This is a genomic window from Mesorhizobium sp. LEGMi-168a (assembly GCF_058312955.1).
This window is the reverse complement of record NZ_JBZEGV010000001.1, coordinates 1-56,651: the sequence shown is the minus strand read 5'-3', so window position 1 is coordinate 56,651 and position 56,651 is coordinate 1. Positions and strand designations below refer to the sequence as shown.

The following is a 56,651-nucleotide window of genomic DNA, read 5'->3' as shown; positions in this document are numbered from 1 at the left end:
GGACATCCTGCGCACCAAGCGCCATATGACGGAGCTCTATGCCAGGCATTGCGGCCGGAGCTACGAAGAGGTCGAGCGCACGCTCGACCGCGACTATTTCATGACCGCCGAGGAAGCCAAGGCCTGGGGTCTCGTCGATCACGTCTACGACACCCGCAAGAAGGCGGCCTGAGGGACGCGCGGCGATTTGATTGCCGCGTGTCTGGCCTCGCTCCCGACGCGCCTCTATAGTCGGCGGATGATCTGTTCCTTCAAGAAACCGGCTATTGCCGTTGCCGCGCTCGCCAGCATCCTGATGGCCGGCGCAGCCTTCGCGAACGACAGCTCGGCGCAGAAGCTGCCTGGCGTCAGCAGCGACTATCGCATCGCCAAACCTGCCCCGCAGCCTGAGCCGGACGATGCGCAGCCTGCCGGCGGCAATGGCACGTTCAAGATCGGCGACACCGATGTCAGGATTTCCGGCAGCATAACCATCGACATGGCAACGGGCGGCATCAGGCCACCCAATCACTGATCGGGCGAGTTGACTGGCTGCGGGATACGAGCGGTTGCGAGATACGAGCCTGCGCTCTGCCCTCAAAATTTAAGCCCCGCCACTGCTTCCGCAGGTGGACGGGGCTTTCATGGATCTGAAACCCAACTTTAGCCGGGAGTGGACTGCCGGCGTTCTGTTTCGGATGCAACGCGGCTTTCAGCCGACGATCCGACTATGGTCTCTGATTGTACGGAATCGGCAGGTCACGGTTTGTCGGGTTGGCGCTTGCGCCCCACCCTGGCACTTATGCCCGCCGCGGCTCCATCTACTCGTGGAGCCTCAAGGGACTGTCCGGTGGCGTCATGCTCCGCTCCTTCTGTCCGTTGCGACCATTGTCTTACGAAGCTCTAGTCGCGAACGCCTGCGGCGTCTCGCAGGCCACCTTGGGGTGGCGAGGCCATCGACAGACGGCCGGCCTCGCTGACGCCCCGACACTGCTCCCGTGAGTCGGCGGCGTCAACCGTTGAATAGCCGGTTACCGAAAAATGTGATTGCTTGGAGGTTACGTCCAGGTAAGTCAAATGCCGCCTGCCGATTGGCGGTTTTGCGGCCGCTGTTTCCACAGCGCTTCTCGCGATTGTTTCCACAACGCTTTGTCAGGAGCGTGTTCGGCCTTTGTTCTTTCCGCTTGCCCGCCCACGCGAAAGACGGTTAAACGCTTTTGTCGAGAATTGTGGCGTCTCTCGACGCAGCGGCGAAATTACCTACATAAGGGATGGCCGGGACAACCCCGCCCAATCCAGCAAATTCCAGACCTGAGGCGGCGACCGGCGATGGCCGACCAAAAATACCTTTCCATTCGCGGGGCGCGCGAACACAATCTGAAGAACGTCGATCTCGACCTGCCGCGCGACAGCCTGATCGTCATGACTGGACTGTCGGGATCCGGCAAGTCGTCGCTCGCCTTCGACACCATCTATGCCGAGGGCCAGCGTCGTTATGTCGAAAGCCTGTCGGCCTATGCCCGCCAGTTCCTGGAGATGATGCAGAAGCCGGACGTCGACCAGATCGACGGTCTGTCGCCTGCCATCTCGATCGAGCAGAAGACCACTTCGCGCAACCCGCGTTCGACGGTCGGCACCGTCACCGAGATCTACGACTATATGCGCCTGCTGTTCGCGCGCGTCGGCATCCCTTATTCGCCGGCCACCGGCCTGCCGATCGAGAGCCAGACCGTCAGCCAGATGGTCGACCGCGTGCTGGCGCTGGAGGAAGGCACGCGCCTCTATCTGCTGGCGCCGATCGTGCGCGGCCGCAAGGGCGAGTACCGCAAGGAACTGCTGGAGCTGCAGAAGAAGGGTTTCCAGCGCGTCAAGGTCGACGGCGTCTTCTATGAGATCGCCGACGTGCCGGCGCTGGACAAGAAATACAAGCACGACATCGACGTCGTCGTCGACCGCATCGTCGTGCGCGGCGATCTGGCCACGCGGCTTGCAGACTCGATGGAAACCGCGCTGAAGCTCGCCGACGGCCTCGCCGTGGCCGAATTCGCCGACAGGCCGCTCGACGCCCGCCAGACCGGCGAGGACTCGGTCAACAAGTCGAAGAACGAGACGCATGAGCGCATCATGTTCTCGGAAAAATTCGCCTGCCCGGTGTCCGGCTTCACCATTCCGGAAATCGAGCCAAGGCTGTTCTCCTTCAACAATCCGTTCGGCGCCTGCCCGACTTGCGATGGGCTTGGCAGCCAGCGCGCCATCGACGTCAATCTCGTCGTGCCGGACGAGAATGTCTCGCTGCGCGATGGCGCCATCAGCCCGTGGGCGAAGTCGACCTCGCCCTATTACGCGCAGACGCTGGAGGCGCTCGGCAAGGCCTATGGCTTCAAGCTTGGCGACAAGTTCAAGGATTTGAGCGCCGAGGCGAAACAGGCCGTGCTGCACGGCACGGGCGAGCGCGAGATCACCTTCCAGTACGACGACGGCCTGCGCTCCTATAAGACCACCAAGACGTTCGAGGGCGTCATCCCCAATCTCGACCGGCGCTGGAAGGAAACGGAATCGGCCTGGATGCGCGAGGAGATCGAGCGCTTCATGTCGGCCACCCCCTGCCCCGCCTGCAACGGCTATCGGCTGAAGCCGGAAGCACTGGCGGTGAAGATCGCCGGCAAACATATCGGCGAGGTCACCGAACAGTCGATCCGCAAGGCTGACCAGTGGTTCACCGACCTGCCGGCGCAGCTCAACGAAAAGCAGAACGAGATCGCCGTCAGAGTGCTCAAGGAAATCCGCGAGCGGCTGCGTTTCCTGAACGATGTCGGCCTCGACTATCTGACGCTGTCGCGCAATTCCGGCACGCTGTCGGGCGGCGAGAGCCAGCGCATTCGTCTCGCCTCGCAGATCGGCTCGGGCCTGACCGGCGTGCTCTATGTTCTGGACGAACCGTCCATCGGCCTGCACCAGCGCGACAATGCGCGCCTGCTCGATACGCTGAAGCACCTGCGCGACATCGGCAACACGGTGATCGTCGTCGAGCATGACGAGGACGCCATCCTGCATGCCGACTATGTCGTCGACATCGGCCCGGCCGCCGGTATCCATGGCGGAGAAATCATCGCGCAGGGCACGCCGCAGCAGATCATGGCGACGCCCGCCTCGATCACCGGCAAATATCTGTCGGGCGAGCTGGAAGTGGCGACGCCGGAAGTGCGCCGCGAGGCGAAGAAGAACCGGCGCATCAAGGTCGTCGGCGCGCGCGGCAACAACTTGAAGAACGTGACGGCGGAGATCCCGCTCGGCACCTTCACCTGCGTCACCGGCGTGTCCGGCGGCGGCAAGTCGACCTTCCTGATCGAGACGCTGTTCAAGGCGGCCTCGCGCCGCATCATGGGCTCGCGCGAGCATCCGGCCGAACACGACCGCATCGAGGGCCTGGAATTCCTCGACAAGGTCATCGACATCGACCAGTCGCCGATCGGCCGCACGCCGCGTTCCAACCCGGCGACCTATACCGGCGCCTTCACGCCGATCCGCGACTGGTTCGCCGGCCTGCCGGAAGCCAAGGCGCGCGGCTATCAGCCGGGCCGCTTCTCCTTCAACGTCAAGGGCGGCCGCTGCGAGGCCTGCCAGGGCGACGGCGTCATCAAGATCGAGATGCACTTTCTGCCCGACGTCTACGTCACCTGCGACGTCTGCCACGGGAAGCGTTACAACCGCGAGACGCTGGACGTGCTGTTCAAGGGCAAGTCGATCGCCGACGTGCTCGACATGACGGTCGAGGAAGGCGTCGACTTCTTCTCGGCGGTGCCCGGCGTGCGCGACAAGCTGGAGACGCTGAAGCAGGTCGGCCTCGGCTACATCCATATCGGCCAGCAGGCGACGACGCTGTCGGGCGGCGAGGCGCAGCGCATCAAGCTTGCCAAGGAACTGTCGCGCAAGGCGACCGGCAAGACGCTCTACATCCTCGACGAGCCGACCACCGGCCTGCACTTCCACGACGTCGCCAAGCTCTTGGAAGTGCTGCACGAGCTGGTCGACCAGGGCAACACCGTGGTGGTGATCGAGCACAATCTCGAGGTGATAAAAACCGCCGACTGGGTGCTCGATCTCGGCCCCGAAGGCGGCGACGGCGGTGGCGAGCTGGTGGCATCCGGCTCGCCGGAAGCGATCGTGCGCGAGAAGCGCAGCTACACCGGCCAGTTCCTGAAGGAGCTTCTGGAGCGGCGCCCCGGAGGCAAGCGCGAAGCGGCGGAGTGATGGCGAACACCGGGCTCGTCTCCGTCGAAAGCCGCTTCGGCGTGGCCGAAACCATCGACCGGCTGGTCGAGACCGTCACCCGTGCGGGATTGCGTGTCTTCGCCCGGATCGACCATGCCGCCGGCGCGCATGAAATCGGCGCGCTGTTGCGTCCGACCGAATTGCTGATCTTCGGTCATCCCAAGGGTGGTACGCCGCTGATGCAGGATGAGCAGCTTGCCGGCATCGACCTGCCGGTGAAGGCGTTGGCCTGGGAGGACGCACAAGGCAAGGTCTGGTTGTCCTACAACGATGCGCATTGGCTGGCCGAGCGGCATGGGCTTGGCGACGCCAGCCAGGATGCCGTTGCGGCCATTTCGGCGGGCATGGAAAAGGTCGTCGCGGCCACGGCTGGAGTCAATCAATCATGAGACTGGCCTGCCCCGAAGATCTTGCCGCCGTCGCTTCGCTGACCACGGCCGCCTATGCTCCCTACACGGCCCTGTTCGGCGCGCCGCCGATACCGGTGACGGAAGACTACGCGCCGCGCATCGAGCGCGACGAAATCTGGCTGCTGGAAGAAGGCACCGAACTCGCGGGGCTGATCGTGCTCGAGCGGCATTCCGATCACGCCATGATTTTCAGCGTCGCCGTCGCGCCGGCCTTCCAGGGCAGGAAGCTCGGCATCAAGCTGCTCAATTTCGCCGACGAGCAGGCCCGGCAGTGGCATCTGTCGGAGGTTCGGCTCTACACCAATTCGCGGATGGAGCGGAACATCGCGCTCTATGCGGCCTATGGCTATCGCGAGACCGGCCGCCGGCCCAATCCGTACCGGCCGGGATGGACTGTCGTCGACATGGCCAAGCCGGTCGACAAAGCCGCCTGATCGTATTTTGCAACTGGGAGGAAGACGATGACCAGCCAAGGAAAGATCCGCTCCGGCATGGGCGGCTGGACCTTCGAGCCGTGGGACACCTCCTTCTACCCGGACAAGCTGTCGAAGGCGAAGCAGCTCCACTACGCCAGCCGCCAGGTGCCAAGCATCGAGGTCAACGGCACTTACTATTCCAGCTTCAAGGAGCCGACCTTTGTCAAATGGGCAAGCGAGGCACCCGACGGCTTCGTCTATTCGCTCAAAGGCAATCGCTTCGTCACCAACCGCCGCGTTCTCGGCGAGGCCGGGGAATCGATGATGCGCTTCCTCGGCTCCGGCGTCGCCGCGCTCGGCGACAAGCTCGGACCGATCCTTTGGCAGTTCGCGCCGACAAAAAAGTTCGATGGGGACGATTTCGAAGCGTTCCTCAAACTGCTGCCCGAGAAGCAGGACGGCGTGCCGCTGCGCCATGCGCTGGAAGTCAGGCATGACAGCTTCATCGTGCCGGAATTCCCGGCATTGGCGCGCAGATACAACGCCGCGATCGTCTATGCCGACCACGCCAAATATCCGGCGATCGCCGACGTCACCGGCGATTTCGTCTATGCGCGGCTGCAGACCGGCAGCGACGACAATCCCGACTGCTACACGCCGAAGGGGCTCGACGAATGGGCGGCGCGGGTGAAAACCTGGGCGGAAGGAAAGCAGCCGGCCGATCTGCCGCGCGCCGACCCCAAGACCGACGCGCCGGTCAAGCCGCGCGATGTCTTCGTCTACTTCATCACCGAGGGCAAGGTGCGCGCGCCGTTCGGCGCTATGGCGTTGATGAAGCGGGTGGGTTGAGACCTACTGCGGCTATCCGTCGTCATACGTCGGGATCCGGCACTAAGGCCGGCGCACCAGTGTCCAGCAGCCCTGCCGGAACCTACGGGATATCATGACCGTTTTGCCTTTGCGGGCACCGGGCGGGAATTCCGGCCCGCTATCTCGCCGAAGGCCCATCTTCCGAGGGAAAGCGAGGAACGATGGCAGTCATTCTCATTGGGGCGGTGCTCACCGTTGCCGGCGTCGTGTACATGGCAGGGGCCGCGCTGAGGCGCGGACAACTGAGTGACCCAGCACCTACAGCGCCGGACCGCCCGGCGCCGAGCTTGGCTACACCGGGCCCGACACTCGAGCCGCGGCGGCGCGGACTCGGTTTCCTCGGCCTGTCGCAGAATTGGCCGGGTCTGCTGATGATGGCGGTCGGCATCATCCTGCTGTTGTCGATGGCGGTTCTCTGAGTCAAAGCATGTGTCCCGAGGTTTCGGGACAAAGGCATGCGTATAATCAAAAACCTAAAGCGCACGGAGCGAATCCGAAAGATCGCGACGCGCTTTGGGAAATTATGGCATCTTCGCTGCTATCGTAACGTAATCGATACTTCCTTGCCGCACTAATGCACCTACGCCAGGTTGCAGAAACCCGGCGCCGGCAAGGACGGGTGCATGCTGCTCGACTACAACTCATTGCTGCTGGCCGTCGGCTTCTCCGCCGCCTGCCTTAGCCTGACCCTGTTCGGAACCTGGCTGACCGCCCGTTCCGACAAGTTCTTGCTGACATGGGCAATCAGCGTGCTGGCGGTGGTAGTCGAGGTCTTTGTCTATGACGCCTATATCGAAGCGCCCGGAACGGCTCTCGGCGTCCTGACGCTAGCGCTGTTGCTGCTCGGCTTCTCGGTGATGCTGGGCGCCGCCTACCAGTTCCGGACCGGCCACTCCCCGCTGCCGCGCATTGCGCTTGGCGTCGGCATCTCCTTCGCGCTGGCGCTGCCGCCCATGGCGCTCGGCTATGACGGGCTGGGCTTCATGCTGGAGAATTCGCTTGCGGCGCTGCTCCTGTTCGGCACGGCGCATGACTATTGGAAAGGCCGCGCGGAGGCGCCGGCGCAGCTAATTGGCGTGGCGCTGCTCTACTCGCTGACCGCCGCGTCCTTCGTGCTGTGCGCGGCCGTTTTGGCATGGGATGGCAAGCTGGTGCTTGGCCACGCGCCGAACAACTGGGCGGAGGATCTGAGCCTGGTCATCGTCATCGCCTCGATGACCGGCATCGGCGCGCTGTCGCTGGCGCTCAACCAGGGGCGGCTCGCGCGCCATCACAAGCGCGAGGCAGAGACCGATGCGCTGACCGGTCTGCTCAACCGCCGCGCCTTGTTCGACCTGCACGGCAAGATACCTGTCGGCGCCTTCATGGCGGTGGTGGTGTTCGACCTCGACGGCTTCAAGGCGATCAACGACCAGTACGGCCACGCCGCCGGCGACGAGGTGCTGAAGGTGTTCGCCGAAGAACTGTCCGGCAATCTGCGCCCGAACGATGTCGCTGCCCGCATGGGCGGCGAGGAATTCGCGCTGGTGCTGAAGCGCGCTTTGCCCGAGATGGTCGAGAGCACGGCCGAACGGATAAGGATGGCGTTCGCGACGCGGACGATCGAAACCGAGACGGGTCCGTTGACATGCACGGTGAGCGCCGGTTTTGCGTTCGGCAGCAACGAAGGCACGAGCTTCGACAAGGTGCTCAGCGCCGCCGACAAGGCGCTTTACGCAGCCAAGCGCGGCGGCCGCAACCGCGTGCTGGACATCCGCCGCTGTGCTTGAAGCTTGGAGCATGTCTCCCGAAAGTGGGAACCGGTTTCGGGGCAAAGACATGCGCAAAATCAAAACCTAAAGCGCATGAGCGAATCTGAAAGATCGCGATGCGCTTTAGAAGCGCAAGTCGTCAGTGGCGTCCGATCACTTCGTTGTAAGCATCGAGGTCGACGTAAAACACCTTGGTTATTTCTCCGAGCAGATCGTCCTCGTCATAGCCTTGCGACATCAGGATGTTGATCGCCGTCATGATATCCACGCGTTCAGTGAGGCGTCGCTTCTGATAATCCTCGACAAAACGTTCCATCGCCTTCCCCTGGCAAGTTCTTTGTTGGACGCATTGACCGACAATCACTGTGGGGAAAGCTAGGCGGGCTTGCTTGCATGGAACTTGCCGGGCGCGCCCGCGCCCCCCTTCATTTTGCGACTGGCACGGAATGCGGCCGACTCACCAAGGCCAAGAAAAGACTAGCATGCAGCTTTGGAGGCGCCAGAGTTACGCGGGGCTGGGCGGGAGAAATATTGGCCTTGCTATCGATCGTGATGTCGGCCGAAGTCGAGCAATCGATTCTAGACTGTCAGGAACTTCCGCACATCCGCCCGGTCGAGGTCCTCGGCCGGACCGGTGTGCACGATCTGGCCGCGGTCCATGATATTGACCTCGTCGGCGAGCTCGCGGCAGAAGTCGAGATATTGCTCGACCAGAAGCACGGCGATCCCCGCCTGGTCGCGCAGATAGCGGATGGCGCGGCCGATATCCTTGATGATCGACGGCTGGATGCCTTCGGTCGGCTCGTCGAGCACGAGCAGCTTCGGCCGCATCACCAGCGCCCGCCCGATGGCGAGCTGCTGCTGCTGACCGCCGGACAGGTCGCCGCCTTGTCGCGACAGCATCTGCTTCAGCACCGGAAAGAGCTCGAAGACATGGGCCGGAATGTTGCGCTCGGACCGCCTCAGCGGCGCGAAGCCCGATTCCAGGTTCTCGCGTACCGTGAGCAGGGGAAAGATCTCCCTGCCCTGCGGCACGAATGCGATGCCCGACCGGGCGCGGTCATACGCCGCGCTCCGGTCGAGCGCCTTCCCCTCGAAGGCAACGCTTCCGCTCGTCAGCCGGTGGTGGCCGACGATCGATCTCATCAAACTGGTCTTGCCGACGCCGTTGCGGCCGAGCACGCAGGTGATCTTGCCGGCGCCGGCGTTCAGCGAAACGCCGCGCAAAGCCTGGGCGGCGCCGTAATGGAGCGTGGCATTGGAGACTTCGAGCATGCTCAGCCCCTTCTCCAGCGCTTCAGAAAAGCGAAATCGAAACGATAAAACGGAACCCGCCAGACCATGCTCATCGCCCCAGATAGACTTCGACGACGCGCTCGTCGGCAGAGACGAAATCGAGCGTGCCTTCCGACAGCACCGAGCCCTCATGCAGGCAGGTGACCTTGACGCCAAGCTCGCGCACGAAATGCATGTCGTGCTCGACGACGATCACCGAATGGTCGCGGGCGATGTCCTTGAGCAGCCGCGCCGTCTCCTCGGTCTCGGCGTCGGTCATGCCGGCGACTGGCTCGTCGACGAGCAGCAGCTTCGGGTCCTGCGCCAAGAGCATGCCGATCTCCAGCCACTGCTTCTGGCCGTGGCTTAGATTTGCGGCGAGCTCGTCGCGCTTGTCGCCGAGGCGGATGATACCGAGGATGTCGTCGATGCGCCGCGCTTCGTCCGCCGAGCGGCGATGGAATAGAGCCGGGAAGATCGAGCGCGGCCCCTTCAGCGCCAGCATGAGATTGTCCTCGACGCTGTGGCTTTCGAAGACGGTCGGCTTCTGGAACTTGCGGCCGATGCCCATCATGGCGATCTCGGCCTCGTCATGCCGAGTGAGGTCGACCTGGCCGTCGAAGAACACCTCGCCCTCGTCCGGCCGCGTCTTGCCGGTGACGATGTCCATCATCGTCGTCTTGCCGGCGCCGTTGGGACCGATGATCGCGCGCATCTCGCCCTTGTCGAGCACAAGCGACAGATTGTTGATGGCGCGAAAACCGTCGAAGGAAACCGAGACGCCGTCGAGATAGAGGATGGTGTTTGATTTGCTCATGATCGCTCACTCCGCCGGCTGCGGCTCGGCGCCGGAAGCGGACCAGGCGCCCGGGGTCCTCGCCGCCGAGCGCACGATCTTCGGCTGAGGCTCGTGCGCATCGACGCCGGCTTCCGCGGCGAGCGAGGCAGCGCGCAATGCCTTGGCCTTGCCGCGCCACGAATCCCACATGCCGACCACGCCTTTGGGCAAAAACAGGGTGACGGCGACGAACAGCCCGCCCAGCGCGAACAGCCAGAATTCCGGCAGCACGCCGGTGAACCAGGATTTGCCGGCATTGACGAGCAGCGCGCCGATGATCGGACCGACGATGGTGCCGCGCCCGCCGACGGCGGTCCAGATCACCACCTCGATCGAGTTGGCCGGCTCGAACTCACCGGGATTGATGATGCCGACCTGCGGCACGTAGAGCGCGCCGGCGATGCCGGCCATGACAGCCGAAACGGTGAAGGCGAACAGCTTGACGTTCTCGGCCCGCCAGCCGAGGAAGCGGGTGCGGCTTTCGGCGTCGCGCACAGCCATCAGGAGCTTGCCGTATTTGGAGCGCACGATCGCCGCGGTGACGAAGACGGCCAGCGCCAGCGTGACGGCGCTCGCGGCAAACAGCGCCGAGCGCGTCGCATCGGCCTGCACGTTGAAGCCGAGAATGTCCTTGAAGTCGGTCAGGCCGTTGTTGCCGCCAAAACCCATGTCGTTGCGGAAGAAGGCCAAGAGCAGCGCATAGGTCATCGCCTGCGTGATGATCGACAGATAAACGCCGGTGACGCGGCTGCGGAAGGCGAACCAGCCGAAGACGAAGGCAAGCAGGCCCGGCACGGCGAACACCATGAGCGCCGCGACCCAGAAATGGTCGAAGCCGTGCCAGAACCACGGCAGTTCCTTGTAGTTCAGGAACACCATGAAATCGGGCAGGATCGGATTGCCGTAGACGCCGCGCGAGCCGATCTGGCGCATCAGATACATGCCCATCGCATAGCCGCCGAGCGCGAAGAAGGCGCCGTGGCCGAGCGAGAGAATACCGCAATAGCCCCAGACGAGATCGAGCGCCAAGGCGAGCAGCGCATAGCAGAGATATTTGCCGAGCAGCGCCACCATATAGGGCGGCACATAGAACGCGCTCGTCGGCGAAACCGCAAGGTTGAGCAGCGGCACGACGACCGCCGCAGCCAGCAGGACCAGGACGGTGATCGCGATGCGGCGGTCAGCGCCGAAGAGGCGGGAGGCGATCATGCTTCCACCGCCCTGCCCTTGAGCGCGAACAGGCCGCGCGGGCGTTTCTGGATGAACAGGATGATCAGCACCAGCACGACGATCTTGCCGAGCACGGCACCGGCATAGGGCTCGAGGAACTTGTTGACGATGCCGAGCGAGAAGGCGCCGACCAGCGTGCCCCAGAGATTGCCGACGCCGCCGAAGACGACGACCATGAAACTGTCGATGATGTAGCCGCGGCCGAGATTGGGCGAGACGTTGTCGATCTGGCTGAGCGCCACACCCGCAATCCCGGCAATGCCGGAGCCGAGCGCGAAGGTCAGCGCGTCGACCCATGGCGTCCTGATGCCCATCGACGCGGCCATGCGGCGGTTTGCGGTGACGGCGCGCATCTGCAGCCCCCAGGGCGTGCGCTTCATAACATAGAGGAGCACCGCGAACACCAGTAGCGCGAACACCAGGATCCAGAGCCGGTTCCAGGTGACGGCGAGTTGGCCGATGTCGAACGAGCCCGACATCCAGGACGGATTGCCGACCTCCTGGTTGGTCGGCCCGAAAATGGTGCGCACCGCCTGCTGCAGGATCAGCGAGACGCCCCAGGTGGCCAAAAGCGTTTCCAGTGGGCGGCCATAGAGAAAGCGGATGATGCCGCGCTCGATGGCCAGGCCGACAAGTGCTGAGACGAGGAAGGCGAGCGGCAGCGCGATGACCAGCGACCAGTCGAAGAGGTTCGGAAACGAGGTGCGGATCACCTGCTGGACGACGAAGGTGGTGTAGGCGCCGAGCATCACCATCTCGCCATGCGCCATGTTGATGACGCCCATGACGCCGAAGGTGATGGCGAGGCCGATCGCCGCGAGGAGCAGCACCGACCCCAGCGAGATGCCGTACCAGATGTTCTGGCCTGCATCCCACAGCGCCAGCGTCGAATTGATGTGGCCGATGGCAGCGCTCGCGGCCTCCTTGACGGCGCCCGGAGCATTGGCATCGACCGACGTCAGCAATGAAAGCGCGTCGCGATCGCCCCGCGCAGCGATGACCGAGATGGCCGCGAGCTTGTCGGCTTCGGGCTTCTCGGAGACGAGGATTGAGGCCGCGCGGGCCTGCTCGAACAGGGCCTTGACGCTGGGATCGGTCTCGGCGGCGATCGCGGCATCAAGCGGCTCGATGTTCGCTGCGTCGGGGGTCTTGAACATGGTCGCCGCAGCGGCGAGGCGCACGCCCGGGTCCTTGGCGCGCAGTGTCAGCGTGCCCAGCGCATCGCGGATGACGCGGCGCAGGCCGTTGTTGACCTTGATCTTGGTGAGGTCAGCCTTGGCGGCATCGGCGGATTTCTCGCCGCTCAGCGGATCGAGCAGTTCGATGCCGCCACCGGCTTCCTTGCCGACGAAAACCTGGGAATCGGCCTTGCGGATATAGAGATTGCCGTCGGCGAGCGCCGAGAGCGGGCGTTCGACCGCCGGATCGCCGCTCGCGGCAAGCTCGCGCACCACGGCCTCGGTCGCTGAGAAATTGGCGACTGCCGCAAATTTGGCGATCACGGCGCGAAGATCGGCTTCGGCCGCGCTGGACGGCAATAGGCTTGCCATCGTCAGCAGCATCATCAGCCCAATCGCGCGCAAAAGGATCATCGTCTTCGAGCGGCTCTCAAAGGTTGGAGGATTTTGCCCGGGCGAGGTGAGGCCCGCCCGGGCAGTGGTCTAGGATCGCGGGGCCACACCGCAATCCGACAGACCTGGGGGTCACGGACCAAGGTCCGGACCGTGATCAGTTGGTGCCCTTGCCGCCGCACTTGCCCGTGGCGACGTTGAAGTTGCCGCAGCTCAGCGGGGCGCGCCAATCGGAGATCAGCTCCTTGGAGTCAGGCAGGTAGTCGGACCATTCGTCGCCCATGACGAGGCCGGGCGTCTGCGAGACGGTCTCGAACTGGCCATCGGCCTGGATCTCGCCGATCAGCACCGGCTTGGTGATGTGATGGTTCGGCATCATCGTCGAATAGCCGCCGGTCAGGTTCGGCACCGACACGCCGACCATGGCGTCGATGACCTTGTCCGGATCGGTGGTGCCAGCCTTCTCGACCGCCTTCACCCACATGTTGAAGCCGATATAGTGGGCTTCCATCGGGTCGTTGGTGGTGCGCTTGTCGTTCTTGATGAACTTGTGCCAGTCGTCGATGAACTTCTTGTTCTCGGGCGTATCGACGCTTTCAAAGTAGTTCCAGGCGGCGAGATGGCCTACCAGCGGCCCGGTATCGAGGCCGGCCAGTTCTTCCTCGCCGACCGAGAAGGCCATGACCGGGATGTCCTCGGCCTTGATGCCCTGGTTGCCGAGCTCCTTGTAGAACGGCACGTTGGCGTCGCCGTTGACGGTCGACACGACGGCCGTCTTCTTGCCGGCCGAGCCGAACTTCTTGATCGCCGAGACCTCGGTCTGCCAGTCGGAGAAGCCGAACGGCGTGTAGTTGACCATGATGTCCTCGGCCGGCACGCCCTTCGACTTGAGGTAGGCTTCGAGGATCTTGTTGGTCGTGCGCGGATAGACATAGTCGGTGCCTTCGAGCACCCAGCGCTTCACCGAGCCGCCATCGGCGCTCATCAGATAGTCGACGGCCGGAATCGCCTGCTGGTTCGGCGCCGCGCCGGTGTAGAAGACGTTGCGCTCGCTCTCCTCGCCCTCATACTGGACGGGGTAGAACAGGATGTTGTCGAGCTCCGAGAACACCGGCAGCACCGACTTGCGCGACACCGAGGTCCAGCAGCCGAACACCGCCGCCACCTTGTCCTTCGAAATCAGCTCGCGTGCCTTTTCGGCGAAGAGCGGCCAGTTCGACGCCGGATCGACGACGACCGCCTCAAGCTTCTTGCCGAGCAGGCCGCCCTTGGCGTTCTGCTCATCGATCAGCATCAGCATGACGTCCTTCAGCGTCGTCTCCGAAATCGCCATGGTCCCCGACAGCGAATGGAGGATGCCGACCTTGATCGTGTCGTCGGCCGCCCTGGCCGGGGACGACATCGCCAGGCCGGTGGCGATCACGCCGGCCGAAAACATTTTTGTTATTGCCGAGAAATTACCCCTCATGTTCCACGCTCCCAAGCTGGTTGTTTTGCATCGCAACATAGCGCTGCAAGCGACGTGCCAAACGTGGAAGCGTGAGGGGGTGAAGAGCGATAGATAAGTATTTACAATCGGTTATCGGATAGCCGTCGAACTTGTTGAGTCTTCGGGGTGAATACGGATTGAGAAAACTTTGCGCATCTCTGCCTATATTTTGCCCAAATGGTAAAAATGCCTAAACTTTGATCTCGGCTCTGCATACGGCAATCGGATCGCGGTTGCGAGACGATGGCAAAATGGGGCAAGGTCGCCGCGCAAACGAGCGACGTCATGGCCTTACGCATCATCCTGAGCTTCCTGCTTCTCTTGTCCGCCGCCGGCGGCGCCCGCGCCGACTTCACCGACGGCAAGCTGCCCGACGGGACCTATCACTGCGAGGTGTATCTGCTCGGCCTGTTCCTCAACCTCGGCGACATAACCATCAAGGGCAATGTTTATAGCGGCCCGGTGACCTTCGGCACCTCGGGAACCTACAATTATCAGATGGATGCCAATGGCGAGATCAGCTGGCTCGGCCCGCTCGGCGGCTACACCAGCGGCGGCAACTCGATCTCGCTGACGCAAGCGACGCTGGATGATCCGGCCGGCCCCTCCTTCGACATCATCCTGAAGCAGCAGGACGGCGCCTTCACGGCTTCGACCTGCACCAAAAGATAGCGGTGGCAGCGCCATCAGCGCCTGCCATCCCCATTCCGCCCTCTCATGTCATCCGGATGTTGCCGAAGCGGCTTAGGCAGCGGCTGTCGTCAACATCCACCCGAGAGGCAGAAACGATGGCCAACTCCCCGTCCTCACCCTCCCCCGTCATTCGCGACGTCATTGCCGCGCGCGTCTCGCGCCGCGAGCTCCTCAAGGGCGGCATCGCCTCCGGCGCGCTGATTGCCGGCGGCAGCTTCGTCGGCTCCTTGTTTGCCGGCGAAACACATGCGGCAGCCGCTCAATCCACCCTCGGCTTTCCCGAACTGAAGCGGGTCTACGACAAGACCCACGCCGCCGCCGAAGGTTATGAGACGACCATCGTCGCGCGCTGGGGCGATGCGCTCGCTGCCGGCCTGCCCGAATTCGACGGCAACAAGGTCGCGGCGGAAGAGCAGGAGAAGCGCTTCGGTTACAATTGCGACTACATCGCCTTCATGCCGCTGCCCAAGGGTTCGGAGAATTCCGACCACGGTCTGCTCTGCGTCAACAACGAATACATCTCGCCGAATGTCATGTTCCCCGGCATGACCGAGGACGACGCCGGCAAGACGATGACCAAGGAACAGGTCGATCTCGGCCTCGCGGCGATGGGCCATTCGATCGTCGAGGTGATGCTCAAGGACGGCAACTGGTCGATCATCGAGGACAGCCCGCTCAACCGCCGTATCACCGCCAACACCGAGATGGTTGTCTCCGGTCCCGTCGCCGCCCATGCGCTGCTGCAAACCTCGGCCGACGCCACCGGCAGCAAGGTGCTGGGCACCAGCTACAATTGCAGCGGCGGCGTCACGCCCTGGGGCACGGTGCTGACCTGTGAGGAAGGCGTTTCCGACCTCTTCGGCGGCGACCCCAAGAAGGCGCCGACGGCCGACATCCTCGACCGCTACGGCTTCGACGGTTCCGACATCTACGGCCGCGGCCGCTTCCATGACCGCTTCAACATCGACAAGGAGCCGAACGAGCCGAACCGGTTCGACTGGGTGGTCGAGATCGATCCCTACGATCCGCAGTCGAAGCCGGTGAAGCGCACCGCGCTCGGTCGCATGTCACATGAGGCCTCTACCGTCGTGCGCAACAAGGACGGCCGCATCGTCGTCTACATGGGCGACGATGATTATTTTGAGTACATGTACCGCTTCGTCTCGGCAAAACCTTACGATCCGGCGAACCCCGCCTCCGGCAAGGATCTTCTCGACGACGGCGTCCTGTCGGTGGCGCGTTTCGACGGCGACGGCACGATGAGCTGGCTGCCGCTGATCCACGGCCAGGGCAAGCTCACTGCCGAGAACGGTTTTGCCGACCAGGCCGAGGTGCTTCTGAAGACGCGCCTTGCCGCCGATGCGCTCGGCGCGACGCCGATGGACCGGCCGGAGGACATCGAGACCAATCCGGTTACCGGCCGCGTCTACGCCGTCATGACCAAGAACAAGAAGCGTGACGAATCCAAGATCAACCCGGCCAACACGCGGCCGGAAAACCTGTGGGGCCACATCGTCGAACTGATCCCGCCCGGTGGCCGCGGCCCCGACGCCGACCATACCGCCGACAAATATGCCTGGGACCTGTTCGTGCTCTGCGGCAACCCCAAGGACGCCAAGGTCGGCGCCACCTTCCATCCGGACACGTCGGATAATGGCTGGTTTGTCTGCCCCGACAATATCACCTTCGATCCGGCGGGCCGGCTGTGGGTGGCGACCGACGGCGCCAACGATTTCGACCTGCCGGACGGCGTCTATGGCGTCGACACAGAGGGTGCTGCGCGTGGGTTGCCAAAGCTGCTCTTCACCTGCCCGCACGGCGCCGAGGCGACCGGACCCTGCTTCACGCCCGACGGCACCACGCTGTTCCTCTCCGTCCAGCACCCGTCCGAGGATGCCGAGACGCTGGACAAGGCACAATCCCTATGGCCCGACTTCAAGGACGGCCAGCCGCCGCGACCGTCGGTGGTCGCCATCCGCCGCAAGGATGGCCAACCGGTCGGCGCATAAGCGGAAGGATACAAAAAAGGCGCGGAACCCTTTCGGGCCCCGCGCCAGCAGGCAGTCGGGAGGACTAGATGCTTTTCGCCGACATCTGCGCGGCGATGTAGTCGGCCTGGCGGATGGCCAGCGACACGATGGTCAGCGTCGGGTTTTCCGCGCCGCCGGTGGTGAACTGGCTGCCGTCTGACACGAACAGGTTCTTGATGTCGTGCGCCTGGCCATGCTTGTTGACGACGCCGTCGGCCGGCTTCTCGCTCATCCGGTTAGTGCCGAGATTGTGGGTCGACGGATAGGGCGGCGTCGGGAAAGTCCTGGTTGCCCCGACCGCCGCGTATAGCGCCTGGCCTTGGCTGTAGGCGTGGTCGCGCATCGCCGTATCGTTGGGATGGTCGTCGAAATGGACGTCGGCGATCGGCATGCCGTGCTCGTCCTTTTCGCCCTTGTGCAGCGTGATGCGGTTCTCCTCGCGCGGCATGTCCTCGCCGACGATCCACAGGCCAGCCATGTGGTCATAGTGGTCGAGCGCCGTGGTGAAGGAGCGGCCCCAGCCGCCGGGGTTGAGGAAGGCGGCCATGAACGGCAGGCCGAGCGACAGCGTCTCCATCTCGTAGCCGCCGACGAAGCCGCGCGACGGATCGTGACGCGCCTCATCTCGGATGATGCCGGCCATGGTGGTGCCGCGATACATATGCACCGGCTTGTCGAAGATGGCGTAGACCGAGCCGGTCGTATGGCGCATATAGTTCTTACCCACCTGCCCCGATGAATTGGCGAGCCCCTGCGGGAACTTGCTCGATTCGGAATTGAGCAGCAGGCGCGGGCTCTCGATCGAATTGCCAGCGACCGCGACGATGCGGGCCTTCTGCTCCTGCAGCTTGCCGTCCTTGTCGGCATAGACGACGCCCGTCACCTTGCCGGAGGCGTCATGGTTGATCTTGATCGCCATCGAATTCGGCCGCACCTCGAGATGGCCGGTGGCCTCGCCTTTCGGGATCTCGGTGTAGAGCGTCGACCACTTGGCGCCCCATTTGCAGCCCTGGAAGCAGAAGCCGGTCTGCTGGCAGGAATTGCGGTCGTCGCGCTCGACCGAATTGATGGCCATGTTGCCGGTGTGGCATTCCTTGTAGCCGAGCTTGTCGGCGCCGGCCTTGAGCACCTTGAAGTTGTTGTTGCCGGGCAGCCGCGGCCAGTCATTGGTGCCGGTCACACCCATCTTGGCTTCGGCCTTTGCGTAGTATGGTTCCATTTCGGCGAGCGTGACCGGCCAGTCGATGAGGTTCGCGCCTTTCACCTTGCCGTAGCTCGAAAGCGCCTTGAATTCGTGCTCCTGGAAGCGCAGCGACGCGCCCGCCCAATGCGTGGTCGAGCCGCCGACCGACTTGACGATCCAGGCCGGCAGGTTCGGAAAATCCTTCGCCACCCGCCAGTCGCCCGAGGTGGTGCGCTTGTCCTTCCAGGCGAGCTGGGCAAACGAGTCCCACTCGTCGTTGATGAAATCCTCGTATTCGTGACGGGCGCCCGCCTCGAGGATGACGACGTCGATGCCTTTCTGCGCCAGCTCGTTGCCCAGCGTGCCGCCGCCGGCGCCGGAGCCGATGATGACGACCACGCCGTCGTTCTTCAGATCAAATGATGCTGCTGCCATGGTTTCCTCCCATGAAATCGGTCAAAAGCGGTTCAAGAACAGAGCGGCTCAGAGCCACTCGATGTCGTTGAAGCCGCGCGCGATGTAGCCGCCCTTGGAGTAGGATTCGCCCTCGTAACCGAAGATTGGCCACACCTCCTTCTGGTTGTAGAGGCTGACGACGAGGCCGCCGCGCACCGCCTGGAAGAACGGCGTCGTCTCGATGTCCTTGAGCAGCGCGACACGCTGCTCTTCCCAGCCAAGGCCGCGATAGCCGCCCTTGCCGGCCTTCTTGTCGAGATCGGCGATGCCCTTTTCGATCAGCTCCTTGTGGGCCGGATCCTTGGCGGCCGTCTCGTCATGCCCCTTGACGGCGATGGCGTAATATTTGTCCGGCACCTGATCGTGCGGGTAGATGTCGCGCGCCACCTGGATCAGCGTCGCCATCGTCTCCGGTTTCAGCGCCGAGGTTTCCAGCCCCCACGCGTGCTCGGGGCTGATGACGGCGCTGCCGGAAATGATAAGAAGCGCGCCTGCGCCGCCGCGTTTGAGAAGCTCGCGCCGCGAAAGGCCAGGCTTCCTTTCAAGAGGCTGCTTCCCTTCATAGATCGTGACCATAATTTCCTCCCTGCTTGCTGTTCGCATCCTCCTCGGATGCCGTTGCTGGCGCCGCGCCGGTCCGCGCGGCATTTGTCCCCTATTGGAAGCGCCCTCCTCGCTGCAGGACCTCGATCTTGTAGCCGTCGGGGTCCTCGATGAAGAAGAAGCGGGCGATGAGCGCTCCGTCGCGGTTGAACTCCACGATCTTCTTCGGATTGAGCCCAAGAGCGCCGAGCCGGTCGTGCTCGCTGTCGAGATCGGCGACGGACACGGCGAGGTGGCCGTAGCCGTCGCCGAGCGCATAAGGCTCCGTCCGATCCTTGTTGACCGTCAGTTCGACCTCGAACGGCGAGTCGGCATTGCTGAGATAGATCAGCGTAAAACTCTCGAAATCGAGCCGCTGCGCGACGTCGAGGCCGAAGGCCTTGTTGTAGAAATCGACGGACCGGGCCTCGTAGAGAACCCGGATCATGGTGTGGATCGCCTTCGCCAAATCGGTCTCCGCAGCTTTGGTGCTCTGAAGCCGATTATGCGCGCCGGCGAAAAAAGGTGGTGGCAGCCGATTACCACGCATGCTGCTGGAAAATGCGTAGTGTCGCGCCAGTTTTGCATCTCGCCCCGAAACGCGTCGCGACGCATTCTGAGGACGAAAGTCTGATTGCCGTCACCGGCTGTCAGGCCGAAGATGAAAGCGCAGGCAGTGTTCAAGAGGCGCCAACGCTCAATCGGCGCCCAAGACCAACAAGAATGGGAGGTAACGATGTGCAGAGTCTTTGCCGGACAAGATCCGGAAGGCTACCGGCAGATCAATCGGTCGATCCGCATAGACGGACATTCGACGAGCATCCAGCTCGAGGCGACGTTCTGGGCGCTGCTCGACGAGATCGCCGAAAGCCAGGGTCTGACGACGCCCAAATTCATCTCGACCCTCTATGACGAGGCGATCGAGATCAACGGCCAGATCCCGAACTTCGCCTCGATGCTGCGCACGACCTGCGCGCTCTATCTGCGCGGTCACCGGCCAGCGGCGCAGGAGCTGGCCGCACTCAAGCGCGAAGCCGCCTAGCTTGCCGCCGCGACCTCAAGCGCCAGCCGCGTCATGTCGGTGAACAGCGCCTGGCGTTCGGAATAGTCGGTCTGCTCGTCCGTGGCGACGTGGTCGACCACGGTCAGCAGCGACAGGGCGCGCGCGCCGAACTGGGCGGAGATGCGGTAGAGCGCGCTGGTTTCCATGTCGACCGCCAGCGCGCCGAGCGTCCTTGGCTCGTCGAACCGGGCACGGCCATCGGGATGGTGGAACACGTCGCTGCAGATGGTCAGTCCAGCGCTGCAGGCGATGCCGAGATCGGCAGCGCGCTGCAGCGCCAGCGCATGCAGCGCCTCATCCGGTCCTGCCGGCTGGTAAAGTCCGAACACTTGCCCGCTGATTGCTCCCTCGGCGCGCACGGCGCTGGAAATGACCACACCGCGCAGTGGAACATCTTCCGATAGGGCGCCGCATGTGCCGGTGCGGATCAGCGTCTTCACCCCATGATAGTCCAGCAGCTCATGGGCGTAGATCAGGAAGGACGAGACGCCGATGCCGGTTGCCTGGATGCTGACGGGCTTGCCGCGAAACCTGCCGGTGAAGCCGAGGGCGCCCCGGCGGCGATTGACGCAGCGCGGCGCCTCGAGAAAAGTTTCCGCCATCCATTGAGCACGCTCGGGGTCGCCGGGCAGCAGCACCGTTTCGGAATAGTCGCCCCTGCCCGCCTCGATGTGCGGCGTCACGCTACCTCCCTGTCATGCAAACTTACCCCGCCCCATCATGGCAGGCTCGCGGCAATGTGCAAGCGATAGCTGTTTTAGGATTCCAGCACATCCTTGACGATGGTCGCCAGTTGCTTGAGCGAGAACGGCTTGGGCAGGAAACCGAAATGCGCGTCGGCGGGCAGGTTTTTGGCGAAGGCGTCCTCGGCATAGCCGGAAACGAACACGAACTTGATGTCCGGCTGCCGTTTGCGCAACTCGCCGAGCAGCGTCGGCCCATCCATTTCCGGCATCACCACGTCGGAGACGACGATGTCGACCTTGCCGCCGAGGGCCTCGAAGACCTCCAGCGCCTCGACGCCGGACGACGCTTCATGGACCGTGTAGCCGCGCGAATTCAATGCCCTGACGCCGCCCATGCGAACGGCATCCTCGTCCTCGACCAGAAGCACGGTCGCCGAACCTGAGAGATCCTTGACGGTATCGGCCGACTTGGCCGGCACCGCGGCAACCGCCGCGGTGTCGGCAGGCTCGCTCGCCTTCTTCACCTCCGCGACGTGTCGCGGCAGGAAGATGCGGAACACCGTCCCCTTGCCGACCTCGGAATCGCAGAAGATGAAGCCGCCGGTCTGCTTGATGATGCCGTAGACCATCGAGAGGCCAAGGCCTGTGCCCTTGCCGACCTCCTTGGTGGTGAAGAAGGGTTCGAAGATCTTCTTCAGCACGTCCGGCGCGATGCCGCTGCCGGTGTCTTCGACTTCGACAAGCGCATAGTCGGCCGGGGCAAGCTCGCGATAGGCGAAGGATCTGCACTCGTCGGTCGTGACGTTGCGGGTGCGCACGGTGAGGTCGCCGCCGGCGGGCATCGCGTCGCGCGCGTTGACGGCGAGATTGACCACTACCTGCTCGAACTGGCCGATGTCGACCTTGACCGGCCACAGGTCGCGGCCGTGATCGATCTTCAGACGGATGTCGTTGCCGACCAGACGGGCGAGCAGCATCCGCAGATCGGCGAGAACATCGGTCAGGTTGAGCACTTCCGGCCGCAGCGTCTGCTTGCGCGAGAAGGCGAGCAATTGTCGAACCAGGGACGCCGCGCGGTTGGCGTTCTGCTTGATGTTCATGATGTCGGGGAAGGACGGGTCCGACGGACGGTGGTTGGTGAGCAGGAGGTCCGACGCCATGATGATGGCGGTGAGCACGTTGTTGAAATCGTGCGCGATGCCGCCGGCAAGCTGGCCGACCGCCTGCATCTTCTGGCTCTGCGCCATCTGGCCTTCGAGCGCTTTCTGCTCGGTGGTCTCGACCGCGTAGACGATGGCGGACTCCTCCACCCCTTCGCCGCCGGCGCCATCGGCAACGGCGTTGACGTAGAAGCGGATGTGGCGCTCGTCATTGCCGGGCAGCAGCGAGTCGATCGGCTCGATATTGGCCTGCCGCTGCCGCGCCTTTTCGAAGGCGGCGGCGAAGGCCGGCCGGTCGCGCTCATGTATTACGGTCTCGAAGCGCACGCGCCTGTCTACCGCGTCGCGGTCGACGACGGACGAAAACAGCGACAGGAACGGCGCGTTGGTGCGCAGGATGCGCCCGCTGGCATCGACGCCGGCGATCGCCATCGGCGTCGAGTTGAAGAAGCGGGTGAAACGGACCTCCGAGGCGCGGAGGTCGGCGGAAGCGTCCTCGCCCTGGGTGCGGTTGAGCACGATGGTGCGGGTCGGCCCGTTCACGCCTTCGCGGCTCGCCGAAACGCGATGCATGAAGCGGACCGGCAGCGCCTGGCCGCTCATTGTCGTGAGATCGAGGTCGATGACGGCATTGCGCGTGGTGCCGGGATCCGCCTTGACCGAGCGGACGAGCGCCATGCCGTCGCCGGCGACGATTTCCGGCAGCGTCACCGCGCCCGGGGTGAAGCTGGCAAGGTCGATGCCCAGCCATTCGGCAAGGGTGGCGTTGATATAGGTGACGCGGCCTTCCTGATCGGCCGAGAAGAAGCCGGCCGGGGCGTGGTCGAGATGGTCTATCGCCTTTTGCAGGTCGAGGAAGAACCGCTCCTGCTCCGCCCGCTCCTGCGAGATGTCGGCGATCTGCCAGGCAAGCATCGGCAGCCGCTGGCCCGGCACGTTGAAGGCGCGGGCCCGAGTGCGGTACCAGCGCGCGCCAGGCTCGGCCCCGGGCTTGATCGACTGCGCCAGCCTGAATTCACCGTCGCCGGCCTGGCCGTCGCGCAGACCGGACGCCAGCCGGTAGATGGTCATCGAGGCCTCGGGAACATCCGAAAGCAGCCCTTCAACCGTCTTGAGATCGGCTGCCGAAGCAGCGCCCGTCATGTCGGCATAGGCCCGGTTGGCGTAGATGACGCGCCCCTTGGTGTCGGTGACCAGGAGACCTTGCGACATGGAATCGACGAAGGCCTTCGACAACTCGTCGCCAGTGGAGCGCGGAGCGATCTGCACGAAGCCGATCGCCGTCGCAAACAGGAAGCCGACGCCGATCATGGCGAGCACACCCAGCATGCCGAGCAGGAAGGGATCGCCGAGGCGCTCGCGGAACAGCCCGAAGACGATCGCGGCGCCGGTCAAGACGACGATGAAGATGATGAGCCTGGTGACGGCGCCCGGACGCGTGTTTTGGTCGACGATCGGTACCGGATAGAAATCGCCGCGCGTTTCCTTGGCCATGTGCCCCCTGCTCGTGATTCCGATGCCCCGACACCCGCGAACGGCCGGTTGAATCACATTCTCCTGTAGCGGAAAAGGTCCAGACGGCAAATGTCCGATAAAATCAACGATTCATGTTTCAAACTGTTCACGATGCGTGATGCGAACTTGCGGTCGCTAGTCCCAACGGTCTAGTGTCGCCTCACCTCACAAATGGCGATTGGGTGCACCGATGCTGCAGTGGCTGGATAGCGTGGCGGGTCCGGGTTATGTCGCTGCAATCCTGTGGACGTTTGCAGCCCTTATCCTGCTGGTCGTCGTCCTGCTCGTCATCAAGGTGGTCCGCAACCTTACCTTCGGCACCTTCGTTGCCGGCGGCAGGAACCGCAAGACGCGGCTCGCCGTCATGGACGCCACTGCTGTCGACAGCCACCGCCGGCTGGTGCTGGTGCGGCGCGACGATATCGAACACCTGATCCTGATCGGCGGCCCGACCGATGTCGTGGTCGAACGCGACATAAGGCTGGCCGCGCCCCGCCGCCCGGCGCTGACCGGCGACAGCGGCCAGCAGCAGGCCGCCGCGCCGCGCCCGCGCCCGCCACAGCCAGCGCCGGCACCGGCGAAGCACCCGCCGCCGCCGGCGCCAACTGCCGAGCCCGCGCGTCCGCGCACGGCAACTTCCGCGCCCAAGCCAACGGCGCCGAGCCAGCCGACGGCGAAAGTCATGCCGCTCCCTGCCTATGGAGCGAACGGCAGCGTCCGGCATGCCCCGCCGCCGCCCTCCAACGACTCGATCGACGATACGCTGATGCACGAACTCGAGGCATCGCTGGACGAGTCGCCCCCCAAGCCGGCAAGCAGCAAGCCGGCAGCAAAACCTTCGCTCGATGACGAGATGACCAAACTTCTCGGCGAGCTTGCCAGCCACAAACGCTGACCCGGCAATACACGGCCTGATAGCCAGTGGCTTACCGGCCTGGAAGCGTTCGCGGCAGGTCGAACCACGGCAACACGCTGTTTTCGAACCTTGTCATGGCGCAGATCCGATCCCCGGACAGGGTCAGCACGATGAGGCCGATCCCATGGCTGATGCCGTCGGATCCGCGCAAATAGGCGCCGAAGGCCGGCTGTCCGTTGGCCCTGGTCGCCACAAGGTCGAACCTGCGCCCCGCGCCGAAAATCCCGGCGCAGAAACGGGCCACAAGAGCTCGCCCCTGATATTCGAGCGGCATTGGCGGCATCGAAATGAACACATCGTCGGTCAGCAGCGTCACCAGCGTGTCGACATCGGCGGCTTCATAGGCTCCGACGAACTTCGCCACGATCGCCCTCTCCTGCGCCGAATGGGCGACAGGCGGCGGCTCACGACCGGCGGATGGCGGAGGCCGCCGCCGCAGGCCGGCGCGCGCTCGCTTGAGGGCGCTGTTGGCCGATTCTACAGTCGAATCCAGCATTTCGGCGACTTCCTTCGCACCGAAACCAAGAACATCGCGCAGGATAAGCACGGCGAGCTGGCGAGGCGGCAGCACTTGCATGGCGGTGACGAAGGCCAGTGAAATGGACTCCGTCCGCTCGTAGAGCGCATCCGGGCCGAGTGGCGCCTCGAACGCGCCGTTGAGCAGGCTGTCGGGAAACGGCTCCAGCCAGACGACCTCGCCGAGCCCGGTCGGCTCGGGCGGTTCGACGCCGGGAATGTCCCACGCCTTTGCGGGCCGCCGGCTGGCGGTGCGCCGGGCGTTGAGGCAGCGGTTCGTGGCGATCCGGTAGAGCCAGGTGCGCAGCGAGGCGCGCCCTTCGAAGCCGTGGAACCCCTGCCAGGCCGAGAGCAGTGTGTCCTGAAGGGCGTCTTCGGCATCCTGGAAGGACCCGAGCATGCGGTAGCAATGCAGCTGTAGCTCGCGCCGATGCGGCGCAATCAGGTCCCGGAACGCTTCACCATCGCCTGCCCGTGCCTTCTCGATCAGATCGGCCATGCTCGTCATCGCGCTCTCCCGGCTTCCCGTCGCTTCTTCCCGTTAGACACCGGCTCCGGCCTGAAATGGGCGGCGCCCCGTTTTGCGGTGCGCCCAGTTTTGCGGTGCGCAGGTGTCTTTATCTGCGTGTGGCTCCAACGCGCCGATGCGTTCGAGCGGCCAGGAAGCAAAAATCGAAAGGAACAGGACATGTTGCTAAAGGGCAAGATTGCGGTGGTCTATGGCGCCGGCGGCGCCATCGGCGGAGCCGTCGCGCGCGCATTTGCAAGCGAGGGCGCCGAGGTCTTTCTGACCGGGCACAGGCGGGCGCCCGTCGAGGCCGCCGTGAAAGATATTGTTTGGGCCGGTGGCGTCGCCGAGGCCGCGGTGGTCGACGCGCTCGACGAGCCGTCGGTGGCGACCCATCTGCGATCGGTGGTCGACAAGGCCGGCCGCATCGACATCTCGTTCAACGCCGTCGGCGTGGCGAATGCGGCGATATTGGGCGTGCCGCTGGCCAAGATGGACGTCGAGCAGTTCGCGCTGGCAGTCGGGGCCTATACGACCTCCTACTTCCTGACCGCGCGCACGGCGGCGACCCATATGATCCCGCAGAAATCCGGGGTGATCATGACCGTCACCGCGCTGCCGGCGCGCATCGGCACCCCGCTCAACGGTGGCTACGGCCCGGCGCAGGCGGCCAAGGAAGCCCTCACGCGGGATTTGTCCTACGAGCTCGCGCCGCAAGGCATTCGCGTGGTCGGCCTGCGGCCGCACGGCATTCCCGAGACCGCCACGATGCGCGATATCTTCGAGCTCAAGGCGGAGGCTTCGGGCATGAGCTGGGACCAGTTTCAGGCTTATCTCGCCGGCACGACACATCCCAAGCGTGCGATGGCTCTCGACGAGGTGGCGAACATGGCGGCCTTCATGGCCTCGGACCGGGCGAGCGGGATGACGGGAACCACCGTCAACCTGACCATGGGTACCCTAAGCGAATAAGCGGCCTACGAAGGCCGCTTCCACTGCCTGCCGAAAACAAAAAATGGCCGGCGATCCCGGCCATTTTTGCAAATTTCATACCGGCCCGCGTCAGTCGTCGCGATAGACCTTCTCGCGGCGCTCGTGGCGCTCCTGCGCCTCGATCGACAGCGTCGCGATGGGGCGGGCATCGAGCCGCTTCAGCGCGATCGGCTCGCCGGTTTCCTCGCAATAGCCGTAGGTGCCTTCGTCGATGCGCTGCAGCGCGGAATCGATTTTCGAGATCAGCTTACGCTGGCGATCGCGGGCGCGCAGTTCGATGGCTCGGTCGGTTTCGGAAGAGGCGCGGTCGGCCAGGTCGGGGTGGTTGGCGTTTTCCTGCTGGAGGATTTCGAGGGTTTCACGCGCTTCGCGGAGGATGTCGTTCTTCCATGTGATAAGCTTCATGCGGAAGTAAGATTTCTGCCGTTCGTTCATGAACGGCTCGTCTTCGGAGGGTACGTAATCGGCGGTAGCGATATCGTTCATTCGACTCACCCAACAACCCCAAATTTGGCGCCTATATATTCGCGGACCGAAGGCTGCACAAGCGCAATCGGCGACAGTTTCACGCAATTGTTAGTGCGGGGGAGGCCAGCACAGACAGCGCCTTTCGCAGTAAGGGCACAGCCGAATTCCTGTACGATTCGCTATGTTTGAGCGATGCCGGCCATTGTGCATGGGACGCTTCTCGTGGCTAATCCCATAACGCCTTGGGCGGATTTTCGTTGCTTGGCAGCAGTGAGGGATCGGGTTGAGCAGACTTTATCTGTTGAGGCATGCCAAGGCCGGATGGGCGCTGCCCGGCGTTCGCGACTTCGATCGTCCGCTCGACGAATCGGGCATGGCCGACGCCGAGGCGATGGGCGATGCCATGCGGGCCCGCAACTATGTGCCCGATGTCACGCTTTGCTCCAATGCCAAGCGGGCGCGGCAGACGCTCGAGGGTCTTGCGGGCCGCACCGACACCGGCCGGGTGCTGTTCTTCGACACGCTCTACAGCGAGGATGCCGCCGGCTACCTCGACATCATCCGCAAGAATGGCGGGGCCGGCTCGTTGCTGGTGATCGGCCATAACCCGATGACGGAGGATCTCGCCATGGCGGTGTCGGGCGACGGCGACGAGACCGCGCGCGGCATGCTGAACCACGGTTTTCCGACCTCCGGCCTCGCCGTGGTGCGCTTTCCCGGCGATCTCGATGAAGCAGGCCAGGGCAATGGCTATCTCGAAGCCTTTCTGACCCCCGCCGATCTCTGACACCATTTCAAACGCCCTGCTCAAGGCCTATATCGGACCCTGACGGGCGACCCAGAGGCAGATTTGGCATCATCGCTGACCACTTTCACCGACGAGGCGAGAATTGCGCTCGACACGTTGTCGGGCCGCGCCGCGGAGCTCTTCTCTCCATCGCTGCGCCTCGGTGTCACCGGTCTTTCCCGCGCCGGCAAGACGGTGTTCATTTCCGCCCTCGTGCACAACCTGATCCATGGCGGCCGGCTGCCGCTGTTCCAGGCGCAAAAGTCGGGTCGCATCGCCCGCGCCTTCCTCGAGGAGCAGCCGGACGACGCCGTTCCCCGTTTCCAGTATGAGGACCATATAGCCGCCCTGGTCGACGATCGCGTCTGGCCGGATTCGACGCGCGCCATTTCTGAACTGCGGCTCACCATCGAATACGAATCGGCCTCCGGCTGGAACCGGCTGTTCTCGGCGGGAAAGCTGTCGGTCGACATCGTCGACTATCCCGGCGAATGGCTGCTCGACCTGCCGCTGCTCGGCAAATCCTTCGCCGATTTCTCCCGCGAGGCGGTCGAGCTGGCGGCACTGCCCGTGCGGTCCGGCCTATCGCAGGCCTGGCGGGAATTGGCCTCCTCGATCGATCCGGACGCCGACGCCGACGAGATGACGGCGCGCCGTCTCGCCGAAAGCTTCGCCGCCTACCTCAAGGCCTGCAAGCTCGACGAGCGCGCGCTTTCGACACTGCCGCCCGGCCGTTTCCTGATGCCCGGCGATCTGGAGGGCTCGCCGGCGCTGACCTTTGCGCCGCTGATGAAATTGTCCGAAAGGCGGCGCCCTGGATCGCTGCAGGCGATGATGGAGCGGCGCTACGAGGCCTATAAGACGCATGTCGTGAAACCGTTCTTTCGCGAGCACATCACCCGCCTCGACCGCCAGATCGTGCTGATCGACGCCATGCAGGCGCTCAACGCCGGCCCGGCCGCCATGGCCGACCTCGAACGCGCCGTCATCGAAATCCTCTCCTGCTTCCGGCCCGGACGAGGCAATTTCGTCACCGACCTGTTTTCGCGGCGCATCGACCGCATCCTGTTGGCGGCGACCAAGGCCGACCAGTTGCACCACGAAAGCCATGACCGGCTGCAGGCGATCGTGCGCCGCCTGGCGGACCGTGCCGTCGCGCGGGCGAACTTCAGCGGCGCCGATGTCGACGTCGTCGCCATGGCGGCCGTGCGCTCGACCCGCGAAGGCACGGTCAAGCAGGGCCGCGAGACATTGCCGGTGATCATCGGCACGCCCTTGAAGGGCGAGACGATCAACGGCGAGGCATTCGACGGCATAACCGAAACCGCCATATTCCCCGGAGACTTGCCGGAAAAGGTCAACGCCGTGTTCGAACTTCCCGGGTCGCAGGCCGAAAGCCCCTGGCCGCAGGCTGAAAACAATGAGCCGGCGATCCGTTTCGTGCGCTTCCGTCCGCCGAAGCTCGAGCGCACGGCCGAAGGCGTCACGCTCTCGCTGCCGCATATCCGGCTCGACCGCGCGCTGCAGTTCCTGATCGGAGATCACCTGGCATGACCCCGCCCCGCAAACCGGCGGCCTTCCGCATCGAGCCGGAGCCAGCGCCAAGGCAGGAGCTACCGCCGAAGCATCGCGCCGACGAACGGCCCGCGCGCAAGCCGCAAGCCGCCAGGTCCGATGTCGCGGTCGTCATTCCTTCCGAGATCGACGTCTTCGACGAGCCGGATATCGGAGAGGCCGCGCCGCCGCCGGCGACCGCTCCAAGGAAACGCTCGCTGCTCGCCCGCCTGTTTTTCGGCGCCTTCGGTGTGCTGGTCTCGCTCGCGGTCGGCCTGTGGACGGACCAGCTCATCCGCGACCTGTTCGCGCGCGCCGAGTGGCTGGGATGGCTGGCGGCCGGCGTGGCGGCAGTCGCGCTTTTGTCGCTGCTGGTCATCCTTATCCGCGAATTCCTCGCAATCGCTCGCCTCGCCGAGGTCGAGAAGCTGCAGCGACGCGCCTTGGACGCGGTGGCGCGCGACGACCCCAAGGCCGCCCGCGCCCTGGTCGACGAGCTTTCCGCTTTTGTCGCGGCAAAACCCGAGACCGCGGCCGGCCGCCGCTCGCTTGCCGAATTGCGCGGCGAAATCATCGACGGCGGCAATCTGGTGCGGCTTGCCGAAACCGAGATCCTGTCGCCGCTCGACGCCCGCGCCAAGACGATGATCCTGGAAGCCGCAAAACGCGTCTCGCTGGTGACGGCGGTCAGCCCGCGCGCGCTTGTCGACGTCGCCTATGTCGTGTTCGAGGCGGGCAGGCTAATCCGGCGCCTGTCGGAACTTTATGGCGGCCGTCCCGGCACGCTGGGTTTCTTTCGGCTGGCGCGCGGCGTGCTCGCTCATCTGGCGGTGACCGGCTCGATCGCCGTCGGCGACAGTTTCGTGCAGCAGATCGTCGGTCACGGGCTGGCCGCGAAACTCTCGGCAAAGCTTGGCGAAGGCGTGGTCAACGGCATGATGACGGCGCGCATCGGCATCGCGGCCATGGAAACGACGCGGCCGCTGCCGTTCATTGCAGCCAAGCGCCCTGGCCTTGGCGATTTCCTCTCAGCGCTGACCTCGTTCGCGACGCGAAAGGACGGCCAGGCCGAGCAGTAAGGTAAATGCCGAAACAGCCGGCGGTGACGAAGCATTAACCAATCTTGTTCATGGTCGTTCCTGTCCCAAGAACAGACTCTGTCGTGCCGGGTGTCGTCCATGAAAAGCGTGATCTTGTCCTGCGTCCTGCCCGTGACGGTTGCGCTCGCCGCACCGCTCGGCCTCGTCGAAAAGGCTTTTGGCGCAGAGCCGGACAAGCAGTTCTTCCGTTCGGTCGAAGGCAAATGGGTCGGCCCTGGCGAAATCATCGCCGGCAAATACAAGGGCACGAAATTCACCTGCAATTTCAACGGCTCCACGCCTGACGGCAAGATCGGCATGAGCCTCGATGGCGACTGCCGGGTCGGCGTCTTCACCCAGAAGATGTCCGCGACCGTCGAACGCAACGGCCGCGATGGCTACAAGGGCAACTTCATGGGCGGCTCGGCCGGCAATGGGCTCGACATCATCGGCGGCAATGTCGTCGACCCGCAGAAGGTGGTCTTCACCATCAACCGCAATCAGTTGAACGGCGTCATGCAGGCCCGTATCCCCGACGACAATTCGATGACCGTGACGGTCGCCGTGCGCGTCAACAAGCAACTGGTGCCCGTGATCGGCATGAGCCTGAAGCGGGTCGACACGGTCGAAGTCGGCTCCATCGCCAAGAACTGACCCGGCGTGGTTCCAGCGACCCTGCCATCCGTTAAAAAGACAACTTAGCTCACGGTCGGGAAGTGGCAGGCCACTTTGCGGCCTGGACGATATTCCTTCAGGTCCGGCCGTTCCGAACGGCAGCGTTCAACCGCGATAGGGCATCGCGGGTGGAAACGGCATCCGGACGGAGGCTTGAGTGGGCTCGGCACGTCGCCGGTGAGGATGATGCGCTTGCGCGCGCCCGTGGGCGTCGTCTCGACGACGGGGACCGCCGAGATCAGCGCCTGGCTGTAGGGATGGGCCGGCGTCGCAAAGACTTCTTCCGCCGGTCCTTCCTCGACGATCGAGCCGAGATACATGACGGCGATGCGGGTCGAGACCTGGCGCACCACCGACAGATCGTGGGCGATGAACATATAGGTGAGCTTCAGCTTCTCCTGCAGATCGGCGAGCAGGTTGACGATCTGGGCTTGTACCGACACGTCGAGCGCGGAGACGGGCTCGTCCAGCACCACAAGGTCGGGGTTCAACGCGATCGCCCTCGCGATGCCTACGCGCTGCCGCTGGCCGCCGGAGAATTCATGCGGATAGCGCATTACATGGTCCGGCAGCAGTCCGACCAGCTCGAACAGCTCGGCCACCCGCGCGCCGATCTCCTTGGGCGAAAGCTTGCCGTGGATACGCAGCGGCTCGGCAACGAGATCGCCGACGCGCCGGCGCGGATTGAGCGAGGCCGAAGGGTCCTGGAAGACCATTTGCAGGCGGCGACGCAGCGGCCTCAGCTCAGACAGGGATTTCGAGGTGATGTCGTCGCCCTCGAACAGAAGCTTGCCGTCGGTGATGTCGTAGAGCCTGACCAGGCAACGTGCCAGCGTGGACTTGCCGCATCCGGATTCGCCTACCAGCCCGACCGTCTCGCCGCGCCGCACGGTCAGCGAGACATTGTCGACCGCATGGACGGTTCGTCGGCCTTCGGCGGAAAAGCGGGTGCCGATCGAGAACCGCTTTGCCAGCGCACGCGTCTCGAGGATCGGGCGGTCGGCGTCAATCATTGCTTCGCTCATGCCTGTGCCACCCGAAAGCATGCGGCCGCGTGGCCGCCGTTGCCGAGACCCGGCCTGTCGACCTCGCAAGGCTCGTAGCGGACCGGACAGCGCGGACCGAAGGCGCAGCCTTGCGGCAGCCGTAGCAAAGACGGCGGCGAACCGGGGATCGCTGGCAGGCGGCGCGGTTTCTGGCCGGTCAGCGGCGGGATCGAACCGAGCAGCGCCCGCGTATAGGGGTGTCGCGGATCGGAGAACAGCTCCGCGCGGCTGCCACGTTCCACCACGCGGCCGGCATACATGACCATGACGCGGTCGGCGAGTTCGGAGACCACGCCCATGTCATGCGTGATGAAAACCACGGCCGACTTATGCTTGGCGCGCAATTTGCGCACGAGGTCGAGAATGCCGGCCTGCACGGTGACGTCGAGCGCGGTGGTCGGCTCGTCGGCCACCAGCAGCGCCGGATCGCAGGACAAGGCCATTGCGATCACCGCCCGCTGCCGCATGCCGCCCGAAAGCTGATGCGGATAGCGCGACATCGCCTCATGCGGATTGGGGAAATTCACTTCCGCCAGCAGCTCTTCGACGCGCTCCATCGCCTTGGCCTTGCTGACGCCGCGATGCGCCCGGATCTGTTCGGCGATCTGCCAGCCGATCGTATAGACCGGCGTCAGCGCCGTCATCGGATCCTGGAAGATCATCGCGATCTCGTTGCCGCGCAGGCGCCTCAGCTCGCGCGGCGGCAGGCCGACGAGCTCGCGGCCCTTGTAGTGGATCGAGCCTTCGATCGTGGCGTTCGGATCGGTGATGAGGCCCATCACGGCAAGCAGCGACACCGTCTTGCCCGAGCCGGATTCGCCGACGACGCCAAGGATTTCGCTTTCCTCGAGATCGAAGGAAACGCCGTCGATGGCGCGCACCGGCCCGTCATGGGTGCGGAAGGACACTTTGAGATCGCGCACCGACAGTATCATGATGCCCTCAGGCGCGGATCGAGAAGGATGTAGACGAAATCGACGACCGCATTGGCAATCACCACGAACATCGACGCGTACATGACTGTCGCCATGATCATCGGCAGGTCGAGGTTCTGCAGCGCGTCATAAGTGAGCTTGCCGATGCCGTGCAGGCCGAACACGACTTCAGTGAGCAAGGCCGAGCCGCCGACCAGCGCGCCGAAGTCGAGGCCGAACAGCGTTACGAAGGCGATGAGCGAGGTGCGCAGCGCATGGCGGAACAGGATGCGGGTCTCCGACAGGCCCTTGGCGCGGGCGGTGCGGATATAATCTTCCTGCATGGATTCGATGATGGCCGCGCGCAGCACGCGCCCGTAGATGCCGATATAGAGGATGGCCAGCGTGATCCATGGGATGACCAGCGTCAGGAACCAGCCTTTCGGATCGTCGGAAAAATTCTTGTAACCGAGCGGCGGCACCCAGGAGAACGCCCAGCTGTCGTGATACCGACTCTGGGTGATCAGGTTCATCACTTCGCCCAGCCAGTAGACCGGCATGGAAATGCCGAGCAGGCCCAGCGCCATCAGCAGCTTGTCCAGCCAGCTGTCGCGGGTGGCCGCGGCGACGATGCCGATGACGATCGACATAACCACCCACAGGATTGCCGCGCCGAAGACCAGCGAAAGCGTCACGGGGATCGAATCCATGACGGCCGGCACGACCTTCCAGCCGCGATTGACGAAGGAGGTCAGGTCGCCGGTGACGAAGATCTTCTCCATCATGCGCGTGTATTGCACATAGAGCGGCTGGTCGAAGCCGAAGCTGTGCCGCACCGCCGCCAGCACTTCCGGCGAAGCGTTGCGGCCGGCGATGCGCGCGGCAGGATCGGCGCCCGGCGTGGCAAAGAAGATCAGGAAGACGATGACCGAGATGCCGAACATCACGAACAGCATCTGACCGAAACGGCGAAGGATGGCGTAAAGCATCAGTCGCGCCCCAGTCGGACCTTGGAGCGCGGGTCGAGCGCATCGCGCAGACCGTCGCCGAAGACATTGAGCGCCATGACAGAAGCGGCGATCGCCAGCCCGGGCACCAGCGCCACAAGCGGCCGGGTGTAGAGCAGCGCCTGCCCGTCCTGGATGATGGTGCCCCAGCTGGCTGCCGGCGGCTGCACGCCGATCGACAGGAACGAAAGCGCCGATTCCGTCAGCATGTTGAGCGCCATCATCAGCGGCACGAAGACGATCAGCGTCGTGGTGATATTGGGCAGGATGTCACGCCACAGGATGCGCCAGCCCGGCACGCCAAGATTGATGGCGGCGAGCACGAACTCGCTGTGCCGCAGGGCGAGGACCTGCCCGCGGATCGGGCGCGCTACATAGGGTATATAGACGATGCCTATGATGATGATCGGCAGCCATAGGCTGCCCGATTGGATCTCGATCGGCCCGATCGCGATGCCTTGCGCGATGGTGACGATGGAAAGCGAGATCGCCAGCAGGTAGATCGGGAATGCCCAGAGCACGTCCAGGAAGCGCGAAAGCACCGTGTCGGTGATGCCGCCGAAATAGCCGGCGATCAATCCCGCCAGCGTGCCGAAGATCAGCGTGAAGATGGTGGCGGCGCCGGAGATCAAAAGCGAGTTGAGCCCGCCATAGAGCAGCCTTGCCATGACGTCGCGGCCTTGGCTGTCGGCACCGAGGAAGTAATTGCCGAGCCGCCAGGTCGGACCGATCGGCGTGTAGCCAAGCCCCAGCCCCTCGGTCGATTGCTCCATCACCGGAGCGTCGGCGCCGTCGATCTGGATGACGGCGTCGAGCGTCGAGGCGAACGGATCCGTGCCTGCCCATTTCGCGTAGAGCGGCGCGCTGAAACAGGCGAGAACGATGAGGAGGAACACGGCCAGGGACGCCATGGCGGCCCTGTCCGTTGCCAGCTTCGCAAACGCGACGGCCCAGGGCCCTCGCGTCTTGCGCGGCATGGCGGCGACTTGGCTGGACACGATGTGCCTTCCGCGGTTCGTTACTGCACCCAGGACTGGGTGATAATCCAGTTGAACTGCGGGTTGAACTTGAAATTGCCGATGCGCTTGCTGACGAAATCAAGCCGCTTCGGCGTGAAGAGACCGACCGCCGGCGCCTTGTCGGTCACCTGCTTGTCGATTGCCGCCCAAAGCTTGTCGGCTGCCTTCTGGTCGGTCACGCCGAGGTCCAGCGCCTTCTGCATCTGCGCGTCGATGTCCTTGTCGCAGAAGCCCGAAATGTTGATCGAGGCGTCCGAGCCTTCGCGATAGGAGGCACAGCTGAACAGGATGTTCAGGAAGTCCGACGCAGCCGGATAGTCCTTGTACCACTGGGTGACGGACATCTGCACTTTGTTGTTGGTGTTCTGGATATAGGTGAACTGCAGGTTGGACGAGATCGGCTTGACGTCGGCGACGTAGCCGATGTTGGTCAGCACGCTCTGCAGATAGACGCCAATGGAACGCGAGATGGCGGTATCCTCGACGATGATGGTCACCTTCTGGCCCTTGGTGCCCGATTCCTCGACGAGTTGCTTGGCCTTGTCGACATCCGGAGCCGACCATTTGGCGCTCGGGTTCTTGGTGAAGGAGCAATAGTCCTCATGTCCGGGGAAGTCCGGGGGCAGGACCTGGCAGACCGGCGAAGCCAGCACCTTGCCGCCGAACAGCTTGACCAGCGTGTTGCGGTCGACGGCAAAGGCGACGGCCTGGCGCGCCTTTTCATTGTCGAACGGCGCCATGCGGGTGTTCAACGGCGCATACCACCAGGCTGAAAGCGGCGAGATGTGCAGCTGGTCCATCGACTTGCTGCCGAGTTCGCCGAGACGGTCGCTGGGCAGCGCGTCGAACATCCAGTCCGCTTCGCCGTTCTGGATCGCGGTCACCGCCGCCTCTTCCGAGAGGCCGAAATCATATTGCACGACATCCGGGTAACCGTCCGGCTGGGCTTCCTCGCTCCACTGCTTGAAGTTCGGGTTGCGGGAGACCGTCATGCCCTTGTTGGGATCGAAGGCCGAGATCATGTAAGGGCCGGTGCTGGGGATGGGCTTGGAGCCCATGTCCTCCGTCGGCGTGTCCGCCGGCAGGATCACGGCATGCGGCAAGGCAAGCTTGTAGAGAATCTCGGCGTCCGGCTTGGTGAGATTGAGGGTGATCGTGCCGGCCGCCTCGTCGGCGACGACGCCACCTTCCAGCGTGCAGCTCTTGGTGTCGGCCAGGCATTTGTCGGCGCCGACGATGCCCGCATAGAAGGTGCCCGACGTCGGCCCGGAAACCTTGAAGATGCGCTGGAAGGAGGCGACGACGTCCTTCACGCCGAGATCCTGGCCGTTGGAGAATTTGATGCCCTTGCGCAGCTTGAAGGTGAAGGTCTTGCCGTCATTGCTGACCGTGGGCAGCGCCTCGGCCAGATCGGGAACGACGGAAAAGCCGTCGACGCCCTCGGCCTTGCGGAAAGTGACCAGGCCGTCATAGATCGGCTGGTACATCTGCCAGCCCTGGTCCGTGTAATTGATGTGCGGATCGAGCGTTCCGGCAGCCGAGCGGGCGAGCAGGCGGATGGTGCCGCCTCGGTGCTCCTTGAGATATTCGGCCTGCGCCGGGGCCAGCCACGAGCCGGCCAGCAGTGCCGCGGCCGACGCCGCCAAAAGCAGTTTCTTCATGTCGTCATTCCCCTTTTCTCAGTTGTCATTGTCGTCCAGGAAGCCTCCCACCACCCGCATGCACGCCTGTTGCTCCTCGACATGCGGCATGTGGCTGGAATGCTCGAATATCTCCCAGCGCGATCCCTTGATGCCGTCCATGAAGGGCTGCACGGTCGCGGGCGTGGCTTCGTCGTAACGGCCGGAGATGAGAAGTGTGGGAACTTCGATGGCCGGCAGGCGGTCGATGACGCTCCAGCTCTTCAGCGTGCCGATGACGTGGAACTCGTTCGGGCCGTTCATCACATTGTAGACGGTCGGATTGCGAACGATCTGGGCGAAAGTCTCCGTCACCTCTGGCGGGAACGGCACGACCCGGCAGACGTGCCGTTCGTAGAACGCCATAGTCGCTTCCTGGTAGGCCGGATCATCCGTCGTGCCGGCCTGCTCGTGCCGGGTTAGCGTCTCCTGCACGTCCCTGGGCAGATCGGCGCGCAGCCGGTTTGCCTCCTCGACCCAAAGCTTCATGGAAGCCGGCGAGTTGGCGATGGTCAGTGACTTCAGGCCTTTCGGCCGGGTCACGCCATATTCGGCGCCCAGCATGCCGCCCCAGCTCTGCCCGAGCACGTGGAAGCCGCCGCGGATGCCGAGATGGTCGACGAGGTTTTCCAATTCGTCGATGAAGAGCCCGGGCGTCCAGAAATCGGCGCCTTTCTCAGGCAGCAAGGTGGAATTGCCGCAGCCCAATTGGTCGTAGTGGATGACGGCGCGGCCGCCTCGGGAAAGAAGCTTGTAGGCGTCGACGTAATTATGCGCTGCGCCCGGCCCGCCATGCAGGATGACGACAGGAGCCTTGCCGGCATCGAGCTCGCCGCTGATCCGATACCAGGTCTCATAGGCGCCGAAGCCGGCCCGGCCTTCCTTGCTGACGATCTCGGTCGACATCCCGGTTCCTTGCGCGGTTGAAGACATGCTGTTGCCGCCTAGTTCGCCGCCCGGCCGGACTGCACCCACTCTTCCAGCATCTGCACGCCGAACGCCGTGGCGCCTTCCCGGCCAAGCGGCCGATCCTTGTCGGCCAGTTCCTTGCCGGCTATGTCGAGGTGCACCCAGGGACGGTCCTCGGTGAAATTGCGCAGGAAGGCCGCCGCATAGGGCGCGTCGCCGTCTTCCATGTCCTTGGCGTGATGACGAATATCGGCGAAGGGCGATTGCAGCCCTTCTTCATAGGCCCGGTCGAGCGGCAGCTGCCAGAACCGTTCGCCGACCTTTTCCCCGGCCGCGATCATGCGCGAGGCGATGGTGTCGTCGGTGCTGAAGAGGCCGGCGAATATCGAGCCCAGGCCCCGCATCACCGAATAGGTCAGCGTCGCCAGGTCGACAATCACCGAGGGGTTGAAACGCGAGGCGGCGTAATAGAGGCAGTCGGCCAGGATCAGCCGGCCTTCAGCATCGGTGTCGAACACCTCTACGGTCTGCCCCGACGCCGTCGTGATGATGTCGCGAGGCTTGAGCGCGGTACCGGACGGCATGTTCTCGGCAATGCCGAGCACGCCGACGGCATGCACGGGACTGCCTTGCCGGGCCAGCGCGATCAGCAGACCGACCACGGCGGCCGCACCGCCCATGTCGGCCTTCATATCGAACATCTGCTCGCCGCGCTTTATGCACAGACCGCCGGAATCGAAGCAGACGCCCTTGCCGACAAAGGCCAGCGGCTGCGCGGGAGCGCCCTTGCCGCGATAGCGCAGGACCGCGACACGCGGGGCTCGCGGCGACCCCGACCCAACGGCAAGGATCGCATTCATGCCGAGCTCTTTCAGCCGGGACGTGTCGAGTATCTCGACATCGATGCCTGCCTCGCGCAGCGGCTCCAGATGATCATGGAAATTGTCGGGGTGGAGATGGTTCGGCGGCAGGTTGACCAGCGTGCGCGCATATTCGACACCGTCCGCGATGGCATTGACCCGCGCCAGCGCCGAGGTCAGATCCGAACCGGCCGCACCGATCAATTGCACCCGCAAGGTTCGGTCGGCGCCTGCTCCTTGCCTCCGGTTGCGCATGTCGAAGCGATAGCGCCGCAGCCGCATGCCGAGCGCGACCCGCGCCAGGACTTCCGCTGCCGGAAGATCGACACTTGCGAGCGGGTCCAGCACCAGCGTGGCCGCGCATTCGCCCTTGCCTTCCAAATGCGCGGCAAGCAGACCGCCGGCACGCGCCAGGGAAAGCGTGGTTACGGTCTCGGCCTGGCCCAATGCCAGGACCACCACGCGCCGGGCCGATACAGCCTCGGGGGCAATGACATCGACACAGGTGCCGGATTTAGAAAGCGCGGCCGGATCGGAGCAAGCGCGCGACAGGATCCCGTTCATCTCGGCATCGAGCGCAGCTGCCCTGGGACCGAAACCGTTCTGCGCGGTTTGCAGGATCACGACGACGGAGGTTTCCGCGGAAATCTCGTTCGCCGCTTCAAAGACCGGCGCCGGCGACTGAGGCATAAAAGCTCGTTCTCCCATTTGCGGGCTGCTCCGGCCATGTCGGCTGCGTCCTACGCAAAGCCTCTCCTGCCACCGGTCGAAACCGGTCAGGCCGGTCCGCGCCGTTGGGGAAATGGTATCGGAGTACCCAGATAATTGTTTTCAGACGGCGACTTAAGTCGCTCTTGCCATTTGGGTATCCTCGAACCGGCCAGACGATCAAACGCCAATTTTGCCCAAGTCGATTGACAAAAACTCAACTGACAATTCATGATCGGCCAATGGCCCTGCCCTCACTCAATGGCATGCGCGCTTTCGAGGCCGCCGCGCGCCTCGGCAGCATCAAGGATGCGGCTGAGGAGCTGCATCTGACGCCCTCGGCCGTCAGCCGCCACATCCGCGCGCTCGAGCGGAACCTTGGCCAGGATTTGTTCGAGCGTGGCTTCCGCCAAATAACCCCGACCATCAGGGGCTCATATTATGCGCGCTCTCTCTCCGAGGCATTCGAGGCCATCTGGCGCGCCACCGGCGATGTCAGCTTCGTCGATGGCCCGGGCCACGGCAGGACCCAGCGCGTCAGGGTGCTCTGCGTGCCGGCGGTTCTGAACCTTTGGCTGGCGGACCGCTTGCCGAATTTCCGCAGGCTGCATCCATCCGTGGATCTGGAGATTTCGACCTCGGGCAAGCGCGCCAACTTCGATTTGGCCATTGTCGACGAGTTCGTCTACAAGGCCGGCCCGGCCCTGACGCTGCTGATCCCACTGGTTCTGACCCCGGTCTGCGCGCCCTTGCTACTCGAAGGACCGGTGCCGCTCAGAACGCCTGCCGACCTGGTCAATCATCATCTGATCCACGAATGCGAGAGCATGCGCTGGCGGCGTTGGCTGGAACAGGAAGGCGTCTTGGACACCACGCCGAAATCCAGCACGACCCTCGACGACTGCACCTTGATCATGCGCGAAGTGATAAACGGTGCCGGGATCGCTTTAGCCGACACCATGATGGCGCAGGACCTTCTGCAGCAAGGCAAGCTTGTCGCCCCGTTCAGCGCCCGCCACACCTATCCCGCCGGCATCTACCTGCATCAGCGCCGCAGCATCGGAAACAAGCCGGGCACCGGCTTGTTCCAGGATTGGCTGCTCGCCGAGATCGCCGATCACAAGCGGACCATGGCTATCGCGTAGCGCATCTCGGGAAGCTGCGCTGCCTCAAGCGGCACGCAAACAAAAAAAGGTGGCGGCGATATGGCCCCCGCCTCCGCATTGCTCGATGGGTTGCGCTCAACCCTTGATGGCGGCGGTCACTTCGTCATAGGCCTTGCAGGCTTCGTCCAGCGTCGTGGCGTTCTGGTATTTCGTCGTCACGGCCTGCACCTTGGCCGTCAGATCGGCCGCCTTGCTCGGATCCTTGGTGATCGCTTCCTGAAGCGCGGCGGCCATGTCCTGCGCCTTCTTGGTGGCGATCTCCTGCGTGCACTCCGGCCCCTTCGAACAGGCCGAAACGGCCAGCGCCGCAACACCAACGGCAACGAGCAAAAACTTCTTCATGTCAATCATCTCCTCAAAAAAGGCAGCGGCCCATCGCCGCTGCCTCCCAATGGCCGAAGCCCAATGGCCGAAGCCGACCGTGCCATAACCTCTGATTGTGGCGGCACGCAACGACCGGGCCGCATAAACTTGTGTAACGAAGCTGCAACAGGAGTTTGCCGGACCGGCGCCACGCCTGTTTCCTGCCAATGGCCCTGCTCTTCCTGCCAGTCTCGCTGCCCTTGCCTCGAGCTCCCACTGCATGCAAGGAGTGCTCCGAAACAACGGGACGACAGGCATGGCGGCTGAAGCATCGAGCAGCGATCTCGTACAGGTGGTGGCGCTGCTTGCCGCCGGCGTGGTCGCCGTACCGATCTTCAAGCGCATGGGGCTGGGTTCCATCCTCGGCTATCTCGCCGCCGGAGTGGTCATCGGGCCGTTCGGGCTGCGCATCTTTTCCGAATCGGAGGCCATCCTCCACGTCGCCGAGCTCGGCGTCGTCATGTTCCTGTTCATCATCGGCCTTGAAATGCAGCCGTCGCGGCTCTGGGGCCTGCGCCGCGAGATTTTTGGCCTCGGCGCGCTGCAGGTCGGCGTTTGCGCCCTGCTTCTGACCGGCGTCGGGCTGGCCGGCGGCTTTCCGATCGCGCAGTCCTTCGTCGCCGGCGCCGGCTTCGTGCTGACCTCGACGGCGATCGTCATGCATTTGCTCGAGGAGCGCGGCGAGATCGCCACGCCCAAGGGTCAGCGCATCGTGTCGATCCTTCTGCTCGAAGACCTGATGATCGTGCCGCTTCTGGCGCTGGTTGCATTCCTCGCGCCTGGCGGCGCCGACATGAGCCTGTCCGAGCGATTGACCGAGGTCGGCATCGGGATCGCGGCGATCGTCGGTCTCGTCGTGGCTGGCCGCTATCTGCTCAATCCCCTCTTCCGCATCCTGGCGGAAGCCCGCGCCCGCGAAGTAATGACCGCGGCGGCGCTGCTGGTGGTACTGGGGTCGGCTTTGGCCATGCAGCTTTCCGGCCTGTCGATGGCGATGGGGGCCTTCCTCGCCGGCGTGCTGCTCTCCGAATCGACCTTCCGCCATCAGCTCGAAGCCGATATCGAACCGTTCCGCGGAATCCTGCTCGGCCTGTTCTTCCTCGCCGTCGGCATGTCGCTCGACCTTAGCGTCGTCGCCCAGAACTGGCGCCTCGTCGCCATCTACGTCGTCGCCTACATGATCATGAAGGCGCTCGGCATCTATATCGTCGCGCGCATGCTCAAGAGCGGCCATCGCGAAGCGCTCGAACGTGCCGTCTTCATGGCGCAGGGCGGTGAGTTCGCCTTCGTCCTCTATTCTTCGGCCGCCGCGGTCGGCATCATCGACGGCCAGGCCAATGCCACGCTGACCGCCATCGTCATCATCTCCATGGTGCTGACGCCCTTGGCAATCGTGGCGCTACGCTATCTCACGCCGCGCGACGAGCAATCGCTCGAAGGTGTCGACATCGCCGACGGTCTCACCGGCAGCGTGCTGATCATCGGCTTCGGCCGCTTTGGCCAGATCGCCAGCCAACCGCTGCTTTTGCGCGGCCTCGACGTCTCGATCATCGACAACGAGGTCGAGATGATCCAGGCGGCGGCCGATTTCGGCTTCAAAGTCTATTACGGGGACGGCACGCGGCTCGACATCCTGCACGCAGCCGGCGCCGGCCGGGCGCGCGCGGTGCTGATCTGCGTCGACAAGCCGGACGCAGCGGTGCGCATCGCCCAGCTGATCAAGGCCGAATTCCCGCTGGTCACCGTTCTGGCACGCGCCTTCGACCGCGGCACCGCGCTGCAGCTTGTCCGCGCCGGCGTCGACTATCAGCTGCGCGAGACTTTCGAATCGGCGCTGGTCTTCGGTGGCTCGGCGCTGGAATCACTGGGCGTCGACCCGGAAGAGGTCGCCGAGGTCATCGAGGACGTTCGCCGCCGCGATGAGGCCCGTTTCGAAACGCAATTGGCCGAGGGCGTACGCGCCGGCCAGCGCTTCCTGAAAGGCAATATCGGCACGCCGATCCCGACGCCGCTCACCCAGCCGCGCCGCGCCGGCCGGGCGCTGAACGAGGAGACGGCCGGCGTTCTGAACAAGGCAGAGGCGAAGAACTGAAAGGGTAACGCATGGCAGAGTTCGACGCGCGGGCGCTTTCCGTCACCAAATTCTGGCGCGACGCCGGCGAGGACGCCTGGTTCGAGAAGAACGACGCGTTCGACGCGGATTTCCGCAGCCGCTTCCTGGAGTTGCACTATGCAGTCGCCAGGCGCGAATGCGACGACTGGAACGCGCAGGCCGAAGGATCGCTGGCGCTGATGATCCTGCTCGATCAGTTTCCGCGCAACTGCTTCCGCGGCACCGGACATATGTACGCGACTGATCCCTTAGCCAGGTATTTTGCCGACAAGGCGATCACCGCCGGACAGGATTTGGAACTGGACGAAGTGGTTCGCGTCTTCCTCTATCTGCCCTTCGAGCATTCGGAATCGCTTGTCGACCAGGAACGATCGGTGGAGCTCACGGCTGCGCGGGCGCCGGAGTATTTGAAATACGCCAAGGAGCATCTGGAGATCATCGAGCACTTCGGCCGCTTCCCGCACCGAAACAAGATGCTCGGCCGCGAAACGACGCCCGAGGAAAAGGCATTTCTCGACGACGGCGGCTTCTCCGGCTAGCCCAGCCACCACTCCCGGCCCGACGGCAGCCGTTCGATGCGCGACGTGTCGACGGCGCCGAGCCGCTCCGACACGCTTCTGTCGCCGACTGCGAGCTCGGGTGCGATCTCGGCCAGCGGCGCCAGCACGAAGGCCCGCTCCAGCATGCGCGGGTGCGGCACTTCGAGCCCGGTCTCGTGGATCACCCGGTCGCCGAACACCAGGATGTCGATATCGATCAGGCGCGGCCCCCAGCGTTCCTCGCGCACCCGCTTCAGGCGCCTTTCGACGTCCAGGCAAAGGTCGAGCAGGGCACGCGGCGACAGCGCCGTTTCGATCGCGGCCGCGGCATTGAGGAAATCGGGCTGGTCGAGCTTGCCCCAGGGCGGCGTGCGGTAGAGCGAGGAGACGGCGGTGACGCGCGTCTTGTCGTCGCCGTCCAGCATGCGCAACGCCGCGGCCATGGACTTCGCCGGATCGCCGAGATTGCCGCCGAGACTGAGGTAAACGACGCTATTCTGGCCAGACAACGGTCACCTCGACATGATCGAGCACGCCCGGCACCGGGGCGTTCGGCTTGCGCACCGTGATCTCGGCCTTCCTGATCTGCGGAAACCGCGCGGCAAGCGCCTTCGCCACTTCGAGCGCCAGCGCCTCGATCAGGAAGCGGCGCTGTCCGGTGACGATCTTCTCGATCACCGAAAAGGCGATGCCGTAATTGACGGTGTCCTCGATGGAGTCTTCCTCCAGCGGGCGGCTGGGCTCGACGTTCAGCTCGGCGTCGACATAGAAACGCTGGCCGAGCGTCTCCTCTTCGTCCAGCACGCCGTGCCGGGCAAAGAAGGCGCAGTTCTTCATACGAATGACATACATCGTCAGCGTCCGGGAGAAAGGTCGTTTTCGCGCGCCAGCATAGCATCGGCCACCGCCAGCGCATCCACGTTGATTGCGACATCGTGGACGCGAAAAAGATCGGCCCCTTTGAGCCGCAGGATGACGCTGGTGGCCGCGGTGCCGACCGCGCGCCCGGCAGGCTCGCGCCCGGTGACGCCGCCGATGAAGCGCTTTCGCGACGTCCCCGCCATCAGCGGAAAGCCGAGCGCCTGAAGCTCGGAGAACCGCGCCATCAGATCGAGATTTTCCTCCGTCGTTTCCTTGGCGAAGCCGAAGCCGGCATCGAGCACGATCTGGCTTTCGGCAACGCCGCCGGCGCGCGCAATCTCCAGCGATTTGCGCAGGAACAGGAACTGGTCCTCGATCACGTCCGGCAGTTTTTGCCGTTCGCGACCGGTATGCATGATGATGAGGCCAGCGCCGGTCTCGGCCGCGACACGCGCGATGCCCGGCTCGCGCTGCAGGCCCCAGACATCGTTGACGATGTGCGCGCCGGCGGCGACAGCGCGCCGAGCGGTATCCTCGCGATAGGTATCGACCGAAATCAGCGCCTCGCCCGATGCCGCGAGCGCCTCGATGATCGGCAGCACCCGCCCCTGCTCTTCCTCGGCGGTGATCGGGGCAAAACCCGGCCGCGTCGATTCCCCGCCGACATCGATGATGGCTGCCCCCTCTTCCGTCATGCGGCGCGCCTGGGCTATCGCCTTCTCCGGCGCGATGAACAACCCGCCATCGGAAAAGCTATCCGGCGTGACGTTGAGGATGCCGACCACGACCGCTTTCGGGCCGAGGTCGAGATGGCGTCCATGCGCGAGCTGCCATCGCCTTGTGGTCATTGTCCATCAACCATGTGTGATCCGCGCGAAATCAATTTCGTTGCGCCGGCAACGGCCGTAAAGCAAGGTGGCTGAAGAGGCAACATGATGAACCGTCCCCTGCTCTGCGCCCTGATGCTTATCCTCGCCGCCATGCCGGCCGGCGCGGCTAGCCTGGTCAAGACCTACAGCTATTTCAGCGTCGGCGGCCGCACGCTGGACGACATCGAAAAGCAGCTGACGAAAAACGGGCCTGAAGTTAAGAGTACGGGCTCCCGGCATCCGGGCGCAACGCAGATGGCTTTCACCACCCGCGTCAGCTACGCGCAGACGGCCAATTCCTGCCGGATCGCGAACGCGCAGGTGACCGTGAAGGTCAAGGTGATCCTTCCGGAATGGCGACGGCCGCGCAAGGCCGATCCGGACGTCAGGCTGTTCTGGGACACGCTTTCGGCGGACATCAAGCGCCACGAGGAGCGCCATGTCGAGATCGCCAAGAACCACGCCCGCGAGCTCGAGGACACGCTGAAGGCGACTTATCCGCAAAAGACCTGCGAAGCCGCGAAGGCGAAGGCCGCCGAGATCTCGGCCGCCATCCTCGCCAAGCACGACCGCGCCCAGGTTCAGTTCGACCGCGTTGAAGGCGTCAACTTCGAGAGCCGGATCATCCGGCTTCTGCGCTACCGGATGCAGCGCATCCAAAGCGGCCAGTTGCCGCCGGCTTGACCACGGGATCGGTGTGCCGGCGAAGGCCAATGCCGCCGAAACATAGTGCCAGATTCGAAAAACTTTCGAGCGGCGGTCGAAAACAGCCTATATCGCACGACATATATCGGGTTCGCCGGCAGGCGGGCTTTGAGAGCACGAGACACGAACGACAGGCGGGAAGACGCCTCGGACAGGCCGCTTCTTGCGGACCGCGCACCAGCCTTTGAAAGCCAGCCTTTGTTTTGAAAGAATGACGCATGGACCAGACCGTCGACAATCGCACGACGATGGGAACAACAGCCTCGCCGCCGATGAGCGAGAGCGAGAAGAATGCCATCATCGGCGGCGTGCTTTTGTCGATGCTTTTGGCGGCGCTTGACCAGACCATCGTCGCGCCCGCCCTGCCGACGATAGGCCGCGCGCTCGGCCACGCCGAATATCTGCCCTGGATCGTCACCGGCTATCTTCTGACGGCAACCGCGATGGCGCCGCTCTACGGCAAGATTTCCGATGTCTATGGCCGCCGTCCAGTCATCTATGCCGCGGTGCTCATTTTTCTCCTGGGATCGCTGGTCAGCGCTCTCGCCCCCAACATGCTGGTGCTGGTCATCGGTCGCGCCATCCAGGGCACTGGCGGCGGCGGCCTTTTTGCCCTGACACAGACTGTCATTGGCGACCTCGTGCCGCCCCGCGAGCGGGCCCGCTATGCCGCATGGATCGCCGGCACATGGGCGGTCGCCAGCGTTGCCGGGCCGCTGCTCGGCGGCACCTTCGCCGAGCACCTCCACTGGTCGCTGATCTTCTGGATCAACCTGCCGCTCGGCTTCCTGGCGATGGCGATCATCAACAAGCCGCTGAAGAAGCTGCCGATTGCGGCGAAACACCACCGCATCGATGGGCTTGGTGCGGTGCTGCTGGTGATCGCCACGGCGCTGCTGCTCCTGGCGCTCAACTGGGGCGGCAGCACCTATCCCTGGTTCTCTGCGGAAATCCTTGGACTGGTGGCCTGTTCGGCCGTGTTCTGGGCGCTGTTCGCGGTCAGATTGCTCCGCGCCGCCGAACCGTTGGTCTCGCTCGAAGTGCTGAGCAACCCGATCGTGCTCGCCGGCACGCTGTCGATGTTCCTGCTGCAGGCGGCAAGCATCGGCATCTCGGTCTATCTGCCGGTTTATCTGCAGGCGGTCGTCGGCCTCTCTGTCAGCGAGTCCGGCACGGCCATGCTTGGATTGCTCCTCGGCACCGTCGCCGGCGCCACGTTCAGCGGCCGCACCATCCCGCGCTTCTTCCACTACAAGCGCATCGCCATGTTCGGCATCGCCTTCGCGATCCTTTGCATCGGCGTGCTCAGCGCCATTGCGGGCCACGCTTCGCTGCTCGAAGTCGAGGTGCTGACGACCTTGATCGGCCTCGGCACCGGAACGACTTTCCCTGTCAGCACCGTCTCGGTCCAGAACGCGGTCGACCGCGCGCATCTCGGCGTCGCGACCGGGGTGCTGACCTTCCTGCGTTCGCTGGGCGGCGCACTTGGCGTTGCCATGCTCGGCGCCGTCGCCCTCGGCTACGGCTTGCCGTTCGCAGCCGAGGGCTCGCTAACCCGCACCGAGATCACCTCGGTGACGCCTTTCGTGATGATCTTCGTCACCGCCGGCATCACGCTTGTCCTGGCGTTGGTTGCGCTGGCGCTGATGCCGGAAAAGCCATTGCGCGGCCAGGCCGAGCACGCCGCGCCGGTGCTCTCGGAGTAGCTCGCCTGGTTTCGCGCAAGGCGCTAATCGTGGACGCCGAGCTTCTTCTGCAGGCTTGTCGACGAGGTCGTGTATTGGAAGACGATGCGCTCGCCGGGGCTGACGATGCGCTTGGCTGCCTGCGCCATCAGGGCGACCTCGTGGAAGCCTGACAGGATCAGCTTCAGCTTGCCCGGGTAAGAGTTGATGTCGCCGACGGCGAAGATGCCGGGAACTGACGTCTGGAACTTCTCGGTGTCGACCGGGATCAGGTTCTCGTGCAGGTTCAGCCCCCATTCGGCGATCGGGCCGAGTTTCATGGTGAGACCGAAGAACGGCAGCATGCGGGTGCAAGGCACCTCGACGTCGCCGTCCGGGCCGCCCTTGATCGTCGCGGAGGAGAGCTGGCTGCCGGCGCCGGTGAGCCCACCCACCTGACCGACCAGAAACTGCAGCTCTTTCATCTCCTGCATGGCATACATCTTGTTGACGCTGTCGGGCGCTGCCCGGAATTCCGGGCGCCGGTGGACGAGCGTCACGCTTCTCGCGATCGGCTGCAGGTTGAGGGTCCAGTCGAGCGCCGAATCGCCGCCGCCGACGATGACGAGGTCGTGGCCGCGAAAATCCTCCATGCGACGGACCGAATAGAAGACGCTCTTGCCTTCATAGCCCTCGATGCCCGGGATGGGCGGGCGCTTGGGCTGGAACGAGCCACCGCCGGCGGCAATCACCACCACCTTCGCCTCGAACACCTCATTCTCATCCGTGGTGACGCGAAAACTGCCGTCCTCGAGCTTTTCGAGGCTGGAGACCATGCGGTTGAAGGTGAAGTCGGGCTTGAACGGATGGATCTGCTCCATCAGCTTGTCGACCAGACCCTGTGCCGTGATCATCGGCCAGCCGGGAATGTCGTAGATCGGCTTTTCCGGATAGAGCTCGGCGCATTGGCCGCCCGGACGGTCGAGGATGTCGATGAGATGGCACTTCATGTCGAAGAGGCCGAGCTCGAATACGGCGAACAGGCCGATTGGCCCTGCCCCGACAATGAGTACGTCCGTCTTGATCGTGTCCGTCATAAGCTCTGCCCCATCGCGCATGACCCCGAAAATCGGAACCGATTTTCGGAAAGGATCATGCGCCAATCAAAGTGCTACAGCGTCCTTTGCGCGTCCAAGAGGACGCGCGGCGCTGTAGTGAAATGGTGGGGACAGTGCATGACCTATAGCCCGCTGCCAAGCAGCCACGGCCAAAATTGGAAAATGGAGAGTTGGTTCAGCCTTGGCGTTCGGGCACACGGACGACAAGACCGTCGAGCGCGTCTCGCACCTTGATCTGGCAGGACAGGCGCGAGTTCGGCCGGACATCGTAGGCGAAGTCCAGCATGTCCTCCTCCATCGCTTCCGGCTCGCCGACTTCGGCCGTCCAAGCCTCGTCGACATAGACATGGCAGGTCGCACAGGCGCAGGCGCCGCCGCATTCCGCCTCGATGCCGGGCACCGCGTTGCGGATTGCGTTTTCCATGACGGTCGAGCCGTTCTCGGCCTCCACGTCGAATTGAGTGCCGTCATTGGCGATGTAAGTCAGCTTGGTCATTTGTCACCTGAGGAGTCGCAGCCGAGATAATCACTCCACCGGACAAGTCAACTGCGGCGCGAAAACGCCACCGCATGACGTTTTTTCAGAAGGCGCGCTTTGCCGGCGCTAGCGGCTGATGGCGGCGATGAAGTCCCGCACTTCCTCGATCAATACGCCGAGTTTCTTAACGGTGCGCGCGTCCTCGGGCTGCTTTTCGATGGTCGCGGCGCATTCGGCGACGGCAAAGGCGCCGATACCGCGCGCCGAGCCTTTCAGGCTGTGCGCAAGGAGCACTCGTTCCTTGGCATCGGCGTCGAGGATCTTGTCATGTACCGAAAGCGCCTGCTGCACGAACAGCGCCAGCACTTCCTGTTCGAGCGCGCGGTCATCCATCGTCTGCCGCGCAAGATGGGCCAAATCCACAGGTCGCGACCCTGCCGTTCCCGACGCGTCGCCGCCGGGCATGGAAAACGCGATTCCACTCTCGCCACGCATACGCTCTGCAACTCCCTAAAAAGGCGGCCGGCGCCCACAAAAATAGGCGATCCGCGTCGCCATCGGGTTAACGATTGGCCGGGAAAAATGTTGTCACGGAGGCAGCGTGAATCACGCTTCCGTTAACCTTATATTTAAAGTTTTACGTATCGCCCGGAATGCATGTTTTCTTTACCCCAGTGTGTCATTACGATACGAACGTCCATTTTCAGCCTCCTGTCTGGGACCAGACAAGCCAGAATCAGGCCAAAATCATAAGTCCCGCGGCAGCTAGTACAGGGTAGCGAAGGCATGGCTAAGAAACCGACGACGACCAGATCCCTCGAGAGCGACGTAGCCGCGGAGCTGGAAAAGGCGCTTGACCTTGACCTCAACGGCGACGAAGGCGGGCTCGACATGGCGGCGTCGATGGAAGATCTCGAGGCCCAGATATCGGCGGCCGCGGACGAATTGGCGCGCGAAGGCCGCAGCCAGAGGATCGAGCCGGCAAACGAGCCTCAGGCCCCGAAGGCGGCGCCTCAACCGAAACCGGCGGAGCTGCGCCCGGTCGAGTCGCGCGCCTCGCAGCCGGCCGGTTTCACGCCGGCCCCGGGCTTTACACCGGCCAATGACGACCGCCAGAAGGACTACCGCACGCTTCTGCACGGCCTCAACCGGCGTGCGTCGAGCACCGTCTACTGGGTGATAGCGTTCATTTCGCTCGCCTGGATCGCAGGCGCCGGCGGCCTCGCCAACCTTTTGTTCGGCCCGGACATCTGGAAGATCCGCACCTTCAACCAGTTTTTCGCCCGCCCCGAGCTGATCGGGCTTGCGGTCGCCGCGATCATCCCGGTCATTCTTTTCTGGGCCTTCGCCGCGATGATCCGGCGCGCCCAGGAAATGCGCATTGCCGCGCAATCGATGACCGAGGTGGCCTTCCGCCTCGCCGAGCCGGAAAACCTTGCCCAGGACCGTGTCATGATGATCGGCCAGGCCGTTCGCCGCGAGGTGGCGGCCATGGGCGAAGGCATCGAGCGCACCTTGGCGCGCGCCGTCGAGCTCGAAACGCTCGTCCACAGCGAAGTCAGCCAGATCGAGCGCTCCTATTCCGAGAACGAGGCCCGCATCCGCTCGCTGGTCGACGGGCTCGGCAGCGAGCGCGAAGCGGTCGTCACCCATGCCGAGCGCGTGCGCGCCTCGATCGCCGGCGCGCATGAGACGCTGCGCGACGAGATCGGCTCGGCCAGCGACATCATTCGCGACTCGATCCTCAACGCCTCGACCAAACTGTCGATGACGATCAACAATTCCGGCGACACGCTGATCGATCGCATCAACGAAAGCTCGATGTCGATCTTCGATTCGGTCGAAACCCGGCTCGATACGATCACCGACCGCCTGTCGACCTCGGGTGAGGCCTTCGCCAGCCTGCTCGACACCCGCATCGCCAAGCTGACCGACACCACCGACGGCCTCACCCGCTCGCTGACCGACCTGCTCGACGACCGCACCACCGGCATGGTCTCGCTGCTCGGCGGCGCGGCGCGCACGCTGAGCTCCGAGTTCGAAGCGAGCCTCAACGGCATCGAGCGGACGCTGGCCGAGCGCGGCCAGGCGCTGATCAGCGAGTTCCAGACGCGCGCGGAGGCGCTCGACACCGGCACGCAGAAGCTCAATGCCGCGCTCGAGGCCCGCGCCCGCCAGATCAACGAGACGCTCGTCGAGCGCGCCCGCGAGATTGCCCACACCTTCGCCGAGAGCAAGGACCAGCTGTCGTCGATGATCGACCAGGGCAGGACCCAGATCGGCGCCGATATGGCCGACATCATCTCGTCGACCTCATCCATGCTGGAAACCCGCGCCACCGATTTCGCCGGTCGCATGGAAGCGGCCCGTCACGTCGTGTCGCGTTCCTTCGACGCCGACATCCAGCGGCTCGCCGATGCCCGCGTCGGCATCGAGGAAGCCGTCGAAAACCACAGCCAAAAGCTTTCCGAGAGCCGCGACCGCATGGCCGCCGCCATGCAGGAGGATCTTGCGAGGTTCGCCGAGGGTCGTGCCGAGATCGATGCAGCCGTAACCAACCAGGTGCAGAAGCTGGCGGAAGGCCGCGGCCTGATCTCGCGCGCGCTGGAAGAGGACCTGCGCAAGGTCAACGAGGCGCACGCCGCCATCGACGCTTCGCTGGGCAGCCACCTCGAGCAGCTCGACGAAGGCCGCAATCGACTCTCCCAGGCGTTGAACGAAGACTCCGGCAGACTGGTGCAAGCCCGTACAATGATTGACGAAATGGTCGCTGGCCATGTCGGCAAACTGGCCGAGGGCCGCAACATTCTGGCGCGCGCACTGGAAGCCGATCTCGGCAAGCTGCAGGACAGCCGCGCCTCGATCGACGGCCTCGTCGCCGGCCAGGTCGAGAAGATCGCCGAAGGGCGCGCCGTGCTCGCCAAGGCGCTCGAGACCGACATCGTCGGCATCAGGAACTTGATCGAGACCCATTCCGCCAAGCTCGCCGAAGACAGGGGCGAACTCAGCCGCGCGCTGGAGGATGACCTCGGCGGCATCCGTGGCCTGATCGACAGTCATGCCGGCAAACTCGCGGACGATCGCAGCCTGTTGTCGCAGACGCTGGAGGCCGATCTCGCGAAGCTCGCCGAAAGCCGCGCCTCGATCGACGGCCTCGTCGCCGGCCAGGTCGAGAAGCTCGCCGAAGGCCGCGATATCCTGAAGCGCGCCCTGGAAGCAGACATCAACACCATCAGGGGCGCCATCGCGGGACACTCCGACAAGGTGCTGGAAGACCGCGCTCAACTGTCGAAGGCCCTGGAGGCCGATCTGCAGTCGGTCAGCGGCGCGATCTCCGATCACCAGAACAGGCTCGTCCAGGATCGTTCGGTGCTGTCGAAGTCGCTCGAGGACGATCTCGCCAAATTGGCGGAGAGCCGCGCCTCGATCGACGGCCTCGTCGCCGGCCAGGTCGACAAACTCGCCGAAGGCCGCGATATCCTCAAGCGAGCTTTGGAGGCGGACCTCAACACCATCCAAGGCGCCATCGTCGATCATTCGCAAAAGATCAGCGACCATCGCGCCGACCTGTCGCGCGCCCTCGATGCAGATATGGCCAATGCCAGCGGTCTCATGCAGACCCACGCCGACAGGCTCTCGCAGGACCGCGCGACGCTGTCCAAGGCCCTGGAGGACGATCTCGCCAAGCTTGCCGAAAGCCGTTCCAGCATCGACGGGCTGGTCGCCGGCCAGGTCGAGAAGCTCGCCGAAGGCCGCGACATCCTCAAGCGCGCCCTGGAAGCAGACCTTGCCAAGCTGGCCGAGAGCCGCACCTCGATCGACGGCCTCGTTGCCGGCCAGGTTGAGAAGCTTGCGGAGGGCCGCGATATCCTCACACGCGCTCTCGAGGCCGATCTCGCCAAGTTGGCCGAGAGCCGCACCTCGATCGACGGTTTGGTCTCCGGCCAGGTCGAGAAGCTCGCCGAGGGCCGCGATATCCTCAAGCGCGCGCTTGAAGCCGACCTGCAGAAGCTGGCCGAAAGCCGCTCCGAGATCGACGGTGTCATTGCCGGCCATGTCGGCAAGCTTTCCGAGGGCCGCGACATGCTGGCCCGGGCGCTCGAGGACGATCTCGCCAAGCTCGCCGAAGCACGCAAGGACGTCGACCGTTCGGTGTCCGGCCACATCGACCAGATCGCGGCGAAAAGCGGCGACATCTCGGCGGCGATCGCAGCCGATGTCGAGAAGATCGAACAGGCCTTCAGCCGCCAGACCGGCGTCATCGAAGAGCGCGCCGGCACTATGGAACGTGCGCTGTCGACCGGTGTCGACAATGTCCGCGGCGTTCTCGAAAAGACCGCCGTCTTCGTTGCCGGCGCCTTGCGCGACAAGGTCATGGAAATCACCAGTACCCTGCACGAGCAGGCGGGTGCTGCCTTCAGCGACGCCGACCGCAAGATCGCCGAACGCGCCGAGCAGACTTCGGCAGCACTCCTTGCTAGGGCCGAGGACATCGCCAATGCTTTCGAGGCGGCCGACCGCCGCCTGCAAGAGCGCGCTCAGGACACGTCCAGCATGCTGATGGCCCGCGCCGACGATGCGTCCAATTCGCTCATGGCCCGGGCCGAGGAAACCGCGGACAAGCTGGCCTCCCGCGCCAGCGAGATCGCCGGCACTTTCGACGCCGCGGACCAGAAGCTGGTGGCTCGCGCGGTCGAGACGGCGCAGTCGCTGGCGGCGCGCGCCGGCGACATCCTGCGCAACTTCGAGGGCGCCGACGAGCGGCTGAGCATGCGCATCAGCGAATCGGCTGAAGCGCTGGCCGCACGTGCATCGGATCTCGGCCGCATCTTCGATGCTGCCGACCAGCATCTGATCTCGCGCATTGCCGAGGGTTCGGAAGCGTTGTCGTCGCGGGCGTCCGAAATTGCCCGCATCTTCGACGACGCGGACAGCCGCCTGGTGTCGCGCATCGCCAGCAGCACCTCGACCATCGGCGAACATGCCGACACCATTGTCGGCGCATTCACCGCCACCGAGCAGCGCGTCGCCGATCGCGCCCGGCAGACCGGCCAGGAACTGGCCGTCCATGCCCGCGAGATCGAGCAGGCGCTTGCCGGCGCCGACGAGCGCCTGGCTTCCAGCGCCGCGGCGGCCGCGGCGCGTGTCGAGGAGCAGGTGGCGAGCGTCGAGAACCGCCTTGCCTACGGCGCCGAAACGATGGGCCAGAAGCTCAGCGATCAGGTCTCCAGCGCCGAGGCCCAGCTGATCTCGCGCGCAAATGTCATCGCCGAGACCTTCACGGCGGTCGGCCAGCACATCGGCCAGAGCACCAACGAGGCGGCAAAGACCATCGGCGCCAACACCCGCGAGCTCAACACCATGCTTGCGGCGCGTTCGGCCGAAATGTCGAAGATCCTCGACGAGACGGCGCGGCCTCTGGTCGAGCGCTTCGCCCAGGGCGGCTCGGAACTGCAAAAGAGCATGGAGGAAGTCACCGAACGGGCGACCGAAAAGCTGCGCAGCGAAAACGCAAACCTCGTCAACGCGCTTGCCAACCGTACCGCCGAGACGCTTTCGGCCGTCGAGGGCGCGCGCTCGACGCTGGCCGACAGCGTTGCCGACCTCATCGGGCGCATGTCGACCTCCAGCGCGCAACTCGGCCAGTTGATCGACCAGGCGGCCGTCAATCTCGGCCATGTCGAGGAGCGCCTGACCGGCAGCACGCAGAGCTTTGCCACGACCACGGAAAAGGCCGCCCAGACCTTCGCCAGCTCGGCACGCCTCGTCGATTCCAACACGACGCGGCTCACCGATCTGTCGTCGGCGACGTTGCGCGAGGTCGCCTCGATCGCGACCAAATTCGACGAGCACAGCCGCCTGCTGTCGAGCGCCGCGGACCTGCTGAGCTCCGCGCAGAGCAACCTCGAACACACGCTGGAGCGGCAGTCCTCGCTGGAAGACCTCGCCGTCGGCCTGGTCAAGAAATCGGAAGACCTCGAGAAGGTCATGCGCTCCTTCGAGAATCTTGTCGGCCAGACGATGCAGACCGCCGAGGGCCGGACGATGGAATCGGCGGAGAAGATCCGCACGGCCATCGCCGAGGTGGTCGATTCGGCGACGCGGCGCTTCGCCGACGCGACCGAGGAGATGCGGCGCACCGCGGGCTCGATCAAGAGCGAGCTGGACCTGACCCGCGCCGAGCTCAAGAAGGGCGTCATCGAGATGCCGGAGGAAGCCAAGGAATCGACCACGGCTATCCGCCGCGCCGTCTCCGAGCAGATTAACGCGCTCAAGGAACTGTCGGATATCGTTGCGAAATCCGGCCGCAGCGGCAGCAGCGACACCGGCGAGCCGCGCGGCCTGCGCCCCGCGCCGCAGGCGCCTGCCCGCCCTGTCGAACAGCCGCTGCGCCGTCCGCCGGCGCCGCAGCCTCAAGCTGAGCGGCCTGCCCCACAGGCACCGCCGCTTGCCGAGACGACGCTGCGCGGCACGCTGGACCTCGCCCGCCCCGCAGAGGCGCCGCGCCGCGATCCTAACGGCCGCACGCCGCAAGGTGGTTGGGTGCGCGATCTCCTGACCAATGCCTCGCGTGAGGAAGAGCTGAAGCCGGCGGCGCCGGCGGAAGCGCCGCGCGCGGCACCCGCCCAGCGCTCGCCGCTGCATGTCATGGAGTCGCTCAACTCGCTGTCCGTCGACATCGCGCGCGCCATCGACCATGACGCCTCGATCGAGCTGTGGAACCGCTATCGCCGCGGCGAGCGCGACGTCTTCACCCGTCGGCTTTACACGCTGAAGGGCCAGCAGACCTTCGACGAGATCCGCCGCAAGTACCAGGCCGAGGCCGAGTTCCGCGCCGCCGTCGACCGCTACTGCGACGATTTCGAGAAGCTGCTCAAGGACGTATCGCGCAACGACCGCGACAACATCATGGCGCAGACCTATCTGACGTCGGACACCGGCAAGGTCTACACCATGCTCGCCCACGCCAGCGGCCGCCTGCACTGAGCCGGCTGTCGGCGAGAAACAAGACGGCGGGACAAGCTCCCGCCTTTTTGTTTGCCCGAACAGCGTGCTTGTGACGTGAGCTGCGAAAGATATCGTCGGCCGGCGCTGCCCCTCATCCGCCTGCCGGCACCTTCTCCCCGTATAGTGACGGGGAGAAGGAAGATGGCCGCTACGGCGGCGGTTTTCTCTCAACGTTGGCGATTGGCGAAATCGTCGATGGCAGCGTCTTTCTCCCCGTCTCTATACGGGGAGAAATGCCCGGCAGGGCAATGAGCGACTATCTGAGTTGTCAAGTTGCATTTGCGAACTTGTTGCGCGCATCGCGTGCTTTTGCATTGAGAATGACAAGCAGCTTCCTTGCGAGTGCGATGCGGATAACCATCTTTTCCTTTCCGGCAGCCTGCAACCTTTGCTGGAAGGCAGCCAGGTGTGGATCGTATTTGGCGACGATGCCTGCAACGAGGAAGAGAACACCTCGCGGCCCCGCGCGACCGCCGCGCACCGGTCTTCGACCGCTGCGCTTGCCACTGTCATTGGCGATCGGAGCCAGGCCGGCTTGGCAATGGCCCTGTTGGAAACGATGCCGATCTCGGGCAACTGTGCCATCAGCCGTGCCACGGTGCGGGAGGCGACGCCCTTGAGCGAGCGGAAGGCCCGGTCAAGGCAAGCCCACAGCGGATC

General features: G+C 64.3%; 50 protein-coding genes and 1 pseudogene (1 of these 51 running past the window's edge). 23 read left to right on the top strand and 28 right to left on the bottom strand.

Features of this window, described 5'->3' with window-relative positions:
- From AC4FWB_RS00255 to AC4FWB_RS00220, 8 genes are all read left to right on the top strand, one after another.
- On the top strand, positions 1-172 hold the 3' end of the coding sequence (locus tag AC4FWB_RS00255) for an ATP-dependent Clp protease proteolytic subunit (RefSeq protein ID WP_292434080.1). It extends 434 nt beyond the left edge of the window; only the last 172 of its 606 coding nucleotides appear in the window; its start codon lies beyond the left edge, outside the window; it ends in the stop codon at positions 170-172.
- A 66-nt stretch (positions 173-238) separates the two neighbouring features.
- Positions 239-514, top strand: a complete 276-nt coding sequence (locus AC4FWB_RS00250) for a hypothetical protein (RefSeq protein ID WP_491023790.1) — start codon at positions 239-241, stop codon at positions 512-514.
- A gap of 794 nt (positions 515-1,308) precedes the next feature.
- Complete coding sequence (gene uvrA, locus AC4FWB_RS00245) at positions 1,309-4,230, top strand: excinuclease ABC subunit UvrA (protein WP_491023789.1); 2,922 nt, start codon at positions 1,309-1,311, stop codon at positions 4,228-4,230.
- Positions 4,230-4,640, top strand: a complete 411-nt coding sequence (locus tag AC4FWB_RS00240; protein ID WP_491024321.1) for a DUF302 domain-containing protein — start codon at positions 4,230-4,232, stop codon at positions 4,638-4,640. The genes uvrA and AC4FWB_RS00240 overlap by 1 nt, the downstream gene beginning before the upstream one ends.
- Positions 4,637-5,095 carry a GNAT family N-acetyltransferase gene (locus AC4FWB_RS00235; RefSeq protein WP_491023788.1) on the top strand — a complete coding sequence of 153 codons (459 nt, stop codon included), beginning with the start codon at positions 4,637-4,639 and terminating at the stop codon, positions 5,093-5,095. The genes AC4FWB_RS00240 and AC4FWB_RS00235 overlap by 4 nt, the downstream gene beginning before the upstream one ends.
- Before the next feature lie 27 nt (positions 5,096-5,122).
- On the top strand, positions 5,123-5,926 hold the full coding sequence (locus tag AC4FWB_RS00230; protein WP_491023787.1) for a DUF72 domain-containing protein: 804 nt from the start codon (positions 5,123-5,125) through the stop codon (positions 5,924-5,926).
- 308 nt (positions 5,927-6,234) lie between these two features.
- Positions 6,235-6,366 (top strand): hypothetical protein, encoded by a 132-nt coding sequence (locus AC4FWB_RS00225; protein ID WP_491023785.1) that lies wholly within the window; start codon positions 6,235-6,237, stop codon positions 6,364-6,366.
- Between the two features lie 204 nt (positions 6,367-6,570).
- Positions 6,571-7,716, top strand: coding sequence for a GGDEF domain-containing protein (locus AC4FWB_RS00220; protein WP_491023784.1), 1,146 nt, complete (start codon positions 6,571-6,573; stop codon positions 7,714-7,716).
- Between the two features lie 121 nt (positions 7,717-7,837).
- Here the strand turns inward: AC4FWB_RS00220 and AC4FWB_RS00215 are convergent, their stop codons facing one another.
- From AC4FWB_RS00215 to urtA, 6 genes are all read right to left on the bottom strand, one after another.
- Positions 7,838-8,014, bottom strand: coding sequence for a hypothetical protein (locus tag AC4FWB_RS00215; RefSeq protein WP_320219154.1), 177 nt, complete (start codon positions 8,012-8,014; stop codon positions 7,838-7,840).
- A 263-nt stretch (positions 8,015-8,277) separates the two neighbouring features.
- A complete protein-coding gene (gene urtE / locus AC4FWB_RS00210) occupies positions 8,278-8,973 on the bottom strand; it encodes an urea ABC transporter ATP-binding subunit UrtE (protein WP_491023782.1) in 696 nt (231 codons plus the stop codon).
- Positions 8,974-9,043: 70 nt separating this feature from the next.
- Positions 9,044-9,790: an urea ABC transporter ATP-binding protein UrtD gene (gene urtD, locus AC4FWB_RS00205; RefSeq protein ID WP_491023781.1), complete on the bottom strand. Its 747-nt coding sequence runs from the start codon at positions 9,788-9,790 to the stop codon at positions 9,044-9,046.
- Between the two features lie 6 nt (positions 9,791-9,796).
- A complete protein-coding gene (gene urtC, locus AC4FWB_RS00200; RefSeq protein ID WP_491023780.1) occupies positions 9,797-11,020 on the bottom strand; it encodes an urea ABC transporter permease subunit UrtC in 1,224 nt (407 codons plus the stop codon).
- Entirely contained in the window at positions 11,017-12,633 is a 1,617-nt protein-coding gene (gene urtB / locus AC4FWB_RS00195) for an urea ABC transporter permease subunit UrtB (RefSeq protein WP_491023779.1), read from the bottom strand. Before urtB ends, urtC begins: the two co-directional genes overlap by 4 nt.
- A gap of 136 nt (positions 12,634-12,769) precedes the next feature.
- Positions 12,770-14,080 (bottom strand): urea ABC transporter substrate-binding protein, encoded by a 1,311-nt coding sequence (gene urtA, locus AC4FWB_RS00190; protein ID WP_491023778.1) that lies wholly within the window; start codon positions 14,078-14,080, stop codon positions 12,770-12,772.
- Positions 14,081-14,386: 306 nt separating this feature from the next.
- On the opposite strand from urtA, the gene AC4FWB_RS00185 reads away from it, so the two are divergent.
- Complete coding sequence (locus AC4FWB_RS00185) at positions 14,387-14,773, top strand: hypothetical protein (protein ID WP_491024320.1); 387 nt, start codon at positions 14,387-14,389, stop codon at positions 14,771-14,773.
- A gap of 116 nt (positions 14,774-14,889) precedes the next feature.
- Positions 14,890-16,803, top strand: a complete 1,914-nt coding sequence (locus AC4FWB_RS00180; protein WP_491023776.1) for a PhoX family protein — start codon at positions 14,890-14,892, stop codon at positions 16,801-16,803.
- 64 nt (positions 16,804-16,867) lie between these two features.
- On the opposite strand, the gene AC4FWB_RS00175 is transcribed toward AC4FWB_RS00180, so the two are convergent.
- The 3 genes from AC4FWB_RS00175 to AC4FWB_RS00165 form a co-directional block, all read right to left on the bottom strand.
- Complete coding sequence (locus AC4FWB_RS00175) at positions 16,868-18,442, bottom strand: GMC family oxidoreductase (RefSeq protein WP_491023774.1); 1,575 nt, start codon at positions 18,440-18,442, stop codon at positions 16,868-16,870.
- 48 nt (positions 18,443-18,490) lie between these two features.
- Entirely contained in the window at positions 18,491-19,039 is a 549-nt protein-coding gene (locus AC4FWB_RS00170) for a gluconate 2-dehydrogenase subunit 3 family protein (RefSeq protein ID WP_491023773.1), read from the bottom strand.
- Positions 19,040-19,118: 79 nt separating this feature from the next.
- Complete coding sequence (locus tag AC4FWB_RS00165) at positions 19,119-19,514, bottom strand: VOC family protein (protein ID WP_491023771.1); 396 nt, start codon at positions 19,512-19,514, stop codon at positions 19,119-19,121.
- Positions 19,515-19,781: 267 nt separating this feature from the next.
- Here AC4FWB_RS00165 and AC4FWB_RS00160 point away from each other — a divergent pair, with 267 nt between their 5' ends.
- On the top strand, positions 19,782-20,087 hold the full coding sequence (locus tag AC4FWB_RS00160) for a ribbon-helix-helix domain-containing protein (RefSeq protein ID WP_491023770.1): 306 nt from the start codon (positions 19,782-19,784) through the stop codon (positions 20,085-20,087).
- On the opposite strand, the gene AC4FWB_RS00155 is transcribed toward AC4FWB_RS00160, so the two are convergent.
- Positions 20,084-20,791, bottom strand: coding sequence for a purine-nucleoside phosphorylase (locus AC4FWB_RS00155; protein ID WP_491023769.1), 708 nt, complete (start codon positions 20,789-20,791; stop codon positions 20,084-20,086). The genes AC4FWB_RS00160 and AC4FWB_RS00155 overlap by 4 nt on opposite strands.
- Positions 20,792-20,865: 74 nt before the next feature.
- Entirely contained in the window at positions 20,866-23,448 is a 2,583-nt protein-coding gene (gene cckA / locus AC4FWB_RS00150) for a cell cycle histidine kinase CckA (RefSeq protein WP_491023768.1), read from the bottom strand.
- A 211-nt stretch (positions 23,449-23,659) separates the two neighbouring features.
- On the opposite strand from cckA, the gene AC4FWB_RS00145 reads away from it, so the two are divergent.
- Positions 23,660-24,364, top strand: coding sequence for a hypothetical protein (locus AC4FWB_RS00145; RefSeq protein WP_491023767.1), 705 nt, complete (start codon positions 23,660-23,662; stop codon positions 24,362-24,364).
- A 31-nt stretch (positions 24,365-24,395) separates the two neighbouring features.
- Here the strand turns inward: AC4FWB_RS00145 and AC4FWB_RS00140 are convergent, their stop codons facing one another.
- Positions 24,396-25,400, bottom strand: coding sequence for a sigma-70 family RNA polymerase sigma factor (locus tag AC4FWB_RS00140; RefSeq protein WP_491023766.1), 1,005 nt, complete (start codon positions 25,398-25,400; stop codon positions 24,396-24,398).
- A gap of 189 nt (positions 25,401-25,589) precedes the next feature.
- Here AC4FWB_RS00140 and AC4FWB_RS00135 point away from each other — a divergent pair, with 189 nt between their 5' ends.
- Positions 25,590-26,381 (top strand): SDR family NAD(P)-dependent oxidoreductase, encoded by a 792-nt coding sequence (locus tag AC4FWB_RS00135; RefSeq protein WP_491023765.1) that lies wholly within the window; start codon positions 25,590-25,592, stop codon positions 26,379-26,381.
- Positions 26,382-26,471: 90 nt separating this feature from the next.
- Here the strand turns inward: AC4FWB_RS00135 and dksA are convergent, their stop codons facing one another.
- On the bottom strand, positions 26,472-26,888 hold the full coding sequence (dksA, locus tag AC4FWB_RS00130; RefSeq protein WP_126093785.1) for an RNA polymerase-binding protein DksA: 417 nt from the start codon (positions 26,886-26,888) through the stop codon (positions 26,472-26,474).
- A gap of 265 nt (positions 26,889-27,153) precedes the next feature.
- Here dksA and AC4FWB_RS00125 point away from each other — a divergent pair, with 265 nt between their 5' ends.
- From AC4FWB_RS00125 to AC4FWB_RS00110, 4 genes are all read left to right on the top strand, one after another.
- Complete coding sequence (locus AC4FWB_RS00125; RefSeq protein WP_126100510.1) at positions 27,154-27,657, top strand: SixA phosphatase family protein; 504 nt, start codon at positions 27,154-27,156, stop codon at positions 27,655-27,657.
- Between the two features lie 63 nt (positions 27,658-27,720).
- Positions 27,721-29,211, top strand: a complete 1,491-nt coding sequence (locus tag AC4FWB_RS00120; RefSeq protein ID WP_491023763.1) for a YcjX family GTP-binding protein — start codon at positions 27,721-27,723, stop codon at positions 29,209-29,211.
- A complete protein-coding gene (locus tag AC4FWB_RS00115) occupies positions 29,208-30,290 on the top strand; it encodes a YcjF family protein (RefSeq protein ID WP_491023762.1) in 1,083 nt (360 codons plus the stop codon). The genes AC4FWB_RS00120 and AC4FWB_RS00115 overlap by 4 nt, the downstream gene beginning before the upstream one ends.
- Positions 30,291-30,389: 99 nt before the next feature.
- A complete protein-coding gene (locus tag AC4FWB_RS00110) occupies positions 30,390-30,944 on the top strand; it encodes a hypothetical protein (protein ID WP_491023761.1) in 555 nt (184 codons plus the stop codon).
- Positions 30,945-30,988: 44 nt separating this feature from the next.
- Here the strand turns inward: AC4FWB_RS00110 and AC4FWB_RS00105 are convergent, their stop codons facing one another.
- The 7 genes from AC4FWB_RS00105 to AC4FWB_RS00075 are packed head-to-tail and all read right to left on the bottom strand — an operon-like array spanning position 30,989 to position 39,089.
- Positions 30,989-31,978, bottom strand: a complete 990-nt coding sequence (locus AC4FWB_RS00105; RefSeq protein WP_491024319.1) for an ABC transporter ATP-binding protein — start codon at positions 31,976-31,978, stop codon at positions 30,989-30,991.
- An 8-nt stretch (positions 31,979-31,986) separates the two neighbouring features.
- Positions 31,987-32,946 carry an ABC transporter ATP-binding protein gene (locus AC4FWB_RS00100; protein WP_491023760.1) on the bottom strand — a complete coding sequence of 320 codons (960 nt, stop codon included), beginning with the start codon at positions 32,944-32,946 and terminating at the stop codon, positions 31,987-31,989.
- Positions 32,943-33,914: an ABC transporter permease gene (locus AC4FWB_RS00095; protein WP_491023759.1), complete on the bottom strand. Its 972-nt coding sequence runs from the start codon at positions 33,912-33,914 to the stop codon at positions 32,943-32,945. The genes AC4FWB_RS00100 and AC4FWB_RS00095 overlap by 4 nt, the downstream gene beginning before the upstream one ends.
- Entirely contained in the window at positions 33,914-34,909 is a 996-nt protein-coding gene (locus AC4FWB_RS00090; protein ID WP_491024318.1) for an ABC transporter permease, read from the bottom strand. Before AC4FWB_RS00090 ends, AC4FWB_RS00095 begins: the two co-directional genes overlap by 1 nt.
- A gap of 41 nt (positions 34,910-34,950) precedes the next feature.
- On the bottom strand, positions 34,951-36,612 hold the full coding sequence (locus AC4FWB_RS00085) for an ABC transporter substrate-binding protein (RefSeq protein WP_491023758.1): 1,662 nt from the start codon (positions 36,610-36,612) through the stop codon (positions 34,951-34,953).
- Positions 36,613-36,630: 18 nt separating this feature from the next.
- Positions 36,631-37,536 carry a proline iminopeptidase-family hydrolase gene (locus AC4FWB_RS00080; protein ID WP_491023757.1) on the bottom strand — a complete coding sequence of 302 codons (906 nt, stop codon included), beginning with the start codon at positions 37,534-37,536 and terminating at the stop codon, positions 36,631-36,633.
- 38 nt (positions 37,537-37,574) lie between these two features.
- Complete coding sequence (locus AC4FWB_RS00075; protein WP_491023755.1) at positions 37,575-39,089, bottom strand: leucyl aminopeptidase; 1,515 nt, start codon at positions 39,087-39,089, stop codon at positions 37,575-37,577.
- A 260-nt stretch (positions 39,090-39,349) separates the two neighbouring features.
- Here AC4FWB_RS00075 and AC4FWB_RS00070 point away from each other — a divergent pair, with 260 nt between their 5' ends.
- A complete protein-coding gene (locus tag AC4FWB_RS00070; RefSeq protein ID WP_491023754.1) occupies positions 39,350-40,252 on the top strand; it encodes a LysR family transcriptional regulator in 903 nt (300 codons plus the stop codon).
- A gap of 96 nt (positions 40,253-40,348) precedes the next feature.
- Here the strand turns inward: AC4FWB_RS00070 and AC4FWB_RS00065 are convergent, their stop codons facing one another.
- Complete coding sequence (locus tag AC4FWB_RS00065) at positions 40,349-40,615, bottom strand: hypothetical protein (protein WP_059185639.1); 267 nt, start codon at positions 40,613-40,615, stop codon at positions 40,349-40,351.
- Between the two features lie 277 nt (positions 40,616-40,892).
- On the opposite strand from AC4FWB_RS00065, the gene AC4FWB_RS00060 reads away from it, so the two are divergent.
- Positions 40,893-42,728: a monovalent cation:proton antiporter-2 (CPA2) family protein gene (locus tag AC4FWB_RS00060; protein WP_491023753.1), complete on the top strand. Its 1,836-nt coding sequence runs from the start codon at positions 40,893-40,895 to the stop codon at positions 42,726-42,728.
- An 11-nt stretch (positions 42,729-42,739) separates the two neighbouring features.
- Positions 42,740-43,288 carry a DUF924 family protein gene (locus AC4FWB_RS00055; protein WP_491023752.1) on the top strand — a complete coding sequence of 183 codons (549 nt, stop codon included), beginning with the start codon at positions 42,740-42,742 and terminating at the stop codon, positions 43,286-43,288.
- Here the strand turns inward: AC4FWB_RS00055 and folK are convergent.
- The 3 genes from folK to folP are packed head-to-tail and all read right to left on the bottom strand — an operon-like array spanning position 43,285 to position 44,997.
- A complete protein-coding gene (gene folK / locus AC4FWB_RS00050) occupies positions 43,285-43,797 on the bottom strand; it encodes a 2-amino-4-hydroxy-6-hydroxymethyldihydropteridine diphosphokinase (protein WP_491023751.1) in 513 nt (170 codons plus the stop codon). The two genes, AC4FWB_RS00055 and folK, sit on opposite strands and share 4 nt — an antisense overlap.
- Complete coding sequence (gene folB / locus AC4FWB_RS00045; protein ID WP_491023749.1) at positions 43,781-44,140, bottom strand: dihydroneopterin aldolase; 360 nt, start codon at positions 44,138-44,140, stop codon at positions 43,781-43,783. The genes folK and folB overlap by 17 nt, the downstream gene beginning before the upstream one ends.
- A 2-nt stretch (positions 44,141-44,142) precedes the next feature.
- Positions 44,143-44,997 carry a dihydropteroate synthase gene (folP, locus tag AC4FWB_RS00040; protein ID WP_491023747.1) on the bottom strand — a complete coding sequence of 285 codons (855 nt, stop codon included), beginning with the start codon at positions 44,995-44,997 and terminating at the stop codon, positions 44,143-44,145.
- 84 nt (positions 44,998-45,081) lie between these two features.
- Here folP and AC4FWB_RS00035 point away from each other — a divergent pair, with 84 nt between their 5' ends.
- Positions 45,082-45,702 carry a DUF922 domain-containing Zn-dependent protease gene (locus AC4FWB_RS00035; RefSeq protein ID WP_491023746.1) on the top strand — a complete coding sequence of 207 codons (621 nt, stop codon included), beginning with the start codon at positions 45,082-45,084 and terminating at the stop codon, positions 45,700-45,702.
- A 239-nt stretch (positions 45,703-45,941) separates the two neighbouring features.
- A complete protein-coding gene (locus AC4FWB_RS00030; protein ID WP_491023744.1) occupies positions 45,942-47,429 on the top strand; it encodes an MDR family MFS transporter in 1,488 nt (495 codons plus the stop codon).
- 23 nt (positions 47,430-47,452) lie between these two features.
- On the opposite strand, the gene AC4FWB_RS00025 is transcribed toward AC4FWB_RS00030, so the two are convergent.
- The 3 genes from AC4FWB_RS00025 to AC4FWB_RS00015 form a co-directional block, all read right to left on the bottom strand.
- Positions 47,453-48,484, bottom strand: coding sequence for an NAD(P)/FAD-dependent oxidoreductase (locus AC4FWB_RS00025; RefSeq protein WP_491023742.1), 1,032 nt, complete (start codon positions 48,482-48,484; stop codon positions 47,453-47,455).
- Positions 48,485-48,680: 196 nt separating this feature from the next.
- Positions 48,681-49,001 carry a 2Fe-2S iron-sulfur cluster-binding protein gene (locus tag AC4FWB_RS00020; protein WP_126100524.1) on the bottom strand — a complete coding sequence of 107 codons (321 nt, stop codon included), beginning with the start codon at positions 48,999-49,001 and terminating at the stop codon, positions 48,681-48,683.
- A gap of 108 nt (positions 49,002-49,109) precedes the next feature.
- A complete protein-coding gene (locus tag AC4FWB_RS00015) occupies positions 49,110-49,478 on the bottom strand; it encodes an Hpt domain-containing protein (RefSeq protein WP_491023740.1) in 369 nt (122 codons plus the stop codon).
- A gap of 291 nt (positions 49,479-49,769) precedes the next feature.
- Here AC4FWB_RS00015 and AC4FWB_RS00010 point away from each other — a divergent pair, with 291 nt between their 5' ends.
- Complete coding sequence (locus tag AC4FWB_RS00010) at positions 49,770-55,970, top strand: kinesin (RefSeq protein WP_491023739.1); 6,201 nt, start codon at positions 49,770-49,772, stop codon at positions 55,968-55,970.
- Positions 55,971-56,259: 289 nt separating this feature from the next.
- Here AC4FWB_RS00010 and AC4FWB_RS00005 read toward each other — a convergent pair.
- A pseudogene (locus AC4FWB_RS00005) lies at positions 56,260-56,651 on the bottom strand (transposase); the annotation flags it as partial.

Coding starts and splice junctions, on each gene's coding strand:
- AC4FWB_RS00185 (WP_491024320.1), top strand. CDS start 14,387: ATGGCCTTACGCATCATCCTGAGCTTCCTGCTTCTCTTGTCCGCCGCC.
- AC4FWB_RS00220 (WP_491023784.1), top strand. CDS start 6,571: ATGCTGCTCGACTACAACTCATTGCTGCTGGCCGTCGGCTTCTCCGCC.
- AC4FWB_RS00160 (WP_491023770.1), top strand. CDS start 19,782: ATGTGCAGAGTCTTTGCCGGACAAGATCCGGAAGGCTACCGGCAGATC.
- AC4FWB_RS00025 (WP_491023742.1), bottom strand. CDS start 48,484: ATGACGGACACGATCAAGACGGACGTACTCATTGTCGGGGCAGGGCCA.
- AC4FWB_RS00060 (WP_491023753.1), top strand. CDS start 40,893: ATGGCGGCTGAAGCATCGAGCAGCGATCTCGTACAGGTGGTGGCGCTG.
- AC4FWB_RS00020 (WP_126100524.1), bottom strand. CDS start 49,001: ATGACCAAGCTGACTTACATCGCCAATGACGGCACTCAATTCGACGTG.
- AC4FWB_RS00065 (WP_059185639.1), bottom strand. CDS start 40,615: ATGAAGAAGTTTTTGCTCGTTGCCGTTGGTGTTGCGGCGCTGGCCGTT.
- urtD (WP_491023781.1), bottom strand. CDS start 9,790: ATGAGCAAATCAAACACCATCCTCTATCTCGACGGCGTCTCGGTTTCC.
- AC4FWB_RS00135 (WP_491023765.1), top strand. CDS start 25,590: ATGTTGCTAAAGGGCAAGATTGCGGTGGTCTATGGCGCCGGCGGCGCC.
- AC4FWB_RS00070 (WP_491023754.1), top strand. CDS start 39,350: ATGGCCCTGCCCTCACTCAATGGCATGCGCGCTTTCGAGGCCGCCGCG.
- AC4FWB_RS00230 (WP_491023787.1), top strand. CDS start 5,123: ATGACCAGCCAAGGAAAGATCCGCTCCGGCATGGGCGGCTGGACCTTC.
- AC4FWB_RS00055 (WP_491023752.1), top strand. CDS start 42,740: ATGGCAGAGTTCGACGCGCGGGCGCTTTCCGTCACCAAATTCTGGCGC.
- AC4FWB_RS00095 (WP_491023759.1), bottom strand. CDS start 33,914: ATGCTTTACGCCATCCTTCGCCGTTTCGGTCAGATGCTGTTCGTGATG.
- uvrA (WP_491023789.1), top strand. CDS start 1,309: ATGGCCGACCAAAAATACCTTTCCATTCGCGGGGCGCGCGAACACAAT.
- AC4FWB_RS00030 (WP_491023744.1), top strand. CDS start 45,942: ATGGACCAGACCGTCGACAATCGCACGACGATGGGAACAACAGCCTCG.
- dksA (WP_126093785.1), bottom strand. CDS start 26,888: ATGAACGATATCGCTACCGCCGATTACGTACCCTCCGAAGACGAGCCG.
- AC4FWB_RS00010 (WP_491023739.1), top strand. CDS start 49,770: ATGGCTAAGAAACCGACGACGACCAGATCCCTCGAGAGCGACGTAGCC.
- AC4FWB_RS00080 (WP_491023757.1), bottom strand. CDS start 37,536: ATGTCGACCGAGATCGTCAGCAAGGAAGGCCGGGCCGGCTTCGGCGCC.
- AC4FWB_RS00110 (WP_491023761.1), top strand. CDS start 30,390: ATGAAAAGCGTGATCTTGTCCTGCGTCCTGCCCGTGACGGTTGCGCTC.
- AC4FWB_RS00090 (WP_491024318.1), bottom strand. CDS start 34,909: ATGCCGCGCAAGACGCGAGGGCCCTGGGCCGTCGCGTTTGCGAAGCTG.
- AC4FWB_RS00215 (WP_320219154.1), bottom strand. CDS start 8,014: ATGGAACGTTTTGTCGAGGATTATCAGAAGCGACGCCTCACTGAACGC.
- AC4FWB_RS00180 (WP_491023776.1), top strand. CDS start 14,890: ATGGCCAACTCCCCGTCCTCACCCTCCCCCGTCATTCGCGACGTCATT.
- urtC (WP_491023780.1), bottom strand. CDS start 11,020: ATGATCGCCTCCCGCCTCTTCGGCGCTGACCGCCGCATCGCGATCACC.
- AC4FWB_RS00140 (WP_491023766.1), bottom strand. CDS start 25,400: ATGGCCGATCTGATCGAGAAGGCACGGGCAGGCGATGGTGAAGCGTTC.
- folB (WP_491023749.1), bottom strand. CDS start 44,140: ATGTATGTCATTCGTATGAAGAACTGCGCCTTCTTTGCCCGGCACGGC.
- urtB (WP_491023779.1), bottom strand. CDS start 12,633: ATGATCCTTTTGCGCGCGATTGGGCTGATGATGCTGCTGACGATGGCA.
- AC4FWB_RS00015 (WP_491023740.1), bottom strand. CDS start 49,478: ATGCGTGGCGAGAGTGGAATCGCGTTTTCCATGCCCGGCGGCGACGCG.
- AC4FWB_RS00175 (WP_491023774.1), bottom strand. CDS start 18,442: ATGGCAGCAGCATCATTTGATCTGAAGAACGACGGCGTGGTCGTCATC.
- AC4FWB_RS00250 (WP_491023790.1), top strand. CDS start 239: ATGATCTGTTCCTTCAAGAAACCGGCTATTGCCGTTGCCGCGCTCGCC.
- AC4FWB_RS00240 (WP_491024321.1), top strand. CDS start 4,230: ATGGCGAACACCGGGCTCGTCTCCGTCGAAAGCCGCTTCGGCGTGGCC.
- AC4FWB_RS00105 (WP_491024319.1), bottom strand. CDS start 31,978: ATGATTGACGCCGACCGCCCGATCCTCGAGACGCGTGCGCTGGCAAAG.
- urtA (WP_491023778.1), bottom strand. CDS start 14,080: ATGAGGGGTAATTTCTCGGCAATAACAAAAATGTTTTCGGCCGGCGTG.
- AC4FWB_RS00085 (WP_491023758.1), bottom strand. CDS start 36,612: ATGAAGAAACTGCTTTTGGCGGCGTCGGCCGCGGCACTGCTGGCCGGC.
- AC4FWB_RS00145 (WP_491023767.1), top strand. CDS start 23,660: ATGCTGCAGTGGCTGGATAGCGTGGCGGGTCCGGGTTATGTCGCTGCA.
- cckA (WP_491023768.1), bottom strand. CDS start 23,448: ATGGCCAAGGAAACGCGCGGCGATTTCTATCCGGTACCGATCGTCGAC.
- AC4FWB_RS00170 (WP_491023773.1), bottom strand. CDS start 19,039: ATGGTCACGATCTATGAAGGGAAGCAGCCTCTTGAAAGGAAGCCTGGC.
- AC4FWB_RS00235 (WP_491023788.1), top strand. CDS start 4,637: ATGAGACTGGCCTGCCCCGAAGATCTTGCCGCCGTCGCTTCGCTGACC.
- urtE (WP_491023782.1), bottom strand. CDS start 8,973: ATGCTCGAAGTCTCCAATGCCACGCTCCATTACGGCGCCGCCCAGGCT.
- AC4FWB_RS00100 (WP_491023760.1), bottom strand. CDS start 32,946: ATGATACTGTCGGTGCGCGATCTCAAAGTGTCCTTCCGCACCCATGAC.
- folP (WP_491023747.1), bottom strand. CDS start 44,997: ATGACCACAAGGCGATGGCAGCTCGCGCATGGACGCCATCTCGACCTC.
- AC4FWB_RS00115 (WP_491023762.1), top strand. CDS start 29,208: ATGACCCCGCCCCGCAAACCGGCGGCCTTCCGCATCGAGCCGGAGCCA.
- AC4FWB_RS00075 (WP_491023755.1), bottom strand. CDS start 39,089: ATGCCTCAGTCGCCGGCGCCGGTCTTTGAAGCGGCGAACGAGATTTCC.
- AC4FWB_RS00035 (WP_491023746.1), top strand. CDS start 45,082: ATGATGAACCGTCCCCTGCTCTGCGCCCTGATGCTTATCCTCGCCGCC.